Raw genomic sequence first — 57,671 nt, 5'->3', positions numbered from 1 at the left:
TGAATTAATAAGACAGGCTTTTTAAATGAAGCTGATAGTTTTGATATGTTTTCAATGAAGTCTTTAAAGCCTGACTCTGCTGGAACTCTTGGGTCAAAAATATCTGATTGCATAGCAACCACGATAGCGGCATATTTTTTATTTTTTGCTATGTCAAAGCTATTTTTCAACCAAGCCATGTTCGCTTTGTTGCGTGCTTGATACTCAGCAATTGCACCAGGTACTTGGTGATCTAAGTTATTGTTTGACCCCACTTGATGGATTGTGACAAATAAAACATCTTGGTCAACCCAGCGCGCATTCTCAATATAAGAGTGGTACTTAGGCATCAACTTAGACTGGTTTTCAAGTCGAAGAGTTTGTTGACCTAAGCTTTTACCTTCTTGAAAAAATACAGATCTAACTTTTTGAAGTCTTTCTAGTTGTTGGTATGAACCATTGGAGGCGCGGTGGCAATCTGTCCACTCATTGTCTCCAGGGGTAAAAACTAGTGGCTTTTCAAAACCATCAAACAGCTTTCTAACCTCTAGAAATGTTTCATCGGAACAAACGCTGGCACCGTTTTTAATGTCCCCGACGTGGATAGTGAACTTTGATCTAGGGTGTTGGTTGATGCCAGTGATTAGTTGTCGAAAAGCTTCGTTACTGAAATAGGGTTGATCACCAATGGCAGTAAACGATAGTTCTTTTGCAAAGCTTGTGCCAAGCAATGAGCTAGCTAACAGTAAAGCAATAATTATTTTCTGGCGCATAGCTAACTAACTGCTTGGTTTAAACAAGATGCAATGATTAAAGGTGAATGAGTGTTGGTGCAAAAATGCCTAAACCGCTCAAAACCAAAGAAATAACACCAAGGCCGCCAGCTAAAACACTGAGTAAGCTAACACCTGTGATGATGGTGGCTGATGCAAGCACGATTGCCACTTGCAAAATGCCTGAGGCAATTTCTAAGAAGTGATATTTGTGCATGTAAAGATCGCGTGTGGCTTCAGCTTGTTTGGCTTTAGCGGCTAACTCTTTACGGCCTTCGCCTGTTTCTGGCTCTGAATCGTAGCGTTTTGCTGCTGCATCCCATTTTTCAAGTGCGGCGGCCGTTTTAGGATCTGATGCTTTGCCACTGAGTTGAGTGGTCTCAATAGTTAATTTGGTGGCAGTTGAGCGAATGGTCTTTGCTTGGAAGAAGGACCATAAATTAGAAGCTTCAATTTGTTTGGTCAAAACTTCTGTTTGGTAAGCCTTGCTCATTGTTTCGCTAACAGCCAATAACAATGCCAAGATTGAAATAAGTAGCGCAATCTTTTTATTGCTTGGATCTACGTGACCATGACCTGACATATTTACCTCTATTTAAAAAATAACAATTAATCAAACAAGACTAAAAATAAACTATCAAAGTTACATTCCTGAGTAATTAGGACCGCCGGTACCTTCAGGATTGAGCCAAACAATATTTTGAGTGGGGTCTTTGATATCGCAGGTTTTGCAATGAACGCAGTTCTGCGCATTAATTTGTAATTGTTTGCCAGCGTCGCCATCCACAAACTCGTAAACACCTGCTGGGCAATAGCGTTGCTCTGGACCATCAAACACCGCTAAATTAGTCACCACTGGCACCACAGGATTATTAAGGGTGAGGTGAGCAGGTTGATTCTCTTCGTGATTCGTATTGGAAATAAATACAGATGACAATCTGTCAAAAGTAATTTTCCCATCTGGTTTTGGATACTCAATTTTTTGACATTGAGCAGCTGGTTTTAAGTACTCATGATCCGCAAATTTGGTATGTACAGTCCATGGCACATTGCCACCGAATAACTTTTGTTCAATACCTACCATCAATGTGCCCAAGTACAAGCCTTTACCCATCCATGGCTTGAAGTTGCGAGCCTTGTTAAGTTCGGTATGTAGCCAGCTTTTTTGGAATGCTGCTGGGTAAGCACTTAGTTCATCCCCTGAACGATTTGCTGTCACTGCATCAAATGCTGCTTCAGCAGCAAGCATGCCAGTCTTGATGGCAGCGTGACTGCCTTTGATGCGAGACGCATTTAAAAAGCCCGCATCGCAACCAATCAATGCGCCACCAGGGAACACAGTTTTTGGTAGGCTATTTAAACCACCGGCCGTAATCACGCGTGCGCCATAGCCAATTCGTTTACCGCCTTCAAAGAAGCGACGAATGCTCGGATGTGTTTTATAGCGTTGGAATTCTTCGAAAGGACTAAGGTATGGGTTGCTATAAGACAAGCCCACCACAAAGCCAACCGCCACTTGATTATTTTCTAAGTGATATAAAAATGAGCCGCCATAAGTATCAGAACTCAATGGCCAACCTGCTGTGTGGATCACCAAGCCTTCTTGGTGAAGTGCAGGATCGATTTCCCAGAGTTCTTTGATGCCAAGACCGTAACTTTGTGGATCTTTACCAGCATCTAATGAGTAGTTATTAATAAGTTGTTTGCCCAAGTGACCACGAGCACCTTCAGCAAAGAGGGTGTACTTGGCGCGCAACTCCATACCTAATTGGAAGTTTTCAGTAGGCTCGCCTTCTTTGCTAACACCTAAGTTACCAGTCGCTACACCTACCACTTCACCTGACTCGCCATACAAAATTTCGGCTGCTGGGAAACCTGCAAAAATTTCTACACCTAAATTCTCTGCCTCGGTTCCTAACCAACGTGTGAAGTTGGATAAGCTAACAATATAGTTGCCATGATTCTGAAAACAGCCAGGCAGCATCCAATTAGGAGTCGTGAACGACTTGCTTTCAGTTAAGAACATGAAGCGGTCTTCGCTCACAGGAGTATTAAGTGGCGCGCCTTTTTCTTTCCAGTCGGGGATTAATTCATTGATACCAATGGGATCCATTACTGCGCCAGATAGGATATGCGCGCCAACTTCAGAACCTTTTTCAAGAACGCAAACAGAAATCTCTTGGCCTTTTTCAGCGCTGAGTTGTTTTAAGCGAATGGCTGCAGATAAACCAGCTGGGCCGCCGCCCACAATCACTACGTCGTAGTCCATAGACTCACGTGGACCAAACTGTTCAAGAATTTCTGGGCTGGTATTCATTTGTACTCCATCTGGTAAGGCTTTGATTTTAGTTTCAATCTATTTGAAATCATAAAAAAGTTACTATAAGGGGTGTTTGCAATCAATTAGTTGATTTATTTTCATATAGTTAGCCAATTTCTTGAGCTTTCTTGTCATATAAAGTCAACGAGTCGTCAATAGAATGGTATATAACTGAGGGTTTGGCATACTGTTTGCTTGCTTAAATAGTGGGTCAGAGCCCTTTCAGAGGGCTATTTTTGTATAAATTGGGAGTTTTGAATGAATAAGGTTTACGGTTCTGCAAAGGAAGCATTGGCTGATATCGTTAAAGATGGCCAAACTTTTGCAGTGGGTGGTTTTGGTTTGTGCGGTATTCCAGAAGCTTTAATCGCTGCATTGCGTGACTCAGGCGTTACTAACTTAACTGCCATTTCTAATAATGCTGGTGTCGATGGCTTTGGTTTGGGTCAATTATTAGAAACTCGCCAAATTAAAAAAATGATTTCTTCATATGTTGGTGAGAATAAAGAATTCGAGCGCCAATATTTAGCTGGTGAACTTGAGTTGGAGTTCACGCCTCAAGGTACTTTGGCTGAAAAATTACGTGCAGGTGGTTGCGGTATTCCAGCTTTCTTTACAAAAACAGGCGTAGGTACGATTGTTGCTGAAGGTAAAGAAATCCGTGAATTCGATGGCGAAAAGTATGTGATGGAGCGCTCTTTGGTAGCGGACGTTGCTTTAGTTAAAGCATGGAAAGCTGATAAGGCGGGTAACTTGGTTTATCGCCACACAGCGCGTAACTTCAATCCAATGTGCGCCATGGCTGGCAAGATCACTGTGGTTGAAGTGGAAGAAATTGTTGAGAACGGCACATTTGAGCCTGCTGATGTTCATACGCCAAGTATTTATGTGCATCGCATCGTATTGAACAAGAACCCAGAGAAGCGCATTGAACAGCGCACTGTTAGCAAGGCTTAAGGAGTAAGAATCATGGCATGGAATCGTGATGAGATGGCTGCACGCGCAGCAAAAGAATTAAGAGATGGTTTTTATGTGAACCTTGGTATTGGTTTGCCAACATTAGTGGCTAACCATGTACCAGCTGATATTGAAGTTTGGCTTCAATCAGAAAACGGTTTGCTAGGCATTGGCCCATTCCCAACAGAAGACAAAGTTGATGCAGATTTAATCAATGCGGGTAAGCAAACAATTACTACCTTGCCTGGCTCAGCTATTTTTTCATCAGCTGACTCATTTGGCATGATCCGCGGTGGCAAGATCAATATTGCTATTTTGGGTGCTATGCAAGTGAGTGAAAAAGGCGATCTTGCTAACTGGATGATTCCTGGCAAGATGGTCAAAGGCATGGGCGGTGCGATGGACTTGGTCGCCGGCGTGAAGCACGTGGTGGTATTGATGGAGCATGTGGCCAAGAAAAAAGATGGCACAGAAGACATCAAAATTTTGCCTAACTGCACATTGCCATTAACAGGTGTGGGTGTGGTGAATCGCATCATCACTGATTTGGCAGTGATTGATGTGACACCGCAAGGTATGAAGCTCATTGAGCTAGCACCTGGTGTGACCAAAGAAGAAGTTGTTTCTAAAACTGGTTGCAAGTTAGATACAAGCGCAGTTTAATTAAGCAATGAACTCTGCTCATCACGCCTCTCACTTGCATGCGCACAAGAGGGGTGATGCGCAGCATCTGCATTACCGTGAGACTCATCAAACAGGCATTTTGCTAACTGCCTTATTGCTCACATTCACATTTGCAGGTATTGAAGCTTTTGCAGGTTTTTGGGCTAACTCTTTGGCTCTAATTTCTGACGCTGGTCATATGGTGACCGATGCTGCCTCACTAGGTTTGGCATTGTTAGCCCAAATCATTGCCAGACGACCACCATCTATTAAGAATTCCTTTGGTTTTGGTCGTGCTGAATCTTTAGCAGCGTTCATCAATGGTTTGGCGATGTTGGCTTTAGTTATTTGGATTGGCGCAGAGGCGCTAACACGATTTAATACGCCTCATGAAGTACAGGGGCAAACTGTCACTATTGTTGCGATCATTGGTTTGTGTATCAACTTAGTGGTGGCTTGGGTTTTATCTAAAGATAAGAAAAGTGTTAATACAAAAGCTGCCCTAGTGCATGTGATGGGCGACTTATTAGGCTCAGTTGCAGCTCTGATTGCTGGTGTGGTGATTCAGTACACCGGTTGGATGCAAATTGACCCTATCTTGTCGTTGTTTGTTTGTTTCTTAGTTTTGCGCTCCACCATCGAAGTGTTGAGAGAGTCTTATCATTTCTTAATGGAGGGTGTGCCGCATCATATTGATTATGTGCAGGTTGGGCATGACTTAAGAGAGATAGATGGTGTTCTAGCAGTTCATGATTTACATGTTTGGGAAATGTCACCAGGTCATCCTGCTTTAATTGGGCATGTAGAAATCAGGGATCTACAAGATTGGCCAATTACCTTAGAAAAAATTAATAAGATGTTGCGAGAAAAGCATGAGATTGATCATGTGACTTTGCAACCGGAAATGCCTAGTTAAAAAATTGTCATTAATCCTTTTTGGAGTGAGTGGATATGAGTATGTTGAAAGGTAAAACTGCAGTAGTAACAGGTTCAACAAGTGGTATTGGCTTGGGTATCGCAAAAGCATTGGCAGAACAAGGCGCCAACATCGTGATGAATGGCTTTGGCGAGAAAGATGCTGCTATTGCAGAAGTTAAGGCATTTGGTGTGGAGGTGGAGTATCACGGTGCTGATATGAGTAAACCTGCCGAAATCGAAGACATGATGAGAACTGCTGAAAAGCGTTTTGGTGGTGTGGATATTTTGGTGAATAACGCTGGTATTCAGCACGTGGCGAATGTGGAAGATTTTCCGGTAGATCGTTGGGATGCCATCATTGCAATTAACTTGTCTTCAGCATTCCATACTTCACGCATGGCATTGCCAGGTATGAAGCAACGTAATTGGGGTCGCATTATTAATTTGGCCTCTGTGCATGGCTTAGTTGGTTCTGCGCAGAAATCTGCTTATGTCGCAGCCAAGCATGGCATCGTTGGTTTAACCAAAGTGACTGCTTTGGAAACTGCGCAAACAGGTGTGACATGTAATGCGATTTGTCCTGGTTGGGTATTAACTCCATTGGTACAAAAGCAAGTGGATGCACGTGCAGAAAAAGATCAGGTAAGCAACGATGAAGCCAAGAAACGCCTCTTGTCTGAAAAGCAACCGTCAGGTGAGTTTGTAACGCCTGAACAGTTAGCAGCTCTTGCGGTGTTCTTCTGTAGTCCTGCTGCAACACAGATTCGTGGTGTTGCTTGGAACATGGATGGCGGTTGGGTGGCTCAGTAATGCTTAAGCGTTTACTAAAACGCATTTTTGGCATTAAATCTGAAGCATCGGAAGATGTTTCATCGAATGCGCCTGAGGCATTCAATACGGTTCCTCATGCGCAAAGTATTCAGGTGGTTGAGCCTGAGCAAAAGCTTGATTACCCAATCCCAGTAGAAGACATTCAGGATGTTGAAGATCCTGAATGTCGTACTCACTACGTGCAATGTGCCAGTACTTCTGGCTTGCACAACATGGCTTATCACGAGTGGGGCGACCCTAATAATCAAAACGTTCTAATTTGCGTGCATGGCTTAACTCGCAGAGGTAGTGACTTTAATGTTTTAGCTAAAGCCATGAGTGATCGTTATCGAGTGATTTGCCCAGACGTGGTGGGGCGCGGTGATTCTGATTGGTTACCTAATCCAATGCTCTATGGCATTCCTCAGTATGTTGCTGACATGGTCACACTGATTGCTAGATTAGGTGTGGAAAAAGTTGATTGGTTTGGCACTTCTATGGGTGGTTTGATTGGTATCTTTTTGGCCAGTCAAGAGCATTCGCCAATTCGTCGCATGATTTTGAACGATGTGGGACCTAAGATTGAGTCTGCTGCTTTAAAACGTTTAGGCGATTACGTGGGTAAGCCACTGCGTTTTGAAAGTAAAAAAGAAGGCCTTTTATATCTCAATCGTATTTGCGCACCTTTTGGTAATTTCAATGCGCAGCAGTGGAAGGATTACAACGGCCCACATCTCATCAAAGATGGTAGCGAATGGATCTTGCATTACGACCCTAATATTTCCAAGCCATTTGCAGCAGTTACGGTGGCAACCGCTGTGATGGGTGAGATGATGACTTGGAAAGCCTATGAAGCAATACAGGCTGATATGTTGGTGGTGCGTGGTGGTGATTCTGATTTGCTATCAGCAAAAACGGTGGCTGATATGTGCCACAGAAATCCTAGAGCTAGAAGTATCGAGATTCCTGGTGTAGGTCATGCCCCTGCATTTATTACGCCAGAACAGGTATCCTTAGCACGTGAGTTCTATAGTTAATACCGATTTGTTGTTTGGTGAAGATTCTCATGCCCATGCCTTGGGCGTGAAAGAGATTCTTTTGTCATTAAAGTTAGATGAACCAAGTTGTGTGGCAGCCGAGTACTTGGATTCCACTCTCAATAAAGAGGCTTTAGAAAAACAATTGGGCCAAGAGGTGGCTGGGCTCATCATTGGTTACCGTGGACTTAAAGCAGCGCAAGTCAAGATTGCAAGACAGCCTGCTAATCAATTGGGGCAAAGTGCCCAAGCCCAAGTAGAAGTATTAAGAAAAATGCTGTTGGCATTTGCGCATGACTTGCGAGTGGTGCTTTTGCATCTTGCATCTGTTTTGCAAACGCTTAGATGGGTGACCTCGCAACGCATTGAGACCAAGTCATCCTGGGCACAGGACATCTTGGATGTGGATGCGGCTTTGGCAAACCGATTGGGTATCTGGCAACTCAAATGGGAAATGGAAGATTTGGCGTTTCGTTGTTTAGCGCCAGACACCTATAAACAGATTGCTCAACTATTGGATTCCAAGCGCATTGAACGCGAAGAGTTCATTGCGCAAGTCATGCAGCGTCTGAATACTGAGTTGCAAGCTGCAGGTATCAAGGCTGATGTACAGGGGCGTCCTAAGCATATCTACAGCATTTGGAAAAAAATGCAGGGCAAGGCAATTGACTTTGCACAACTCTATGACGTGAGAGCCTTCCGCATTTTGGTGGAGGATGTAAAAGATTGTTATGCAGCTTTAGGCATTGTTCATCATGTCTGGCAACCTATACCTAAAGAGTTTGATGACTACATTGCAAGGCCTAAGCCCAATGGTTATCAATCTTTGCACACGGTGGTGATGGACTCAGAGGGTATTTCATTTGAGGTGCAAGTTAGAACCCAAGAAATGCACAAGCAGGCTGAGTATGGTGTGGCTGCACACTGGCGCTACAAAGAGGCGGGCAAGCAAGGTTACTCAGGAACGGTGAGTGCCAAGGAAGAGTATGACCGTAGGATTGCTTGGGCAAGACAGTTGATTGCCTGGAAAGAAGATGCATGGGATCAACTCAAGGGTCAAGAGTTAGATGATCAAATTTATGTATTGACGCCACTCGGTCAAGTAATACCTTTGCAACAAGGAGCAACACCGATCGATTTTGCGTATTCAGTACATACTGATTTGGGGCATCGTTGTCGTGGTGCCAGAGTCGATGGTGCGATGGTGCCGCTGGATACTCGTTTGAAAAACGGTCAAACGGTTGAAATCATTTCCATTAAACAAGGTGGCCCATCTCTTGATTGGTTAAACGTTGAGCGTGGTTATTTGGCTACTCATAGAGCCAGGTCCAAGGTGCGTGCTTGGTTTGCTGCTTTGCAAGCAGAGCAAGAGGGCGATAAAGAAGATCAGCCTATTGCAGAACCAGTTAAGCCAGAGTTACCAGACATCATTTTGCGTAAGAGCAAAGCTAAAGCACATCAAGGCGATGTTTTGGTGGTGGGTGTTGATTCATTACTCACGCAGTTATCGCGTTGTTGCAGACCTGTGCCACCAGATGCGATCAGTGGTTTTGTCACCAGAGGTCGTGGGGTATCCATTCATCGTCAAGATTGCAGTACCTTTAAGCAATTATTAGCAAGAGCTCCTGAGAGGGTGGTGCTGACTGAGTGGGGTGATCGCTCCAGCAGTAAATCTTTGTTCCCAGTGGACATTGCACTCATGGCGGTCGATCGCCAAGGCTTGTTGCGTGACATTTCTGAAGTTTTTTCACGCTTAAAGATCAATGTCACTGGCGTTAAAACACAATCACGCAAAGGGGTGGCAAGCATGCAATTCACAATTGAGATTGCCTCAACCGATGGTTTGCAACATGCTTTAACTGCCTTATTAGAGGTTAAAGGGGTCACTGAGGCAAGAAGGAAGTAGTCACAAGTGATAAACTTATGGACTCAATAGGCTCGTAGCTCAGTTGGTTAGAGCGCTACCTTGACATGGTAGAGGTCGTTGGTTCGATTCCAATCGAGCCTACCAACGAATTTGAAGTACAGATATAGGCGCGGAAAGCCCTAGGTTCGAAACAAGATCCCAGAGCGCCGCGCCCAATTTTTTGGAGTTGATATGGTTGTCGTCACATTACCTGATGGATCTAAGCGTGAGTATCCTGCTCCGTTGACCGTTTTTGAGGTGGCACAAAGCATTGGTACGGGACTCGCTAAAGCTGCTTTGGCGGGTAAGGTCAATGGCAAATTGGTCGATACCAGTTTCTTGATCAACTCTGATAGTGATTTAGCGATTCTGACTGACAAAGATCCTGAGGGATTGGAAGTCATTCGCCATTCAACAGCACACTTATTAGCTTATGCGGTTAAAGAGCTTTATCCAGAGGCGCAGGTAACCATTGGTCCTGTGATTGACACTGGCTTTTATTACGACTTTTCTTATAGCCGCCCATTCACACCTGATGATTTGGCCGCGATTGAAAAGCGCATGGCTGAGTTGGCTAAGAAAGATGAAAAAGTTGAGCGTCGTGTGGTTAGTCGCGACGAGGCAGTGAAGTATTTCAAAGGCATTGGTGAAAAGTACAAAGCCGAGTTGATTGAGAGCATTCCATCCAATGAAGATGTATCACTTTACTCAGAGGGTGGTTTCACAGACTTATGTCGTGGCCCTCACGTACCATCTACGGGCAAATTAAAAGTATTTAAATTGATGAAGGTTGCCGGGGCTTATTGGCGCGGTGACAGCAACAATGAAATGTTGCAACGTATTTACGGTACGGCTTGGACTAAAAAAGAAGATCAAGAAGCTTACTTGCACATGTTGGAAGAGGCTGAGAAGCGTGACCACCGTAAATTAGGTAAGCAATTAGATTTATTCCATTTCCAAGAAGAGGCACCAGGCCTAATCTTCTGGCATCCAAAAGGTTGGTCAATTTGGCAACAGGTTGAGCAGTACATGCGCCGCGTGTACCAAGAGAATGGTTACCAAGAAGTGAAAGCGCCACAGATTTTGGATCGCGCACTTTGGGAAAAATCAGGTCACTGGGAAAACTACAAAGACAACATGTTCACGACTGAGTCTGAGAATCGTGCTTATGCTCTTAAGCCGATGAACTGCCCAGGTCATGTTCAGATTTACAACGCAGGTTTGCATAGCTACAGAGAGCTACCACTTCGCTACGGTGAGTTTGGTCAGTGTCATCGTAATGAGTCATCAGGTGCTTTGCATGGCTTGATGCGTGTACGTGGCTTTACTCAAGATGATGGACACATTTTCTGTACAGAAGATCAGATTCAGTCTGAAGTGGCTGATTTTGATAAAGCAGTGCGTGCGGTGTATCAAGATTTTGGTTTTACTGAAGTTGCTGTTAAGTTGGCGCTTCGTCCTGCTAAGCGTGTTGGTGATGATGCAATCTGGGATAAAGCTGAAGCGGCTCTTAGAAATGCCTTAAAAGCATCGAACCAAGAGTGGGAAGAGTTGCCAGGTGAGGGCGCCTTCTACGGTCCTAAGATTGAGTACCACTTGAAAGATTCGATTGGTCGTTCTTGGCAGTGCGGCACCATGCAAGTCGACTTTTCGATGCCTTTACGCTTGGGTGCGGAATATGTTTCTGCAGACAATGATCGCAAAGTACCGGTGATGTTGCACCGCGCGATTGTGGGTTCTTTAGAGCGATTTATTGGTATTTTGATCGAAAACCATGCTGGCGCGATGCCAACTTGGCTTGCACCAACTCAGTGCATAGTGATGAATATTTCCGGAAATTCGGCAGAATATGCTGAAAAAGTTCAGCAAATCCTCAAAAAACAAGGATTTAGAGCCGAAGTCGATTTGCGGAACGAGAAAATTACGTTTAAAATCCGTGAGCACGCAATGCAAAAGGTTCCTTATCTCATCGTTGTCGGTGACAAGGAATGTGAAGCAAATGCGGTGGCCGTGCGCGCCAGAGGTGGTGTCGATTTAGGTGTTATGCCCATCGACGACTTCATTGCCCGACTCCAACAGGATGTATCCCAGAAGGTCGGACCCCAGCTAGCCTGAGGTGAGCAAGGTCTTGTTAAAAATTTTTGAAGGAAACGCGAAATAGCTACTGAGAAAACGCATCGTATTAACCGGGAAATTACTGCCCCCGAAGTGCGATTGATTGGCAACGACAGTGAACCACTAGGTGTGGTGAAACTAGCCGAAGCTTTAAGACTGGCGGAAGAGAGTGAATTAGATTTGGTGGAGATTGCCCCTACGGCAGAACCTCCGGTTGCCCGTGTGATGGATTACGGCAAATTCAAATACCAAGAAGCTAAGAAAGCTCACGAAGCGAAGTTAAAGCAAAAGGTAATTCAGGTGAAGGAAGTTAAATTCCGCCCTGGTACTGATGACGGTGATTACAACGTTAAGTTGCGCAATCTTGTGAAGTTCTTAGAAGACGGTGATAAAACTAAAATCACTTTGCGTTTCCGAGGTCGTGAATTAGCCCATCAAGAAATTGGTGTGCGTATGTTGGAGAGATTGAAAGCTGATCTAGAGCCATATGGCCAAGTAGAGCAGTTTCCAAAGATGGAAGGTCGCCAAATGGTGATGGTTCTTTCTCCAGTGAAGAAGAAATAATTACTGGCAACAGTAGTTGAAGTAACCCGGCAGATGAAAGTTTGACCGGAGAAGGACGAAAGTCCTATTAGAAGTATGTCTGGGTAATAGAAGTGCAATCGTCGATTGCCACCTAAGTCGTACAAATTAGTGAAAAGGGAGCAGTTATGCCCAAGATGAAAACGAAAAGCGGTGCAGCTAAGCGTTTTAGAGTTCGCGCAAGCGGTTCTATTAAACGTGGTCAAGCGTTTAAGCGCCATATTCTTACCAAGAAGACGACAAAGAACAAACGTCACCTTCGCGGTGCAGTTAACGTACATGATTCTGATGTGAAATCAGTACGTTCAATGATGCCTTACGCTTAACCTCAGACGAATAGGAGAATCACATGCCAAGAGTCAAACGCGGGGTTACAGCTAGAGCCCGTCATAAAAAAGTTATCGATGCTGCCAAAGGTTACCGTGGCCGTCGTAAGAATGTATTCCGTATTGCTAAACAAGCGGTTATGCGCGCAGGCCAATATGCCTACCGTGACCGTCGCAATAAGAAGCGCGTATTCCGTGCTTTGTGGATTGCACGTATCAATGCTGCTGTTCGTCAATACGATGTTACATACAGCGTATTCATGAATGGTATGAAGAAATCGGGTGTTGAGTTAGACCGTAAGGTTCTATCTGACATGGCGATTAACGACAAACCAGCTTTTGCTGCTTTAGTCGCTCGTATCAAAACAGTAGTAGCAGCGTAAGTAGGGCCCGCAGATGGTTTCACTCGACCAAGTTGTCGAGGATGCCAAGCGGGACTTCGATGGTGCCGCCGATTCGGCGGCCCTCGAAGACGCCAAGGCACGTTACCTCGGTAAATCCGGAATCCTCACAGAGCGTCTTAAATCGCTAGGTGGGTTAGAGCCTGAGGCTCGCAAAGCAGCCGGCGCAGAAATTAATCAAGTTAAAGCAGCAGTAGAGGCAGCGCTCACAGCGCGTCGCCAAGCTTTGGCTGATGCCGTTTTACAAGCTCGTTTAAGTGCAGAAGCTATTGATGTCACCATGCCGGGTCGTGGTCAAGACGTGGGTAGTTTGCATCCTGTGATGCGTACTTGGGAGCGTGTGGAACAGATTTTCCGTTCTATTGGATTTGATGTGGCTGACGGTCCAGAAATTGAAAACGATTGGTTCAATTTCACGGCTTTAAATAGCCCAGAAAATCATCCAGCCAGATCCATGCAAGACACCTTCTACGTTGAAGGTGTTGATGAGCAAAATAAACCATTATTACTGCGTACGCATACCAGTCCTATGCAGGTTCGTTATGCGAGCGCGCACGTGGCACGCCATGCTAAAGATGCGGTGATGCCACCAATTAAAGTGATTGCACCAGGGCGTACCTATCGTGTGGATAGTGATGCAACGCATTCACCGATGTTTAATCAGGTTGAAGGCCTATGGATTGCAGAGAGTGTTTCTTTTGCCGATCTTAAGGGCGTGTATACCGATTTCTTGAAAACATTCTTTGAGACGGATGCTATTGATGTTCGTTTCCGTCCTTCCTATTTCCCGTTCACAGAGCCATCAGCAGAAATTGATATGGCCTTTGGTTCTGGCAAGTTAGCGGGTCGTTGGTTAGAGATTTCAGGTGCAGGACAAGTGCATCCAACAGTACTACGCAACATGGGTTTAGATCCTGAGCGTTACATTGGTTTTGCTTTTGGTTCTGGCTTAGAGCGTTTAACCATGTTGCGTTATGGCATTGACGATTTGCGTTTGTTCTTTGAAAACGACATTCGTTTCTTATCTCAATTCCCAGCTTAATAAACACTGAGCAAACACTATGCAATTTTCAGAATCTTGGCTCAGGCAATACGTTAATCCTGATTTAACCACTGAAGAGTTATCTCATGCTCTGACCATGGCTGGTTTAGAGGTTGAAGAAACTCGTCCTTTGGCGCCTCCATTTTCGCAAGTGGTTGTTGCAGAAATATTAGAAGCTACACAGCACCCAGACGCTGATCGTTTGCGCGTTTGTAAAGTTAACGCCGGTGGTGATGTATTGCAAATTGTTTGTGGTGCACCCAATGCTAGACCTGGTATCAGGATTCCATGTGCTTTGGTTGGCGCTCAATTGCCGCCAGCTGAAGAGGGTGGTAAACCATTTGCAATTAAGTTGGGTAAGTTACGTGGTGTTGAGTCGCAAGGCATGTTGTGTTCAGGTAATGAACTAGGTGTGCCTCAAGAAGCTGATGGCATCATGGAGTTACCAGCGGATGCGCCAATTGGCGCAAACATTCGTGATTACTTAAAACTTGATGACACCATCTTTGTGATCAAGTTAACGCCGAACAAAGCTGATTGTTTATCTATTTTAGGTGTGGCGCGTGAAGTAGCTGCCATCACAGGTGCAAAGCTATGTGTACCAGAAATTAAAGCGCAAGCCAGTTCTATTCAAGACAAAATTAAAGTAGCTGTAGAGAGCTCAGACTTATGTGGTCGTTTTGCAGGTCGAGTGATCAAAGGTGTGAACGCTAAAGCAAAAACACCTGACTGGATGGTGCGCTGTTTAGAAGGTGCTGGTCAAAGAAGCATTTCTGCATTGGTTGATATTTCCAACTATGCAATGTTGGCAATTGGTCAGCCAACCCATGTATTTGATTTGCAAAAAATCAAAGGTGATCTCACAGTGCGTTGGGGTCGCGATGGTGAAGAATTAGAGTTATTGAATGGCCAAACAGTTTCTGTGGCGCCATTGAATGGCCAAGGTGTTGGCGTGATTGCTGATGCTAATGGTGTTGAAAGTGTTGCAGGCATCATGGGTGGTAATCCAAGCTCTGTCACTTTGGATACACAAGACATTTATCTCGAATCAGCATTCTGGTGGCCAACAGCCATTCAGGGGCGTGCGAGAAGATTTAATTTCTCAACCGATGCAGCGCATCGTTTTGAGCGTGGTGTAGATCCTGCTGGCACTGTTGATGCACTTGAGTTTGTTTCTGGTTTGATTACTCAAATCTGCGGTGGTCAATTAGGCCCCGTGGATGATCAGGTCATTAACTTACCTAAGCGTGCTGATGTGCGTTTGCGTGTGGCGCGTGCACAAAAAGTAATTGGTGTGCCATTAACAGCAGATGTGATTGCCGGTTTATTTGATCGTATTGGTTTGCAATATCAGCGTGAAGGCAATGAGGCATTTGTTGTTAAAGCGCCTAGCTATCGTTTTGATATTGAGATTGAAGAAGATTTGATTGAGGAAGTTGCAAGGCTTTATGGCTTTGAAAACATTCCTGCTAACCCGCCGGTTGCTGAGCAACGTATGCAGGGCACCAATGAAGCACGTCGTGGCATTCATAAATTGCGCCATGCTATTGCGGCAAGAGGTTACCAAGAAGTCTTGAACTTTGGTTTTATTGATGCCGATACAGAAGAAAAATTAGCAGGTAATACCAATCCAATTAAAGTGCTTAATCCAATTGCTAGCCAATTGTCTGTGATGCGCAGTAACTTGATTGGTGGGTTGGTGCAAAACTTGCGTCAAAACTTAAACCGTAAAGCCAGTCGTGTGCGTTTATTTGAAGTGGGGCGTGTATTTAATCGCAATCCAGAAGCACAAGTGGGTGAGTTAAGTATTGCTGGCTACGATCAACCGATTCGTGTGGCAGGTTTGGCATATGGCCCAGCCTTACCTGAGCAATGGGGTACGCCAAGTCGCTCTGTAGATTTCTTTGACGTTAAAGGTGACCTAGAAGCATTGTTAGCGCCTTTAGAGTTAAAAGCAAAAACATTCGCACATCCTGCTTTGCATCCAGGCCGCAGCGCTGAGTTGACTATTAAAAAGCGTGGCAAAGAGATCACTTTAGGTTTTGTTGGTGAATTGCACCCACGTTTACAACAGTCTTATGACTTACCTGGCGCGCCAGTGGTATTTGAGATTGATTGGGCGGCGATTCAGGATATTGGTTTGCCAACGATCAGTCCTATCAGTAAGTTCCCCGCGGTGACTAGGGACTTGGCTGTGGTGGTTGATCAGTCAGTATCTGTTGCCCAGTTATTGGATGCGATGAAGGCAGCGAAACAGTTGCTAGTAAAGAAAATTGATTTATTTGACGAATTTAAGCCAAGCTCGGGTCGTATGGGCGGTATGGCTGAAAATGAGAAGAGTTTGGCGTTCAGGCTCACTTTGTCAGATGAATCGGGTACATTACAAGATGCACAGATTGAACCGGTGATTTCGGCATTGCTTGACGCTATGAGCGTAAAATGCAAAGCTAGAATTCGTTAATTGAATAAAGTTAAGAAGCCAGAGAAAAACGGAGACCTGACATGAGTGAAGCGGGCACGATTACAAAAGCAGAATTATCAGACGCATTGTTTGACCAAGTTGGTCTAAACAAGCGTGAAGCCAAAGATTTAATTGATTCATTTTTTGAAACAATCAGCGCTTCTTTGGACGCTGGTGTGGATGTAAAAATCTCTGGCTTTGGCAATTTTCAATTAAGAGAAAAATCAGCAAGACCTGGGCGCAATCCAAAAACTGGAGAGTTGGTGCCCATCTCAGCTAGACGCGTGGTGACGTTCCATGCCAGTCAAAAGCTCAAAGACAAGGTCGATCCTAAGCTCTAACGAGTTTCACGTATGGAAAAGAACGGTAACGGCATGATTGCCGGGGATAGCCTCCCTCCAATTCCAGCGAAGCGCTACTTCACCATTGGTGAGGTGGGTGAGCTTTGTGAAGTGAAGCCGCACGTTTTGAGATATTGGGAACAAGAATTCAACCAACTCAAACCTCAAAAGCGAAGAGGTAATCGCCGTTATTACCAGCATCATGAAGTTGTTCTAATCAGAAGAATTCGTGAACTCTTATATGAAGAGGGTTTTACGATCAGTGGTGCCAGACTTCGTTTGGATGAGACCAATGGGCATCAAATACAAGAGATTCCAGCTGGACCATCCTCCATCAGAGATGAGTTGATGGCAGTACTTCAGATACTGTCTAAATAAGTTTCAGTCGGGGCGTAGCGCAGCCTGGTAGCGTACTTGCATGGGGTGCAAGTGGTCGGAGGTTCAAATCCTCTCGCCCCGACCAACTCACACAAATTTAATTAAAACTCACCTTTAACGGTTGTTAGACCTAGTGCTTCCCAATCAAGCATGCCGCCACGGTAGTAATGAATCTTAGTGGCTGGGAAGCCTTCACGCACCATTGCTCTGTATGCAGAAGGGCTTTGAGGGCAAACTGGACCATTACAGAAGCCATAAACTTTTTTAGCCTGGCTGCAGTCCCACTTTTGCTTGCTACCATCAGGTAGTTTTTTGCAGCCAAGTTCATCCATGCGCATTGCAATTTCAGTGTATGGGATACCAATTGAACCGGGAATGGTTCCTTTAACTCGATCGTTTGAGTCACGCATATCAACTACCAAAACATTCTGATCACCTAGCGCTTCAATGATTTCAGTTTCAGTTACAGGAACGATGCCAGGAACTGGGATTAATGGTTGTAGCGTGCCACCATTCTTAGCGCATGGTGTCATCACGCGTGTAATAGTGATGGGACCTTTGCTAGTCTGAATCACCACTTCTTTTTTCCCCTCAAAAATATTAAGAGGGGTACCTGGTGCAATTGTTGCAGCTTGTGACCAAGCTAGCTGGCTAGCTAATGTGGTGATTGCTGCGATGAGTAATTTCTTCATGACTCTCCCTGATAAACAACGTTATAAATTATGTATATCCGTAATGGATGACGTATCTTGGGCGTCGCAGCTTTCTGACAAATTACTAATTACTGGATATTTCTAACTGTTCGCGCCTTATTTTTTGCTGGTGGCATTCATTGGGTGCTACCAACATTTTTTATATTTACTAAAACTGTCAACTAGCTACCGGAACTATCCGTTAAAGAGGTAAAACTAAGCTATAACTACAGTTAGGCTTCTGAGGAGGTTGCCATGTCAAAGTTCAAGAAAATCATCACTACATTGGTGTTATCAAGCCTACTAGCATCAACAGGTGCTTACGCAGGTGGATACTATGGGCATGGCTATCGCCATCACCACCATGGTCATTGGATTGCGCCAGCCTTGATCGGTGGGTTGGTGGTTTATTCCGTGATGGAACCAAGAGTTGTTCATTCTCAACCGGTTTATGTCACCCCGGCTCCCGTGGTGGTTGCTCCGCCTCCACCTCAACCCATCCAGGCTCAAAATTTGCCGCCTGTTTGGTATTACTGCCAGTCTTCACAGACTTATTACCCTTATGTGCAAAGTTGCCAAGAGGGGTGGAAAACAGTCCCGGCAACGCCTGCTAGTTAACTAAATATAAGAATCTAATCAGATTTTTTATATTAATTAACAAAAATTATAATAATTATATAAATAGGATTATTTAATTAATAACCCTATTTATTTATATAACTATTTATTTTTCTTAAAATAGATATTATTATTTGCCCATATTCAACAACAGTTGGGTATCTACTTAATAAATATCAAATAAGCGGAGAATAAATGGCTACATATCAAGAGTTATTGGCTCAAAAAGAAGCTTTAGAAAAACAAATTATCGAAGCAAAAGCTCGCGAAAAAGCTGAGGGTATTGCCAAAGCTAAAGCGATTATTGAGCAATATGGCTTAAGCGCTTCTGATGTTTTTACTCGTAAAGGAACTGCTGGTTCACGCGGCGGTAAGGTAGCAGCTAAATACCGCAATCCAGCCACGGGTGAAACATGGACTGGTCGCGGTAAGGCTCCAAAATGGATTGAAGGACAAGATCGTAATAAATTCGCTATTTAATCAATAAAGAATTAATTACTGGGGCCTGTTGATCAGGCCCCTTCGTATTTCTTGGCCAAACACTCAAATATGATTTGTTCCATTTTCTCTGCATAAGACTCATTAACAGACCCGTCTTCTAGCAGTAAATCCTGTGATTTATAGGATTTGATCATGGGGTTAATAATCATCTTTCTAGGTAAATTAGGATTTTTCTCAGTTTTTGCATCTTTACCTTTATTGCTTGGCATTTTCTGCACTTGAGGATTCTTTTTAATAAACTCAGATTCGACTAATACCGGGATATTTTGGGTGTGAACGTGTTTATTTAAATAATGCAATAAATGAACTTGTTCAACCGGCGGTAATTTAGGGTCGATATAGATAATGTCAGGAGATAAAGAAACTGCTTGCATCAGCGCCTCTAGGGTATCTGTACACAAGTAGATTTCTGGAGCTGACTTCCAGGCGTCAGTTAACTTTTTAAAGTTCTCAGCCTGTTCGGGCTGCTTTAAAACTGCCAACACCAAAAATTGCTCGGCGCTACGTTCCCTGATGCCCATGCGCCGTCTTTTGAGTAGTTTCTCTAAAGAGGAGCAGAGGATACGGCGATGACCACCTCGGGTTTTCCAAGCCAGTAATTCGCCAGTTTCAACCATCTTTTGGACGGTACCTAGTGATACTTGGAGCTGGCGCGCGCTTTGGCGGGTGCTCAAGTAATCTTTAGGATTTTCTGGATTTTTAATTTCCATCATTTCTTTCCTATTAATTGTTAATGGAGATGTCATCGTAAATAGATTTATTGGCTTTGCAAATCGGCTAATTCTGATTTTGTTGTAGGAAATTTCTTACAAAAGACTTGCTAGAACCCTTTATTTTCTTAGGGGAAAAACCTAACTGCGCTCTTAAAGCCTTAGGTTTACAGTGTTTTCAGTAAAAAAGTAACGCAAATGTTGGTTTAGACGTGTTAAGCTCTCGTTTGCGGAATTTCCTTCCGTTGCAGTTACAACTAGTTCGCAATCCGCTAACCGGTCAAGCCGTGTCGCGGAAGGTTTAAACCCACTACAAATTCGGGATACCCGATGAAAGGTGAGCAATATGATGCAGTCCTACAGAGGTAGTTCTTATCTCTTTGGCGGTAACGCCCCCTACGTAGAAGAACTCTACGAAGCCTATCTTGAAAACCCAGCTTCTGTTTCTGACTATTGGCGCGAGTATTTCGACAATGTTCAGTTAGTTCCTGCCGTTGACGGATCCACCAAACACGACGTGCCACATGCACCTGTTGTGAATGCTTTTGCAGAGCGTGCAAAGCAAGGTCCGATTCGAGTGATCAATGATTCAGCAGACTCAGAGCTTGGCCGTAAACGCGTTGCTGTTCAACAGTTGATTGCTGCTCACCGAAACGTTGGTAACCGTTGGGCTGATTTAGACCCACTCAAGCGCACAGAGCGCCCAAATATTCCTGAGCTTGATCCAGCCTTCTATGGTTTGGGTGATGCTGACATGGACATCGTGTTCAACACAAGCAACACATTCTTTGGCAAAGACAACATGACTTTGCGTGAGTTGTTACAAAACTTGCGTCAAACATACTCAGGCACGATTGGTGCTGAGTTCATGTACATCACTGATCAAAAGATCAAGCGTTGGTGGCAAGAGAAGTTGGAAGCCGCAAGAGCTACTCCAGCTTTCACACCAGAAAAGAAAAAACAAGTTTTAGAGCGCCTCACAGCTGCTGAAGGCTTAGAGCGTTATTTGCATACTAAGTACGTTGGTCAAAAGCGTTTCTCATTAGAGGGTGGTGAAAGTTTCATTGCCTCAATGGACGAAGTGATTCGTGTGGCAGGTACAGCCGGCGTGCAAGAGATTGTGATCGGTATGGCCCACCGTGGTCGTTTGAACGTATTGGTGAACACCTTGGGCAAGATGCCTAAAGATTTGTTTGCTGAGTTTGATCACACAGCGCCAGAAGATTTGCCTGCAGGTGACGTGAAGTATCACCAAGGTTTCTCAAGCGACGTTACAACTCCTGGCGGTCCAGTGCACTTGTCATTGGCATTTAACCCATCTCACTTAGAGATCGTTAACCCAGTGGTAGAAGGTTCTGTGCGTGCTCGTATGGATCGTCGTGGCGATGCAACTGGTTCACAAGTGATGCCAATCTTGGTTCACGGTGACGCCGCGATTGCTGGTCAAGGTGTGGTGCAAGAAACTCTAGCGATGGCTGAGGTTCGTGGTTACTACACAGGTGGCACGATTCATATTGTGATTAACAACCAAATCGGTTTCACCACATCAGACCCACGCGACTTGCGTTCAACTCTTTACTGTACAGACATCCTTAAAACAATCGAGGCTCCTGTATTGCACGTTAATGGTGATGATCCAGAAGCAGTGGTATTGGCTACTCAGTGGGCGGTTGAATATCGCAATACGTTTAAGAAAGACGTTGCGATTGACATCATCTGTTTCCGTAAATTGGGTCACAACGAGCAAGACACGCCTGCATTGACGCAGCCTTTGATGTACAAAAAAATTGGTCAACACCCAGGCACACGCAAGTTGTATGCAGATAAATTAGAAGCGCAAGGTATATTAGCTGCTGGTGGTGGTGACGAGATGGTGAAAGCCTATCGTTCTGCGATGGATGCTGGTAAGCACACTGTTGATCCAGTGATTTCTAACTTTAAAGGTAAGTATGCGGTTGATTGGTCTCCATTCTTAAACAAGAAGTGGACTGACTCAGCTGATACAGCAATTCCTTTGGCTGAGTGGAAACGTTTGGCTGAGCGTATTACAAAAGTGCCTGAAGGCTTTAAGCCACATAACTTAGTTGATAACGTTTTAAATAACCGTGCTGCGATGGGTCGTGGTGAGGTGAACGTTGACTGGGGTATGGGCGAGCACATGGCGTTTGCTTCATTGGTGGCGAGTGGTTACCCAATTCGTTTATCTGGTGAAGATTCAGGTCGCGGTACTTTCACACACCGTCATGCGGTGATTCATGATCAAAATCGTGAAAAGTGGGACACGGGTACTTACATTCCATTGCAACACGTTGCAGACAATCAAGCTCCATTCACAGTGATTGACTCTATCTTGTCTGAAGAGGCTGTATTAGGTTTTGAATACGGTTATGCAGCAGCTGAGCCAAACACATTAACGATTTGGGAAGCCCAGTTCGGTGACTTCGTGAACGGTGCGCAAGTGGTGATCGACCAATTTATCGCTTCAGGTGAAGTGAAGTGGGGTCGTGCTAATGGTCTAGTGATGATGTTGCCTCACGGCTACGAAGGTCAAGGTCCAGAGCATTCATCAGCTCGTCCTGAGCGCTTCATGCAATTGTGTGCTGACATGAACATGCAAGTTGTACAACCAACAACTGCATCTCAAATCTTCCACTTGTTGCGTCGTCAAATGATTCGTCAGTTCCGCAAGCCTTTGATCATCATGACGCCTAAGTCATTGTTGAGAAACAAGGATGCGACTTCACCAATCACTGAATTCACTAAAGGTGAGTTCAGAACAGTGATTGGTGAGCTAGACGCAAACATTGATCCTAAGAAAGTAACCCGTGTGGTGGCTTGCTCAGGTAAGGTGTATTACGACCTAGTGAAGGCGCGTGAAGCTAAAAAACAAAACGATGTTGCATTGATTCGTGTGGAACAGCTATATCCATTCCCACACAAAGCCTTTGCTGCAGAAATGAAGAAGTATCCAAAAGCAACTGAGATTGTTTGGTGTCAAGATGAGCCACAAAACCAAGGTGCTTGGTTCTTCATTCAGCACAACATCCACGAGAACATGGCAGAAGGTCAGAAGTTGGGCTACGCAGGTCGTCCAGCATCAGCCTCACCAGCATGTGGTTATGCCCATCTTCACCAAGACCAACAAAAAGCTTTGGTGGAAGCGGCATTTGGCAAGCTCAAAGGTTTTGTACTAACTAAATAACAAGTAAGTAACACTAACAAATACTCTATAGAAAATAAGGGAAAAAGAACATGGCTATCGTAGACGTCAAAGTTCCACAATTATCAGAATCAGTTGCAGAAGCAACTATGTTGACTTGGAAGAAAAAAGCCGGTGAAGCGGTTGCTCAAGATGAGATCTTGATTGAAATCGAAACTGACAAGGTGGTGTTAGAAGTTCCTGCACCTTCAGCTGGTGTATTGGCTGAGATCGTTGTTGGTGACGGCGGTACAGTGGTATCTGACCAAGTGATTGCAAAAATTGATAGCGCTGCTAAAGCTGCTGCTGCCCCTGCAGCCGCTGCTCCAGCACCAGCTCCTGCAGCTGCGCCAGCGGCAGCTCCTGCTCCAGCAGCGGCTCCTGCAGCAAGTGCAAAAGCAATGCCTTCAGCATCTAAATTGATGGCAGAAAACAATCTATCAGCTGCTCAAGTTGGTGGTACTGGTAAAGATGGTCGTGTGACTAAAGGTGATGTATTAGCAACATTGTCTGGTACTGCACCTAAGGCTGCAGCTGCAGCTGCGCCGCAAGTAAATATTGGTGGCCGTCCTGAAGAGCGCGTACCAATGAGCCGTTTGCGTGCTCGTATTGCTGAGCGTTTATTACAGTCTCAACAAACTAATGCGATTTTGACAACATTCAATGAAGTCAACATGGCTCCAGTAATGGCAATGCGTAACAAGTACAAAGACCAGTTCGAAAAAGAACACGGTACCAAGTTGGGCTTTATGTCTTTCTTCGTTAAAGCAGCAGTACACGCTTTGAAGAAATACCCAATCTTGAACGCATCTGTTGATGGTAATGACATTGTTTACCACGGCTACTTTGATATTGGTATTGCTGTTGGTTCACCACGTGGTTTAGTAGTACCTATTTTGCGTGATGCAGACCAAATGAGTTTGGCTGACATTGAGAAGAAAATTGCAGAGTTTGGTGCTAAAGCTCGTGATGGCAAATTGTCATTAGAAGAATTATCAGGCGGTACATTCTCAATCTCTAACGGCGGTATCTTCGGTTCTATGTTGTCTACACCGATCATCAACCCACCGCAATCAGCGATTTTGGGTATCCATGCAACGAAAGACCGTGCTGTGGTTGAAAACGGTCAAGTAGTAGTTCGTCCAATTAACTACTTAGCTATGTCTTATGACCACCGCATCATTGATGGTCGTGAAGCAGTGTTGGGCTTGGTTGCTATGAAAGAAGCGTTGGAAGATCCAGCACGTCTTTTATTAGACCTTTAATTTGCACAACTGCTAAAGGAAATAACATGAGTCAAAATTTTGACGTAGTAGTCATTGGTGGTGGTCCTGGCGGTTATATCGCTGCGATCCGTGCTGCTCAATTGGGTTTCAAAGTAGCTTGCGCAGAGAGCAATGCTTACGATGATCCTAAGGGTGAGCCACGTTTGGGTGGTACATGCTTGAACGTGGGTTGTATCCCATCAAAAGCTTTGTTAGCCACATCAGAAGAGTATGAAAACATTGCACATCACGTGTCTGATCACGGTATTACTGTGAAGGACGTGAGCGTTGATGTGAAAAAAGTAATTGCTCGTAAAGATGACATCGTGACAAAAATGACAGGTGGTATTCAGTTCTTGTTCCGCAAGAACAAAATCACTTTGTTAAGAGGTCATGCTTCATTTGCAGGTAAGGGTGCTGATGGTTATCAAGTCAAGATTGATGGCAAAGATGCTGGCACAGTAACTGCTAAAAACGTAATTATTGCTACAGGTTCTAAAGCGCGCCATTTACCAGGCATGCCAGTTGATAACGAATTGATTTGCGACAACGAAGGCGCTTTGAAATTCGGTTCAACACCTAAGAAGTTGGGTGTGATCGGTGCTGGTGTGATTGGTTTGGAGTTGGGTTCAGTTTGGCGTCGTTTGGGTGCTGAAGTAACGATTCTTGAAGCTTTGCCAGGATTCTTGGCAGCTTGTGATGAAGGCGTTGCGAAAGAAGCTCAAAAGCTATTCACTAAGCAAGGTCTAAAAATTAATTTAGGCGTAAAGATTGGTGATGTGAAGGCGACTAAGAAGGGCGTGACTGTTGCTTATACAGATAACGCGGGTGCTGCTCAAACCCTTGAGTGTGATCGTTTGATCGTATCAGTAGGTCGTGTACCTAATACAGATGGTTTGAACCTTGAAGCGATTGGTCTTAAGACTGATGAGCGTGGTTTCATTGCAATTGATGACCACACATGTGCTACGGCTGCTCCTGGCGTTTACGCTATTGGTGACGTGGTACGTGGACCAATGTTGGCACACAAAGCTGAAGACGAAGGTGTCTTAGTGGCGGAAGTGATTGCGGGTCAAAAACCACACATCGACTACAACTGCATTCCTTGGGTGATCTACACATCTCCTGAGATTGCTTGGGTAGGTAAAACAGAGCAACAGTTAAAAGCAGAAGGCCGTGCTTACAAGCCAGGTCAGTTCCCATTTGCGGCCAACGGTCGTGCTTTAGGTATGGGTGCTGCTGATGGTTTTGTCAAAGTATTGGCTGATGCTCAAACTGATGAAATCTTGGGTGTACACATTGTTGGTAATGCTGCTTCTGACTTAATCGCTGAAGCTGCAGTTGCCATGGAGTTCAAAGCGGCTGCTGAAGATATCGGCCGTGTTTGCCATCCACATCCAAGCTTGTCTGAAGTGGTAAGAGAAGCTGCTTTGGCAACTGATAAACGCGCATTGAACATGTAATGTTGCTTTATCAATAGTCAAATAGCCATTATCTGGGGATCGATAAACTATAGTTTTGAGATCCCCAAATTCTTTATACAGATAGGTCCATGAAAGTCACTGAGTTCTACAAACAAGAGTTGGTCAAGCGAGGCTATGGCAGCGATGCTGCACAAAAAGCCGCGATTGATCGTCTGCAAGTTTGTCAGGATGAGTGGCTTTCATACAAAGAAGTACGAAGTGGCAAATTAGCAAAAATGGTTCGCTTCCCGGATTTACCTCGTGGTGTTTACATGTGGGGTGGAGTAGGGCGCGGTAAATCATTTTTGATGGATTGCTTTTATGAAGCATCGCCAGTTGAAAAGAAAACCCGCTTGCACTTTCATGAGTTCATGCGCGAAGTGCATCGTGAGTTACAAGAGTTGCGTGGTAAAGCAGACCCATTAGAAATTTTGGGTAAAAACATTGCCAAAAAATACCGTCTGATTTGTTTTGATGAGTTTCATGTGAGTGATGTGGCTGATGCCATGATTCTTTACAAACTGCTCGACTCATTATTTAAAAATCGTGTGCAGTTTGTCATGACATCTAACTATCGTCCTGACTTACTTTACCCAGATGGTTTGCATCGTGACCGTATCTTGCCAGCGATTGCCTTGCTACAAGAGAAGCTTGACATCATGAACGTGGATGCTGGCATTGACTATCGCCAAAAGGTGATGGAGCAGGTGCAGGCTTATTACACGCCATTAGGACCAGAAACAGCTGCAATCATGGACACTGTGTTTAATACGGTGGCTGAAGCGCATGATGAAGAAGATCCAACCTTGCATATTGAAGCCCGTGAGATCACAGCGGTTAGACGTGCTGGTGGCGTGGCTTGGTTTAACTTTAAAACCTTGTGCGGCGGCCCTAGATCACAAAACGACTATCTTGAAATATCTAATTTATTTCACACGGTATTACTTTCAGAAGTGCCATATATGCCACCGAAGATGGCGAGTGAAGCCAGACGTTTTACTTGGCTCATTGATGTCTTTTATGACCACAAGGTCAAGCTCATTATTTCTGCGGAAGTAGCTGCTGAACTTCTTTACACAGAAGGTCCGATGGCCAATGAGTTCCATCGCACTGTCTCTCGCATCATCGAGATGCAATCCAAGGAGTACCTAGAAGCTCCAAGACGGATTGTTGATACCAGCTTAACTTAATAAGAGTACCCATTATCAGAAATTTCTGATGCAATTTTCAGTTACAGGCTGACATACAAAGTGCCTGCTGTTATCTACACTGCTTTGTTTGAAAGGGGTGTAGATTGATTCAATGGTGTGGTATTGCTACGGTTGTCAGAGCCATCAGTTCGGTCATGATTGCTGAAGTTTTGTTGGCATTTTTTCTAGAGGGTTATTCAGATTTATCTGCCATTATTCTTATAATTATTATAAGCATTTTGTTGATGTTGATTGGAAGTTACAACTCTAATAAGGAAGGGGGCAAAAATGGACCAAATATGGAATGAATTGTTTACTAAAGAAAATATTCAATTGATATGCGTTCCTGGTTTCATCATAGCCTTTTCTATCTTTGCCAAATACATGGAGATTAGACAAGATAGAAAAGATGCAGAGGCGCGAAGAAAATCAAAAAACAAAAAGCTTGCTAAACGTGAGAGGGACGATGACATGGAAAAGTTGCCGCCTTTTTTCATGTGATTAGGGTTGAATACACGCCAACTTTTAATCTTTCAGCGCTTAGCCTGATTGCCAAGTAAAATGGGCATATGCGCACAATTCCAGCCGATATCAATGCAGATTTGCATTGTCACTCGATCGTATCTGATGGGACATTGACCCCTGAAGCTTTGGCATGTCGCGCGCATGCCAATGGTGTCAGACTTTGGTCATTGACTGATCACGACGAGGTGGGTGGGCAAGAGCGTGCCAAGATCGCTGCTGAAGACATTGGCATGCAATACATCCCAGGTGTTGAGATATCGGTGACATGGGCTTCTAAAACCGTGCACATTGTTGGTTTAGGGATTGATTACACCAATACAAATTTAATTGAAGGTTTACACCGGACCAGAAATGGCCGATCTAATCGTGCGCTAGAAATTTCAGAGCAACTTGCCAAGGTGGGTATACCTAACGCATACCATGGTGCTTTGCAATTTGTGGGTAACCCAGAATTAATTTCAAGAACTCACTTTGCACGCTATTTGGTGGACTCTGGTGTTTGCAAAGATACCAATGAAGTATTTGCCAATTACTTGATAGAGGGCAAACCGGGTTTTGTCGGTCATGCTTGGGCAAAACTCAGTGATGCAGTGACCTGGATTGTCCAATCTGGGGGTGTAGCTATCATTGCCCACCCAGGTCGTTATGACTTTACTTCTTTGCAGTTTGATGAGTTATATGGTCAGTTCAAAGACCTAGGCGGTAAGGGCATTGAAGTCATCACAGGCAGTCATACTCCGGATGAGTACAAAACATTTGCTAAAGTAGCGCAGAAGTATGGTTTTTTGGCTTCTATAGGTTCTGATTTTCATGATCCACATGAGAGTCGTATGGATCTAGGATCATTGCCAAAATTGCCAACACAATTACAACCTGTTTGGTTGGAGTTTCAATAAGAGATATATGTTTTCTGAGAGAGTTTTATCGGGTATGCGTCCTACGGGCGTACTCCACTTAGGCCACTACCACGGTGTTCTTAAAAATTGGTTGAAGCTTCAAGCTGAATACCCATGCTACTTTTTTGTGGCTGACTGGCATGCCTTAACAACTCACTACGAAACACCTGACGTGATTGAAAAATCTGTTTGGGACATGGTGATTGACTGGTTGGCTGCTGGTGTTGACCCAACTCAAGCGACTTTGTTTATTCAGAGCAAGGTACCTGAACACGCTGAACTCTTTTTGCTCCTCTCTATGGGTACTCCATTGGGTTGGTTAGAGCGTGTGCCTACCTACAAAGATCAAATTGAAAAGCTCAAAGAAAAAGATTTGCAGACTTATGGTTTCTTGGGCTACCCATTGTTGCAAGCTGCAGATATTCTGATTTACCGTGCGCAACATGTGCCAGTAGGTGAAGACCAAGTGCCACACGTTGAGATGACGCGTGAAGTGGCGCGTCGTTTTAACCACTTATACGGTCGTGAACCAGGCTTTGAAGAAAAAGCATTGGAAGCTGCTAAAAAATTAGGTAGCAAGCGCACCAAGTTATACCTTGAACTAAGAACTGAGTATCAAGAAAAAGGTCACGAAGAAGCGTTAGAACAGGCACGTGCGGTATTGGCTGATGCGCAGAGTTTATCGATGGGTGACCGTGAACGTTTGTTTGGTTACTTAGAGGGTTCTAGAAAAATCATCTTGCCTGAGCCGCAAGCTTTGTTGACTCAAGAGTCCAGAATGCCTGGTCTAGATGGTCAGAAGATGTCTAAGTCTTATGGCAACACGATTGGTTTGCGTGAAGACGCTGCCTCGGTCGAGAAAAAGGTACGCACTATGCCAACCGATCCTGCGCGTATCCGTAAGACCGATGTGGGTGATCCAGCACGTTGTCCGGTTTGGCAATTACATGCGGTTTACTCGAGTGAAGAAACTCGTGCTTGGGCTGAAAAAGGCTGTAAGAGCGCAGGTATTGGTTGCATTGAGTGCAAACAGCCTGTGATTGAAGCCATCTTGAAAGAGCAGCAACCGATGATGGAAAGAGCGCAAACCTACTTAGATGACCCAAGTCTATTGCGCGCCATCATTGCTGATGGTTGTGACAAGGCTCGTAAAACTGCGCAAGAAACCATGCGTGATGTTCGAGAGGCCATGGGACTTGATTACAGTTAAGCCGATTTCTCACGCTGACATCACTGTGGGGCCTTCTGCTTGGGTACAAACCCATGCAGCCAAGATTGTTCCTGGTGGGCGAGTGTTGGATTACGCTTGTGGCAGTGGGCGCCATTCTTTGTGGTTAGCCCAACAAGGTTTTGAAGTGGTGGCCATTGATCGCGACCAAACCTCATTGGATCAAATCACTAGCCAGCAAGCATCGATTCATACAGAAAACATTGATTTAGAGTCTGCTAGCTGGTCTTTGGATTATTTGGGTACCTTTGATGCGGTGGTGGTGACCAATTATCTCTACCGACCTTTTTTGAAAAAATTACCTACTTTGTTGAATTCTCAAGGGGTTTTAATCTACGAAACCTTTGCCTTGGGTAATGAGGCATTTGGGAAGCCAAGTAACCCTGACTTTTTACTAAAGCCCAATGAATTGCTCGGGTTTTCTGAAAATATGCAGATTTTGGCCTTTGAGGACCGTTTTATTAACGAACCTAAGCCTGCATGTATTCAGAGAATCTGCGCTGTTCCGCTACAATCAAACCATGACTAAATTAGCTAAAAATATCTCTGGAAGTTTGGTGGCTATTGTCACGCCCATGCACGCGGACGGTAGTTTGGATTTGCCTGGTTTACGCCAGTTAATTGATTGGCATATTGCTGAGGGTACTGACGGTATTGTGATCGTTGGAACCACAGGCGAATCGCCAACTGTTTCAGTAGAAGAGCACTGCGAACTAATCAAAGTAACTGTTGATCATGCAGCTAAACGTATCCCAATTATTGCTGGTACCGGTGGTAACTCAACTAGTGAAGCGATTGAGCTTACTGAGTACGCTAAAAAAGTTGGTGCAGATGCAAGCTTGCAGGTAGTGCCTTACTACAACAAGCCAACCCAAGAGGGTATGTATCAGCATTTCAAAACCATTGCAGAAAAAGTTGATTTGCCAGTAATTTTGTACAACGTACCAGGTCGCACAGTGGCTGATATGGCTAATGAGACCACGATTCGTTTGGCAAAAGTGCCAGGCATTGTTGGTATCAAAGATGCAACAGGTAACTTAGAGCGTGGCACACAGTTAATCGCTGGCTTAAAAGCAGTTGGTTGTGAAGACTTTGCGGTTTACTCAGGTGATGATCCAACCGCGTTGTTACTCATGATGATGGGTGGCAAGGGCAACATTTCAGTAACAGCTAACGTAGCACCTAAATTGATGCATGAGTTGTGTGTGGCATCAATGGCAGGCGATGTGGCACGTGCTAGAGAGATTCAGTACAAATTATTGCCAGTTCATAAGGCGATGTTTGTAGAAGCCAATCCGATTCCTGTAAAGTGGGCTTTACAGGCAATGGGCAAAATGGGTCCTGGCATTCGTTTGCCATTGACTACTTTGGCGCAGTCAGCGCAGGATCAAGTAAAACAAGCACTCAAGGGTGCTGGTTTGATGGCTTAAGTAAAACGTAGTGAATAAATAACAGATAACAGATAAAACATAGAAAGCTTAGGAAAATTTATGCGTCGTGCATCTACTAAATCAAGCTTGGCATTGATGGCAGTTCTAGCAACTGGTCTATTGGCGTCAGGTTGCACCAGCACATTCTCAGGCGACACGATTGACTATAAGTCAGCGGGTGAGAAAAAAGGTCCTAATTTGGCATTCCCGCCAGATATGACAACTACTGGTGGTGATAAGCGTTATGTGGTGCCTGATGGTGGCGCTACATTGTCTGGTTACAGCACAGCGGTTAAAGCTAAGCCAACTGGTAAAGATGCAGTATTGCCAGCAGTGTCTGGTATGCGCATTGAGCGTGAAGGCAACCGTCGTTGGTTGGTGGTCACAAAACCTGCAAAAGATTTATACCCAAGCGTGCGTGAGTTCTGGCAAGAGAGTGGTTTTATCTTGTTAAGTGATTCACCAGAGACAGGCATTATGGAAACAGATTGGGCAGAAAACCGCGCCAAGATTCCACAAGACATCATTCGTCGCACGATTGGTAAAGTATTTGACGGTCTCTACTCAACTGGTGAGCGTGACAAATTCCGTACTCGCTTAGAAGTCAATGCTAAAGGTGAGACTGAGGTGTACATCACGCATCGTGGCGCGGTTGAAGAGTTAAAGGGTGCTGATAAAACACAAACGATTTGGACAAACCGTGCCAATGATCCTGAGCTTGAAGCTGAGTTCTTGGCTCGTTTGATGCAACGTCTTGGTTACACAGAAGAAGCAGCTAGAGCATCTGTTGGTAAAAAGACAGCCACAACAGCTGCAGCTTCATACTTGAAAAAAGACAACAGCCCACGCTTGGAGTTTGCAGGCAGCTTTGATAAAGCTTGGCGTGAAGTAGGTGTTGGTCTAGATCGCTCTAACTTCACAGTAGAAGATCGTGACCGCAGCAAAGGTATCTACTACGTGCGCTTTGTTAACTCAAAAGATCTATCACCTGAGAACAGAAGCTTCTTTAGCAAAATGTTCAGCGGTAAGAGTGATGATGAGATGAAAAAAGCAAAACGTTATCGCGTGGTGATCAAGGATACAAGCGGCAACATCACTGTGGTTGTGCAAGATGAAAAGGGTACGCCTGAAGTGGGCGACACTGCTGTGCAAATCTTGACGCTATTGGATCAACAAGTTGGTAAGTAAATAGCTCACCAAGATCTGTTAGATAAAAACACAGACCAAAAAAAAGACCGCCGAGGCGGTCTTTTTTATTCCTTAAGAAGGATTACTTCTTAGCTGGTTCAGCAGCAGGAGCAGCTGGAGCAGCAGCAGGAGCTGCAGGAGCAGCAGCGTCAGCAGCTGGAGCTACTGGAGCTGGAGTTTCTTTTTTACCGCAAGCTGCCAAAGCGATTGCCAACAAAGAAGCGATTACTAGTGATTTTTTCATTTTATTTCCTTAAAAGATTAGCTAATCATCTAACGGTGATTTAGACCGGACTCTTCAAATTATTAGAATTTTCAAGTCAGGTGGAATTATAGTTATTTTTTTGGAAAATACTAGTAATTACCCTAACAATTCGCAAGACCCAACCAGCCCGATTGATATGCCTCAAACCATGGATTATCAGCATGGTCGAGTAGACCTGCCAAGCGGCTAGCCATCGTGGCTGGCAGGGTGTGGGTTTGAGCCAAATGGCACCAAAATTCCCAATCTTCTGCCTCAGAATCACTCATGCTTTCACCATTGAGATACAAAAAGTCTTTGTCATACAAAGCCTTAGATAATGGTGACAGTGTTAGCGCATGACTCTTTAGCGCTTTTTTAAATTCCGCAAAATTTAATGATGGGCTTGGAGGGGTAAAAATCACTTGAGGCTTGGGTTCGCTCAAGACCGCAGCCAAGGTACAAGACACATCACTTTTACTCCAGGTGATGGCATTTAATTGATTTTGAATTACTTTTACCAATTCATCGGGAACCAGGGCAGGATCAAGGGTGGCTGCTTGATGAGGGTCGGTATAGAGCTTAGAGAGCTTTGGATCGTTTTCTAGGGCTTCTGTGGTGCGCCAGAGGATCTCGTTGACTAACTCTTTATAGGTGGGCACTCTAAAACCCACAGACCAGGTTTGGCAGCCTGCATCAAGGGCAATGCCATCATGAGCCATATTAGGCGGTAAATAAAGCATATCGCCTGGCTCTAAAACCCAATCATCAGTGGCTTTAAAGTTCTTCAAGATTTTTAGGGGTAAGCCATCTTTGAGGCTTAAATCTTTTTGATTAGAAATCCTCCACTGGCGACGACCGGCCATTTGTAAGAGGAACACATCATAGGAGTCCACATGCGGACCAACGCCGCCATTGGGACCTGCAATACTGATCATCAAGTCATCAAGGCGTGCCTCTGGAATAAACCTAAACCAAGACATCACCGTCTTAGCGGCAGGGTGATGACCATTCACACCCTGGACCAATAAAGTCCAATCTTTTTGGTTCAAGGCGGGGATTTGATCGCGCGTAAAAGGACCATGACCTAGTGACCAAGGCTTACTTTGTATTAAACGTGACTCAACATTCTTTTGACTGGCTAACTTGGCTAAATCGGCCATGGATAGAGGGCTGGCTAATTCTTGGCCAGATTGTTTGGCTAAATTAAATGCCGGGATAGCACCACGAACCAAGAGAGGCTTTTTTTGCCAGTACTCTTTCATGAAACGTTTTGGACTCATGCCACCCAAGAGTGCCCAAGCCTCATTGATTGGCAATGGATGGGGCGCTTGAGGTGGTTGGTAGGGGGGTTGATAGGCAGGCTGGCGGAGCATTTTGATTGGTGGCTTCATAGCATCGGTTATATATCAGTTACGGCATGTTATGGTGAGGCGTAGCGAGGGTTTGGCACTCAAAAAACCCCCAATTTAGTCGACTCACGTAAAATAGCACTTATGAAAGTACAAAAGAATACTATTGTTTCCCTGAAGTACCGTTTAACGGACGCGCAAGATAATTTGATCGAAGAGTCTGCTGGCCCGATGATTTACCTACATGGTGGCTATGACGGCACCTTCCCTAAGATTGAGGAAGCGGTGGATGGTCATGATGTGGGCTATGAGACCACGATTCAGCTAGAGCCAACTGATGCGTTTGGCGACTACGATCCTGAGTTATTAAAAATTGAGTCTCGCGCCAGATTTCCTGAGCCGCTAGAAGTTGGCATGCAGTTCGAAGGCTTACTTGATGATCAAGCACAGGCTGAAGAAGATGACGATGAAGATCCATTGATCTACACAGTGACAGATTTGGCTGAAGACAAAGTAGTCTTAGATGGCAATCATCCTTTGGCAGGTTTAGCACTTAAATTCTGGTTAGTGATTGCAGATGTGCGTGAAGCCACTGAAGAAGAGTTGGAAGACGGACATCCAAAAGGTGCTTTTGGATTAAATGTTGAAGACGAGGATGATGACGACGATTTGGATATTGATGACGGCGCGCCTGCATCACCAGAGCATCGCCCAACGCTACACTAATTAGGTATCAATATCTTTTTTGAGGCGATAGAGTAAATCTAGTGCTTCTTTAGGACTGAGGCTATCCAACTGGATGGCCTCAAATTCTTTTAAGAAAGCCACAGCTTTTTCTGACTCTGCATCAACACTTGCGGTGACCTCATCTGCAGCATGACTAAATAAATCAGCTTGATGACTTTCTTGGTTGGCTGTTTCTTCTAAGCGATGCAAATGTTTGCGTGCTTCTTTGATCACCTCTTGTGGCACACCGGCTAATTGAGCCACCTGCAAACCATAACTCTGATTCGCATGACCTGCTTGCACGGTATGCAAGAACACAATGCCATGACCTTTTTCAACGGCGCTTAAATGCACATTGGCGCATTGTGGATACTTGGCAGGCAAGCTTGCTAGTTCTAGGTAGTGCGTAGCAAATAAAGTCCAAGAGCGATTCTTGGCTAGTAATTGCTGAGCAATTGCCCATGCTAAAGCTAGACCATCAAAAGTAGAGGTGCCACGACCAATCTCATCCATCAGTACCAAAGAGTTAGGTGTGGCGCGATGCAAAATCGCTGCAGCTTCTGTCATTTCAACCATGAAGGTTGAGCGACCACTCGCTAAGTCATCTGCTGCACCGATGCGCGTAAAGATTCTGTCGACTGGCCCCATCGTGGCAGACACAGCAGGTACATAAGAGCCTACGTAAGCCAATAGGGTAATCAAGGCAATCTGACGCATATAAGTTGATTTACCGCCCATATTGGGTCCTGTGATCAACAACATGCGACGACTGTTATCAAACAGCACATCATTTGGTGCAAAAGATTCTGAGCGTTTAGCCAGTTGTCCTTCTACTACTGGGTGACGACCACCTTTGATATTGATGCCTGCTTGATCACTCAATTGAGGACGAGTCCAAGCCAAGGTTTGCGCTCTCTCAGCCAGCGTTGCCAACACATCAATTTGAGCTAATGCTGCAGCCGTGGTTTGGCAAGCCAACACATGAGCTTGTAACTGAACTAAGAGTTCGTCATACAGTTGCTTTTCTAAAGCAAAGCTACGCTCTTTGGCTGAGAGTGCTTTGTCTTCAAATGCTTTCAATTCTGGGGTGATGTAACGCTCAGCATTTTTTAAAGTTTGACGACGACGATAGTCCTCAGGAACTTTATCTGCTTGACCATTCGTTACTTCAATGAAAAATCCATGAACTTTATTAAATTCAACGCGCAAATTAGTAATGCCAGTACGCTCGCGTTCACGCGTTTCTAAATCTAATAAAAACTGACCGCAGTCATCACCTAAGTGACGTAACTCATCTAGCTCAGCGTTGTAGCCATCCGCAATCACGCCACCTTCTCTGATCACTACTGATGGCTCTGGAGCAATTGCTTGTTGTAACAAATTTAAAACTGGCGGTGGAGAAGCCAGCACACTCGCTAAATCTTGAAGTGTTGAGCTGCTCTTACCTAATGGACTTAATAAAGATGCTAAAGCTGGCAAAGATGCCAAAGTATCTCGCAAGCTACTGAGGTCTCTTGGGCGAGCACTGCCAAGTGCTAAACGAGTGCTGATGCGTTCTACATCAGCGACTTGTTTTAATGTTTGTTGCACATCTGCCAATGCAAAAGGATTAGCCAGTAGGGTCTCAATTGCTACATGGCGATTACCAACAATCACTTGATCTCTGATTGGGTGATGTAACCAGTGTCTGAGTAAGCGACTACCCATGGCACTCGAACAAGTATCCAATAATGAGAAAAGTGTTGGATCTGTTTCACCGCGCAATGTTTCAGTGATTTCTAAATTGCGACGCGTGGCTGCATCAATGCCCACATAACTCTGATCGTCTTCTACTTGGCACTGTTGAATATGGGGCAATTTACCGTGCCAACCCAAACCTTGGGTGTTGGCGCCATACGCCAACACGGCTGCCACAGCACTTAAGGCAACGGCATATTTATCAAGATCATCAATACCTAGACCTTGCAGACTGCTCATCTGGAACAACTCCATGAGACGACGTTCGCCTTCATCTGGTGTCCACACCCAATCAGGTATTGTTTGACCGCTTAAGTGAACATCGGCTCCATGCGATTCGCGTAAAGCCTCTTTGATAGTGGCCACACTATCAAGAGGGCAGAGTAGTTCTGCAGCACCAATGCGCGCTAAGTATTGTGGTAATTCATCGGGGCTACATTGTGTAAGACGCAGTGAACCACTGGTGATCGTGAGCCATGCCAACCCCCAATTTTTTTTGCCTGGCACGATGGCTAATAAAGGCGCATCTTCACGATCGCTCATCAAAGCGGAATCAGTTACTGTACCTGGCGTAATCACACGCACCACACGACGCTCTACAGGCCCTTTAGAAGTGGCAGGGTCGCCAATTTGTTCAGCAATCGCTACTGACTCACCATGCTTAACTAGCTTGGCTAAATATTGCTCGGCAGCGTGATACGGTACGCCAGCCATCTTGATGGGGTTGCCTGCAGATTGGCCGCGTTGTGTGAGAGTGATATCTAGGATGCGGGCAGCTTTTTCAGCGTCTTCAAAGAAGAGCTCATAAAAATCACCCATCCGAAAAAATACCAAAGAGCTAGGGTGTTCTGCTTTGATGCGCAAAAACTGCTGCATCGCTGGCGTATGCTTCGCTAAATCAGCCGCCAACACTTGATTACTCATTAATTGCTAAGGTCTTCTGGTGTGATGCCGTAGGCAGTAAATGAGTGTTGTGAGTCTGAGGTCTCAACAATGCGAGCAGGGATGCCCACTGCTGTGGCGCCGGCAGGAACTGCTTTTAGAACCACAGCATTCGATCCAATGCGAGCACCTGCGCCCACTGTAAAGCCACCCAATACCTTAGCGCCAGCACTCACCACCACGCCTGCTTCAAGAGTAGGGTGACGTTTAGTGCCTTTGTACAAAGACGTGCCGCCTAAAGTAACACCTTGATAAATCGTGCAATCATCACCAATGACGGTGGTCTCACCAATCACAACACCTAAGCCGTGATCAATGAACACACGTTTACCCACCACCACTGCTGGGTGGATTTCAATACCGGTGATAAAGCGCGCTGTATGAGAAACAATTCTGGCGATTAACTTTAGCTCCACATTCCATAAAAAGTGCGCAATCCTGTGCAACCAAATGGCGTGTAAGCCTGGATAGCAGAGAATCACTTCTAAGCGGGTACGAGCCGCAGGGTCGCGGGCAATGATGGAGTCAACGTGGTCGAATAAAGGCATTAGTCGATTTTACCGTGTAGAAGCATTTGTTTCGCAATCCCGCGCAAAAGATCGATTTCTTCTTTTTGTAAACCACTTCTGGCAAACAGCGCTTGTAGTCTGGGCATTAACTTTTTAGGGTTCTCAGGATCTAGATAGCCAATTGCCTCAAGGCCTTGTTGCCAGTGAGCTAGCATGGCAGCAATTGCTTGTTGATCGGCTAATTCAACCTGAGAAGACATTTCTGCTTGCGTGGTCTTTGAGTCAATCGCCAGTGCTTGCATGAGTCCTTGGCGCATCGAATAAGCCACAATCATCATGGCTTGCGCCAAGTTTAAAGATGGGTACTCTGGGTTGGCATCAATCCACACGCGATGGGTGCAATGCTTGAGATCTTCGTTATCTAAGCCAGTGCGTTCGGTACCAAACACAAAAGAGATCGGTTTTTGACCAAGTAGGGCACTGCTAGCCATGGATACGGCTTCAGGTAAAGAAATCGCAGGTGGCCCAAATTCGCGGTCACGAGCTGTTAGCCCAAACACCAATTGACTGTCTCCCACGGCCGCCAATAAAGAAGGTTGATTTTGAGCCGCCTCTAAAACATCAAAAGCACCACTTGATAGAGAAATCGCCTCGGCTTTTCTGGCCATGTACTCGTAGGCAGGCTCGACCAAATGCAGTTGTGAGAAGCCCATGGTCTTGATGGCGCGGGCTGCTGAGCCCACGTTGCCTGGGTGGCTGGTACGCATCATCACCCACCGGATAGGCCAGTTTTGCTTCAAAACTCCCAATAAATCCTCATTTCGGGCTAAAATCTGCTTTCGCCGTACAGCTTGATCGCTGGACATTGCTCTTCTCCAATTCGTTGTGTTACTTAAATACTATGCACCCCATGCTTAATGTGGCCGTGAAGGCCGCCCGTCGCGCAGGAAATATTATTAACCGAGCTTCGCTCAATAGCGAGCGTATTCAGGTTACCCGCAAACAACACAACGATTTTGTCACTGAAGTTGATCAGGCAGCTGAAGCTGCCATTATCGAGACTTTACGAGACGCCTTCCCTGATCATGGATTCTTAGGTGAAGAAACTGGCGAAATCACTGCTACTAGTGCAGCAGATCAGCCTAATCACATTTGGATCATCGATCCATTAGATGGCACCACTAACTTTATTCATGGCTATCCTCAATACGCTGTATCAATTGCATTGGCAGTTGATGGTGTAACACAGCAAGCCGTGGTGTATGACCCTAATCGTGATGAACTATTCACAGCCACTCGTGGCGCAGGTGCTTATGTGAACAATCGTCGTTTGCGTGTAGCAGGTCGTACAAAAATGGCAGAAGCATTAATTGGTACAGGTTTTCCGTACCGTGAAGATCAAGATGTTGAAGCCTACTTAGAAATCTTTGCGCAAATGACACGTCAGTGTGCTGGTTTGCGTCGTCCGGGCGCCGCTTCTTTGGACTTGGCTTATGTGGCAGCAGGTCGTTTGGACGGCTTCTTTGAGCAAGGCTTAAAACCTTGGGATATGGCAGCAGGTGCGTTGTTGATCACTGAAGCTGGTGGCTTGGTAGGTAACTATGCTGGTGAAGAGTCTTACTTGAACACTGGTGAGATCATGGCAGCCAATCCGCGCATCTTTGGTCAGATGGTGAGCGTGCTACGCAACCACTCAAAAGTCTAATTAAAGTCTGATAACAGCCTGATAACAGACTAAGACCTTACCAAATCAAGTGACCGAATGCCTTCAGCAGTAATGCTGAGGGCATTACCTTTTGGTAGAACTGTTTCTGGATGATCGAAGTCCCAATCAGACAAAACCCAGCGTTGCCAAGATTCATTACCAAGACTTTCTTGGTGGTAGCCAGGACGATGGGTATGACCGTGTATGAGACGTTGGCAACCAGTCATGGCTACCAAATCTGCTGTGGCGGTAATGGTTACATCGCCTTTGACGTGCACCACTTCTGGAGTAAAGCGTTGTGCACGCTGGTACTTGGCGGTGCTGTTGCTACGTAAACCACTGGCAATCGTCACACGTAAACCAGTTGGTAGCATTAAAAACAATTTTTGTACCCAGTTGCTGCGCACAATCTTGCGAAACAATTGATAAGAACTGTCTGCAGTACACAACGCATCACCATGCGTGAGTAACCATGTTTGATTAGCAATGGTGATGACTTGAGGATCTCTCAAAATTGTCATCTGTGCTTTTTGAGCGTATTTCTCGCCCAATAAAAAATCTCGGTTGCCGTGCATGAAGTACACCTTCGTGCCGTGCTGTGAGAGTGCTTTGATTTTTTGGGCAACTTCTAAATGAAACGGTGAGCGTGCTTTGGCATCATCACCCACCCAATATTCAAACAAATCGCCCAAAATAATCAAAGCTTCATGCGAGCGTGCTTCTTTTTCTAAAAACTCAAAGAACCGTTCTGCCGTTCTTGGCATTGACGGGGTGAGATGTAAATCAGAAATTAAAACAGCGCTAGCGTGCATGAATCACTCTTCTAGGATAGTGGCGCTAACAATCGTCACATCTTCTTTTGGTACGTCTTGATGAAAGCCTGAGCTACCAGTTTTCACTTGGCGGATGGCATCAACCACATCCATGCCTTCAGTCACCTCACCAAACACAGCGTAACCCCAACCTTGTGGTGTTGGTGCAGAGAAGTTCAAGAAAGCGTTATCAACCACGTTGATAAAGAACTGTGCAGTTGCTGAATGTGGATCGCTTGTTCTTGCCATTGCAACGCTACCGCGTTTATTAGGTAAGCCGTTATCAGCTTCGTTATCAATGGGGGCTTTAGTTGGCTTTTGTTTCATGCCAGCAGTCATGCCGCCACCTTGCACCATGAAGTTACTGATCACGCGATGGAAAATTGTGCCGTCGTAATGTCCTGAGCGAACATACGCTAAAAAGTTTTCAGTGGATTTAGGCGCTAACTCGTCGTCTAAGGTGAGAGTGATATCGCCCATGCTAGTTTTTAGTTGCACTTTTGCCATGCTATTTCCTTCTTTATTCAATGAGGGGATTAAAACTACGGTTACTTCAAAATATCTTCGGCCAACTTCATCTTGCGACGACTCTCAATCAAGCGTTTGTCTAATTGCAAGGCTTTGCCATAAGAGCGTGCTGCTAAACGGGTGTACACATCGCCTAAGTTCTCAAGCGCAGTAGGGAAGGTAGGTTGAACCTTAAGAGCTAACTCTAAATAGTCTTTGGCTTGCTCTAAGTTGCCTTTTTGAGCCTCTAGCACTGCTAGGTTGTTATACGGTTCTGGCAATTCTGGAAATTGTTGAGTAATTTCTTCTAGGGTTTTTCTAGCGATATCGATTTGGCCCATTTCGATGGCAACACGTGAGCGGATGAAGCGTAACTGAATATTTCTTGGGTTGCTGGCCAATTCTTTATCGATCGCAGTGATGGCTTCCGGAAACTTCTTATCGCTAATCAGCTTATAAATGGCTTCTGGAATAGCATTTTTGTTCTTTGGCTCTGGTACGCGCTGCAACACGATGAATGGTGTTGCTAATGATGGTTGCATCTGGGCAGACTGCACAGCTGATGGATTGTCATCAAAAGGTGATGGGTCTGCTTTGGCAGCAATCGCAGAGCGGCTATTTTTTTGAGGATTGCCAATTGTTGTATTTTGAACCGTGCCTGGGGCATTGAGTATTTGAGCAAAGCTAGGAGCGCTAAATACACAGATAAAACTAATTAAACCGGCCTTTAAAGTATGAGAGCGGAGGTTGAACTGCAATGTCATAAGGCTTGCCCGATGTGGAAATGAGAACATGATTTTAAAAGGGTTATTGGCTCGAATTAGCTATACTCGACAGTCAGTCTAACAAATCGTGGCGAGGAAGGTAAGTTTCTTATCGATGCCCACCACATTTACAGAATATTGATCTATTTATGTTGCAAATATTTAATACCTTAACCCGCCGTAAAGAACCCTTTCAGCCCATCGAGCATGGCAAGGTAAGGCTTTATGTGTGCGGTATGACGGTATATGACTTTTGCCACATTGGGCATGCCCGTGTCATGGTTGTTTTTGACATGGTGCAGCGTTGGTTGCGTGCCTCTGGCATGGAAGTAACTTACGTACGCAACATTACTGACATTGACGACAAAATCATCAAGCGTGCTGTTGAAAATAAAGAAACCATCAAAGAACTCACGCAACGTTTCATTGATGCCATGCATGAAGATGCGGATGCCTTGGGGATTGAACGCCCAACATATGAGCCACGTGCTACTGAGTATGTGCCGCAGATGCAAGACATCATCACGCGTTTGGTGAACAACAACTATGCCTATCAGGCAGATGACGGTGATGTGAACTTCGCTGTTAGAAACTTCAAAAACTACGGGCGCCTATCGGGTAAGTCTTTGGATGACTTGCGCGCTGGTGAGCGTGTGGCGGTGGCCAATAGCAAACAAGACCCACTTGACTTTGTGTTGTGGAAGTCAGCCAAGGCGGATGAGCCGGCTGATACCAAGTGGGAGTCTCCTTGGGGTGTGGGTAGACCTGGCTGGCACATTGAGTGTTCAGCGATGAGTTGCCAACTCTTGGGTACGCACTTTGATATTCATGGAGGTGGTGCTGACTTGCAGTTCCCGCACCATGAGAACGAAATCGCTCAAAGTGAAGGAGCGTTTGCAGAAGAGACTGGTAAGCCTTTTGTGAACACCTGGATGCACAACGGTTTTGTACGCGTGAACGAAGAAAAAATGTCTAAATCTTTGGGTAACTTCTTCACCATTCGTGAAGTACTCAAAGAGTTTGACCCAGAGGTGGTTAGATTCTTCATCTTGAAGGCACACTATCGCAGCCCTTTGAACTACAGCGATGCGCATCTAGAAGAAGCCAAGCAAGGTTTAACGCGTTTGTATAACGCACTATCAACCGTCGAAGACATTCCGACTTACGGTAAGCCAAGTACTTGGAGAACTCGCTTTGCCCAAGTCATGAACGATGACTTCAATACGCCAGAAGCAATCGCAATCTTGTTTGAGTTGGCTGGTGAGATCAATAAGGCAGAGGGCGATGAAAAGCGCGACCTTGCTAGAGAACTTAAACAACTATCAAAAATGTTAGGTTTGCTACAACGTGCGCCACAAGAGTTCTTGCAAGCGGGTGGTGGCAGTGCTGCAGCAAACAGTGATGCCCAAGAGATTGAAGCGGCGATCAAAGCCAGAGCAGATGCCAAGCAAGCCAAAGACTTTGCCAAGGCTGATCAGATTCGCCAAGACTTATTAGCCCAAGGTATTGTTCTAGAAGACAAGCCAGGTGGCGTCACACTTTGGAGGCGTGCCTAATGGCACAAGCCAAATTAGCGCCACAAGAAACACAAAAAATGATGGCGCCTGACTATTGGGAGGCAGCTTGTGCAGAATTAATGAAGCATGATCGCATCATGCGTAAGTTAATCCCCAAGTATCCCAAGGCGGAGTTCTTAACTACGCGAGGTGATCCGTTTCAGACTTTGGCCAGAGCCATTGTTGGACAGCAAATCTCGGTGAAGGCGGCTCAATCGGTTTGGGATAGAACCACAGCCCTTACAAAAAAATTCACGGCTAAGGCAGTTTTAAAACTGGAGCCCACTCAATTAAGAGAAGCCGGCTTATCGCAGCGCAAAGTAGAGTACATGCAAGACTTGGCCAACCATTTTGAGAACGGTGGTTTAAGCAGTGCTAAGTGGGACCTCTTGGATGATGAAACGGTTATTGCGGAACTCACTGCCATTAGAGGCATTGGTCGTTGGACAGCAGAAATGTTCTTAATCTTTTACTTGATGAGACCCAATGTCTTGCCATTGGATGACATTGGTTTGATCAAAGGCATCTCCTTGGCTTATTTCAGTGGTGAGCCAGTCACTCGCCATGAGGCTAGGGAAGTGGCTGCTAATTGGGAACCGTGGAGAACCGTGGCTACCTGGTATATGTGGCGCAGCATTGACCCAATACCAGTTGAGTACTAGGCACATCAGTAAAAAGAAAAAGAGAAATAAAAAGAGAAATAAAAAAACAAAAGCAAAAAACCAAAAAAGTAAAAAACAAATAATCTAAAGCATTGATATTTATAGACTATTTAGAATATTAGGCATCTTAGCCCCAAGCTATTAGAATAGAGCCCATGAAAATCACTTTCCTAGAATTCGAACAGCCTATTGCTGAACTCGAACAAAAAATTGAAGAGTTACGTTTTGTTCAAGATGAGTCTGCTGTAGATATTTCTGAAGAGATCGGTAAGCTTTCAGAAAAGAGCCAACTGCTCACGAAAGACCTTTATTCTCGTTTGACGCCATGGCAAGTAGCCCAAATCGCGCGTCATCCACAACGCCCATACACCATGGATTATGTGAACAACATCTTCACAGACTTCCACGAGTTGCATGGTGATAGAAACTTTGCTGATGATCAATCGATCATTGGTGGCTTGGCCAGATTCAATGGCATGCCTTGCATGGTCATTGGTCATCAAAAAGGGCGTGACACCAAAGAGCGCGCGATGCGTAACTTTGGTATGAGCCGCCCTGAAGGTTACCGAAAAGCCAAACGCTTGATGCGTTTAGCAGAAAAATTCAATATCCCAGTTTTCACATTTGTTGACACGCCAGGTGCTTTCCCAGGTATTGATGCAGAAGAGCGCAATCAATCTGAGGCAATTGGCCACAACTTATTTGTGCAAGCAGAACTCAGAGTGCCCATCATCTCCACCATTATTGGTGAGGGTGGTTCAGGTGGTGCTTTAGCGATTGCGATGGGTGACGTGGTGCAGATGTTGCAATTTGCCACTTACTCAGTGATCTCTCCAGAGGGTTGTGCATCGATTCTTTGGAAGACAGCTGAAAAAGCGCCTGAAGCAGCTGAGCAACTAGCGCTCACAGCACACCGCTTAAAAGCATTGGGCTTGATCGACAAAATTGTTAATGAGCCACTAGGTGGTGCACATCGTGACCATGCTGGTATGGCAGCGCTACTCAAGCGTGCGCTTGCAGACTCACTCAGACAATTCCAAACCATGGGTGTGGATGAGTTGCTCGAACGACGCCATGAGCGCTTGATGAGCTATGGTAAGTTCAAAGACAGCACCAAAGACAAGTAAGCCAAGAAACACTAAAACACCGCCAACTATCTTGGCGGTTGCTTTTAGTGGTGGGCTTGATTCCACAGTATTACTCCATGCCACGGTCAAAGCCCATGGCGCAAACAACGTTTACGCGTTACATGTGCATCACGGCATCCAAAAAGAAGCCAATCAATGGCAACAACATTGCCAAGCGATTGCCAAGAAATTGAAGTGTCACTTTGACACCCAAAACGTCAAACTCAACAAAAACTCCAATATTGAATCTCAAGCCCGAGAGTTGAGATACCAAGCACTTTATGAGATGTGCGAAAAGCATCAAATCAATGATTTGCTCTTAGCGCACCACTTAGATGACCAAGCGGAAACTGTACTAATTCAGTTAATGCGTGGTGCTGGAGTGGCGGGGTTGGCTGGTATGCCACCAGTTAAGACAAACAAAACAAATAGAGCAAATAAAGCAAAAAACACGAAAGAAACCACCATTAACATTTGGCGACCATTTTTAAACATGCGTCGCCAAGAGTTGGAAGCGTATGCCAAAGAGCATCGTTTAACTTGGATTGAAGATCCAAGTAATCAAGATGAATCTTATCGACGCAATGCAATCAGAAAAACTATTTTGCCTGCGCTAGAAAAACAGCAAGTGGGCGCCACAGAAAATCTTGCCAGAAGTGCGAAGCACTTAGCGCAAGCTCAAGAGCTTTTGAATCAGTTGGCCGACATTGATTTAGGCTTGATTGAAACTAAAGAAGGTTTATCGAAAACCAATCTCATTAGGCTCTACAAAACAAACCAAGCCAGGGCGTCTAATGCGCTGCGCAGATGGTTGAATAAACAACAACTCAGCTACCCCAGTGAAGAACGTTTAACTGCATGGTGGCAAGAGTTGCAGCAAAGCAGGGTAGATAGCAAACTCCAATGGGAGCATGACCAACAGCTGATTCGTTTGTGGCGAGGTCACTTGAGCATCACTCAAAACATCAATACCCAAGCAAATGAACAATCTGGGGGCGAGTGGACTTTCAAGAAAGTCCCTGCAAATAGTCGTAAGCCTGGTATTGCCTTGGATCGTTTTGAGAAGGCCAAACAAAAGGGCTTGATCAACACCATGGCAAGAGAGGGTGGGGAGAAATTCAAGGTTGACGCGAAGCGACCTAGAAAAAGTCTAAAAAATCTTTATCAAGAGGCCAATATTCCGCCATGGCAACGAAATGCACCGTTGCTCTACATCGGTGAAGAGCTCGTGGCGGTAGCTGGTATCGGTATCAGTGCTGACTGGCAAACGACCGATGGCACCAGAATTAGCCCTGAGTGGCTCACAAACGTGTAAAATCACACTTTTGTTTGATTGCGCACCTCTGTGGTGCGATTTTTACGATATTTTCAATAAATGGCACTAATTGTTCATAAATATGGTGGCACGTCGATGGGCTCTGTTGAGCGCATTCAGAACGTGGCCAAGCGCGTAGCTAAATGGATGAAGGCTGGCCATCAGGTGGTGGTAGTTCCTTCGGCGATGTCTGGTGAGACAAACCGTCTATTAGGTTTAGCCAAAGAGATTAACCAAAATCCTGATCCTCGCGAGTTAGATCAAATTGCATCAACCGGTGAGCAGGTAAGTTCTGGCTTGTTGGCGCTTGCATTACAAGCGCAGGGTGTTCCTGCGGTTAGTTATGCAGGTTGGCAAGTTGTGATCAGAACTGACTCTTCATACACCAAGGCTCGTATTCAGGGTATTGATGGTGACAAAGTCAAAACAGACCTTAACGCAGGTAAGGCAGTTGTGATCACTGGTTTCCAAGGTGTTGATGAGAACGGCAACATCACGACTCTAGGTCGTGGCGGTTCTGATACATCTGCTGTGGCTGTGGCTGCTGCTTTGAATGCTGATGAGTGCTTGATTTACACCGACGTGGATGGTGTTTACACCACTGACCCGCGTGTATGTGAAGATGCACGCCGTTTAGACAAAATCACTTTTGAAGAAATGCTAGAAATGGCTAGCTTAGGTTCAAAAGTTTTACAAATTCGTTCAGTTGAGTTTGCGGGTAAATATCGTGTGAAGACACGAGTACTTTCATCATTAACTGATCCATTGATGTCGCTTGAGCAAGAGATGAACTCAGGCACTTTGATTACTTTCGAGGAAGAAGAGACTATGGAAGCTGCTGTCATTTCGGGTATTGCTTTCGCCCGCGACGAAGCAAAGATCACCGTTTTAGGTGTGCCTGACAAACCAGGTATTGCGTATCAAATTTTGGGTCCAATTGCGGATGCCAACATTGATGTGGACATGATCATTCAGAACCAATCAGTAGATGGTAAGACTGACTTCACATTCACAGTACCGCGTGCTGACTATCAAAAAGCATTGGATTTGCTCAAGAACAATGTTCAAGCGCACATTCAAGCAAAAGAAATCTTGGGCGATCCAAAGGTTTCTAAAGTATCAGTAGTGGGCGTAGGTATGCGTTCACACGTTGGTATTGCTAGCAAAATGTTCCGCACATTGTCAGAAGAGGGCATCAACATTCAGATGATCTCTACAAGCGAAATCAAGATTTCTGTATTGATTGATGAGAAATACATGGAATTAGCAGTGCGTGCATTGCATAAAGCTTTTGAGTTAGACCAAAAGTAATTTAAAATCTGTGACCTTGTTGATTTAATTCAGCAAAGTTACATGGAGACGTGGCCGAGTGGTCGAAGGCACTCCCCTGCTAAGGGAGCATCTGGGCAAAACCTGGATCGGAAGTTCGAATCTTCTCGTCTCCGCCAGCTATAAAAAGAAAACCCAGTAAATACAAAGTGTTGCTGGGTTTTTTGTTTTTACAAAAATGGCAAAAATATTAAGCTTATTTAAACTGTATCTAAGTTTGAATACCCCCACCTTTGATCTAACTTTTATTCTAGTTAGCGCTATTGCAAATTAATTACTCGAAAGTTCAGTTGACTACAGCAGTAGACTCATAAGAAAGAAGCCCGGAGAGCCTTGTAGTAAAAGGCTCTTCGATTTCAAGAGGTTAACGGTGTTTGTGGTGCTTAAAAAACACTACACATCAACTACACACCAAGCGGTTTTTAGAGGTGTGTAGTAAATGGCAGTTTTAGCAGTAAAAGTAGTACCTAAAAACAGTTTTAGGGCCCATAGCTCAGTTGGTTAGAGCAGAGGACTCATAGCGATAAGTTGTGCCTTATGCGTGGAAACTGCATAAGGGATGGTGTCAAATTCGGTGAAAGCTAAGTCGAGAGATATGCCAACGCCGAGCCAAGCTTAGTAAGAAATTACTTTGAAGGTGTAGAGACTAGACGGCACCCATCTAAGTCGAGCAATCGATATGATGAAGGCATAGTCCAGGGAGTAGTGAAAGCTACACAAACCGGAATCCTTTGGTCCCAGGTTCAAGTCCTGGTGGGCCCACCAGAAATGAAAATACCAACCTTCGGGTTGGTATTTTTTTGAGCGTTACTGTAATAAATGGTACTAGCTTTGCTTTAGGGTTAAGATGATCGGGGATTTCTTTGTCTGACTGCTAAATTTAAATCCAGTAAGTTAAACTAATGTCAAGAGAACCGGAATGCAATAGTAGCAAATATGACTACTTTAAGAACATCAAATAATCCGAGAATGCTTGTATGGGCCCGTGAGGAGACAGGTCTTGATATTGTGCAAGCTGCTGAGGCAATTGGTGTTTCGCTGGGTGCGCTGGTTGCGGCTGAGAATGGGGAGCGTTCATTAACGCTCAATCAATTGCGAAAAGCGGCTGAGATGTATGACATCCCGTTCGGAAATTTTTACCTTTCTGAGCCTCCTCGCGCAAAGTCTTTTCACCCAATTCCTGATTTTAGGTCCGAGCCCGGTGTTGCGGGGGCTGATCACTATAGATTAAATCTGGAAATCAAGAAGTGTAGAGATAGGCGAGATATTTACCTCGACCTAATGAGAAGCCTGGAAATTCCAGTTGCTAACTTTGAAGTTTTAAAAGCTATTAATGAGAATTCAATTGGGACAAAGTTAAGGGGTCGTTTGGGTATAAGCCAGACTGATATTAGATCGCTTAATTTTGATGGGGCTTATGTGTATTGGAAGCAAAAAATTGAAGATTCTGGGGTGTTAGTTTATGAATCTCAATATATCCCTGATGTCACCGGAGTAATTGGGGCGGCAATGTTTTATGAAGTATGCCCAATTATTTTGCTTAAGAGGGGTCCAGAAAATAATGAAAGAAAATTATTCACACTTCTGCATGAGTATGCGCACTTATTATTGGGTGAATCGGCTATTAATGATGCTGGTTCACTTTTGGCTATAGAGGGTCAAAAGAATACGTCTGATATTGAGGTCGCTTGTAATCGCTTGGCTGCGGAATTGCTTATTCCTACCGAAAGTGTTGATAAAAGCTCATTTGATGGTCTTGATATACGAGAGAAGATGGAATTATTGTCTAGGCAGTACAAGGTCACGTATAGCACGGCAGCCGTTTGTTTAAGAAGACTAGGTTTAATTAGTCAGAGTGAATTGCGAGAATTACTAGATGGTCGTCGAAGAGAAAATCAATTATCAAGGCGCTCAAGTGGTGAAGCTCGAATACCAAGAGAAAATATCAATCGCTTGGATATGGGAAGACCTTTATTTAAAGCAGCACTTGAAGCATATGCTGTCGGGATATTAGATGTTTATGACGCCTCAAGGATTTTAAATTTGAGAGTCAAAAAAATTGATAGATTAGTATCTAAAGTGAAGAATGAAGTATTGCATTGATACCTCATCACTAATCGATCTTGGCGAACGTCACTATCCAGAGAAGCTCGCAATATTCAAGCCTATTTGGACTGGCTTATATACAGGCATATCAAATGGCGACATTATTTCTGTTGATCTCGTGAAGGTTGAATTAGAAAAAAGAGCTGATGACTGGCGGACTAATTTTTGCGCAAAATCCGCGGATATGTTTAAGATGAGTCAAGAGATAGAGCAGCAGTATGCCAAGTTAGTTAGCCTAATTGAAGTAAATCCTAAGTTTCCAAAAAATTCAGCAAGGGATCGATTTTTTGAAGGTGCAGATTTGTTTCTTATATCACTCGCGATGTGTGTTGATGATGGAGTAGTTGTTACATCAGAGACAAAAAATTTATCTAACTATGGTTTAAGGCCGGTATGTAATGAGTTAGGTGTTAAAAATATGAACTTAGTGGAATTTTTTGAAGCTTATAAACTTGGAATTTCTCGCTTCGTGCCACTTGTTTCTAAGTCAGTGAAATAAAGACTCATTCTCAATTAGCTAAAATCTTCCCTAGCTGTGAAGATTTAAAGCGCATTGGTTTTAGGCGTTACTTTAAGTAACGCTTACCCCCGGCTTTCATCCCCATAAACCCTCCACAATCTCCCTTCTTAGCCACACTTCATTTTGTCTAAATTGAAGAAGTTTGGTCAAATGAAAAGTTCATGGTTTGACCTTAATTAAATTCCTAATGAATACTATAAAAGTCTAAAATAAGCTTAAACATAGTTGAAAAGTAAAAAATGCTGATTTTTTCAAATCAATCGATTAATTTCATTAGATAAAAACTGAAAATATTTGTAATGCATAAACGAGAGCTCAGTGAACGCGACATATGTACAAAGTTCATAACCCCGGCCATAGTTTCAGCCGGTTGGGATTTGCATTCTCAAATTCGGGAAGAGTTAAGCTTTACTAAAGGGCGGATTATTGTCCGTGGAAAGCTGCATACTCGAGGTAAGCAAAAGCGTGCAGATTATGTGTTGTATTACAAATCCAATATTCCAATAGCAGTCATCGAAGCTAAAGAAAATAATTTAAGTGTAGGCGCTGGAATGCAGCAGGCGCTCGATTATGCTGAAACACTTGATGTGCCGTTTGTTTTTAGCTCCAATGGTGATGCCTTCTTAATGCATGATCGAACAGGTCTGGCCGATAAGGTTGAGCAAGAGCTTTCTTTGGAATCGTTTCCATCGCCAGAAGAATTGTGGGGTCGTTACTGTAAATGGAAAGGCGTCAGCACACCTGAGGCTAAAAATACCATAGAAATGCCTTACTACGATGATGGCACCGGACGTGCCCCAAGGTATTACCAGGTTAACGCAGTAAACAGAGCTATTGAGTCGGTGGCTAGTGGTGCAAATCGCATTTTGCTGGTGATGGCAACTGGCACTGGAAAAACCTACACAGCATTTCAGATTATCTGGCGCCTTTGGAAATCTGGCACCAAGAAACGCATTCTGTTTTTGGCTGATCGCAATATCTTGGTGGATCAAACAAAAAATAATGACTTTAAGCCCTTCGGCGCTGCAATGACCAAAATTAGTAAGCGGCAGATTGATAAAAGTTATGAGATTTATCTCTCTCTTTATCAGGCGGTTACGGGCAATGATGAAGAGAAAAATATCTACAAACAGTTTTCGCCAGATTTTTTTGACTTAATTGTGATTGATGAGTGTCATCGGGGTAGTGCGGCTGAAGATTCTGCGTGGCGTGAGATCTTGGAATATTTTTCATCAGCAACGCACATTGGGTTAACTGCTACGCCAAAAGAAACGAAGGATGTTTCTAGTATTACTTATTTTGGCGACCCTGTTTACAGCTACACCTTAAAGCAAGGTATTGAGGATGGATTTCTTGCGCCATATAAAGTAATTCGAATTGATATAGATAAAGATCTGCAAGGTTGGAGGCCAAGTAGTGGGCAGGTCGATAAGCGTGGACAGGTAATAGAAGATCGGATCTATAACCAGAGGGATATGGATCGTACGCTTGTATTAGAAAAGCGCACAGAGTTGGTGGCCAAAAAGATAACTGAGTTTTTAGAAGCTACTGACCCGTACGCTAAGACAATAGTATTTTGCGACGATATTGATCATGCGGAGCGCATGCGGCAGGCTTTAGTTAATTTAAATCCAGATCGGGTTAAAGAAAATCGCAAGTATGTCATGCGTATTACAGGGGATGAGCAGGAAGGTAAAGCGGAGCTAGATAACTTCATTAACCCTGAGGAGCGTTATCCAGTTATTGCTACCACTTCAAAATTAATGACCACAGGCGTAGATGCTCAGACTTGTAAGTTAGTAGTGCTTGATCAGCATATTAAGTCGATGACTGAGTTTAAGCAGATGATTGGCCGTGGCACAAGAATTAATGAGGATTACGGTAAGTATTGGTTCACTATCATGGACTTTAAAAAAGCCACCGAGCTTTTTGCCGACGAGGCATTTGATGGACCTCCAATTGTTATTTACAAACCTGGATCTGGTGATCCTCCTACGCCACCTGATGAACCAGGTGAAAATGGCGGCGCGGGTTTTATTGGTGGTGGTACGGGCGGCCATGCTGGCGGAGAAGGGTTTTCTTTGGGCCCAGAAGGAAAGCGTGCCAAATACTATATTGGCGATGTAGAGGTTCAAGTAGTGGCTGAGCGTGTTCAATACTACGGGCCCGAAGGTAAGTTAATTACCGAATCATTGAAAGACTACACACGGAAGACGGTGCGTAAAGACTACTCAACATTAGATGAGTTCCTAAAAAGATGGACTTCTGCTGAGCGTAAGGCTGCAGTGATTAAAGAGCTCAAAGAACATGGTGTATTGCTTGAGGCATTAGCACAAGAAGTTAGTAAAGAATGTGATGCATTTGATCTGATATGTCATGTGGTATTTGATCAACCAGCATTAACTCGAAGAGAGCGTGCCGATCTTGTTAAGAAGCGTAACTACTTTACTAAATATGGCGAGCAAGCTTGCAAAGTGCTCGAAGCATTACTAGAAAAGTATGCTGACACTGGCATCGAAAATATTGATGACATTAAAATTTTGACATTAGACCCATTCAGTAAAATGGGTACGGCAAGTGAGCTTGTATCAGCCTTTGGTGGTAAGCCTGGCTATATAGCTGCTTTGCATGAGCTAGAAAACCAGCTCTACGCCTAAGATTTGCAGTATTACCCCAACAGATAGGTTTTACCACTTATGAGTATTAGTTCAACCATTAAGTCAATACAAGACATCATGCGCAAAGACGTTGGTGTCGATGGGGATGCCCAGCGTTTAAGTCAGTTGGTATGGATGCTATTTCTCAAGATCTTTGATGATCGTGAGAGCGAGTGGGAATTACTGCAAGACAAATATAAATCGCCGCTTCCAGAAAAATATCGCTGGAGAAATTGGGCGGCCAATGCGGAAGGCATGACTGGCGATGAACTAAAGCAATTTTTAGATAATGACTTATTTCCAGCCCTACAAAAATTGGAGGCTAAAGGCGGCGATCAACGCGCTTACGTTATCCGCTCTGTATTTGAGGACGCCTATAACTATATGAAGTCTGGTCAGTTAATTCGCCAGGTGATTAATAAGATTCAAGAGGGTGTTGATTTCAATAAAGCGCAGGAGCGCCATCTCTTTGGTGATATGTACGAGCAACTCCTTAGGGATTTACAGGCTGCTGGAAATGCAGGTGAATTCTACACGCCAAGAGCTGTAACTGAATTTATGGTGCAGATGGTTAATCCGCGCCTTGGTGAAAAAGTGATGGATCCAGCATGTGGTACAGGGGGATTCTTAACATGTTCCATTGAACATATTAGAAGGCAAGATGTTAAGACGCTAGAGGATGAGGCGCAATTGCAAGTTAGTATTTTTGGTATTGAAAAAAAACCGATGCCCCATCTGCTTTGTACAACAAATATGATTTTGCATGGTATTGATGTGCCTAGCAATATCCGCCATGACAACACGCTAGCTAGACCATTAATTAGCTGGGGTCCATCAGAGCGAGTGGACGTAGTAGTTACCAATCCCCCGTTTGGTGGCATGGAAGAGGATGGCATTGAAACTAATTTCCCGTTGGCATTTAGAACAAGGGAAACAGCTGATCTTTTTCTGGTTCTTATTATGCAAATGCTTAAGCCTGGAGGTCGTGCAGCATTAGTTTTACCAGATAGCCTATTGTTTGGCGATGGTATTAAAACTCGTATCAAAGAGAAGCTTTTGGAGGAGTGTAATCTTCACACAATAGTGCGATTACCAAAAGGTGTATTTGCGCCGTACACATCAATTAACACGAATCTCTTATTCTTTAGTAAGGGATCCCCAACAAAAGATATATGGTTTTATGAGCATCCCTATCCAAAGGGTGTCAAGAGTTATAGCAAAACAAAGCCAATGAAGCTTGAAGAATTTGAGGTTGAAAAGGATTGGTGGGGAATAGAAGCAGATGGATTTAAGAAAAGAAAAGAGAATGAGTGCGCTTGGAGGGTTAGTATCGATGAAATCAGGTTGAGAGGTTACGACCTTGATATTAAGAACCCATATGTTAATGAAGAGGAGCTTCATGATCCAGAGGTACTTTTGGCTCAATACGCTGACTTGCAAAATGATATTAAGGAAGTAAGAGATCGGCTAAAAGAAGTTCTTGGGAAGGCTCTTCAGCGGGGAGGGTTCTGATGTACCGCATTCAAGAACTACTTATTGAAAATATTGATTTATGGAGTAAGGCAGATGCTCTAAAGTTCGTTGGAAGCGGTAGGAATTCGGCTTCTTCGGCTCATATTTATGGGGTTGAAAAACTTAGACGACTAATACTTCGGCTGGCAATAAATGGAAAGCTATTGGAGCAAAATTCTGGAGATAAACCCACATCTACTTTATTGAAAGAAATTGATGCTTATGTAAGTGAAGCTGTACATGAAAAGTTAATTCGAAAGCCAAAGCTGTATTTGCCTGTTGATTCTACTGAGATGACATCCTCAATCCCAAGTGGCTGGGCATGGCTAAGGCTCGGTCAAATAGGTGATTGGGGCGCAGGTGCAACCCCATTGAGAAGTATGCCTAACTACTATGGGGGTAATGTACCCTGGTTCAAATCAGGCGAGTTATCAAGTGATTTTATAAATGTCTCGGAAGAAACTATTACTGAATTGGCGTTAGAGAAGTGCTCTTTGCGAATGAATAATCCAGGTGACGTCTTGCTGGCCATGTATGGGGCTACTATAGGTAAAGCTTCCATCTTGGAAGTGGCAGGCACTACAAACCAAGCCGTTTGTGCCTGCACTCCTTACCCTGGAATTTTTAATAGATATTTGTTATTGCTATTAAAGGCCCTAAGACCCTATTTTATCGGTCAGGGTGCTGGAGGTGCTCAACCAAATATTTCTCGAGAAAAAATTATTGATACTCCTGTGTTGATTCCGCCAACGGAGGAACAAATAAGAATTGTTGATAAGGTCTCTGAATTGATGTTGTTATGTGATCAGCTTGAGTCACTGACTTTCAGTGAAAGTAAACATCATGAACGAATTGTATATTCCATGCTTAATTCGCTTACCAGATCATCGAATGTAGATGATAGAAATCTGAAGTGGAGGTCTGTTAATGAAAACTTTGATAATTTATTTACATCAATTAAGAGTATCGAAGCTTTAAAAGAGTCATTATCTGAATTAGCAATTATGGGTATGTTGACTTCCAAAAATAATTCTGATCAGCCCGTAGATGAATTACTTGAAAATATTTCTAAAGAGAGAGAAGATTTTTTAACGAAAAGAAGAGCTGCCGGCGGTCAAAACCCTAGAGTTACTAAACATGATGCCTGTCAACTACCTCTTCCGAAGGGCTGGAGATGGACCACTTTGGGTGAGCTTTCATTATTTATTACTGATGGCACTCATCACACTCCAACTTATATCTCAAGTGGCATTCCTTTTATTTCTATAAAAGATATAAATGGAACTGAAATATCTTTTAAAGATTGCAAATATATATCTCATCAACAGCATGTTGAAATAAATAAAAGATGCAATCCAGAGTTGGGAGATATTCTTCTGTGTAGAATCGGAACACTTGGTAGGCCAACGATTGTGAATATATCGAATCCATTTAGTCTTTTTGTTAGTGTCGGATTAATTAAATTGCCCAAAAGTGTTGATATCACAAGATATTTACACCTTGTTCTTGGTAGTCCATTCTTGATTCGTCAATATGATCAGATTAAGGCAGGCGGTATTCATACCAATAAACTTAATTTGGCAGATATTCCTAAATTGCTTATTCCTTTGCCCCCAATTCAGGAGCAGAGGCGAATACTTGAAAAATTTGATGAATTGATGGCAATTACTCAAGAGCTTAGGTCCCATATCAATAGTGCGAACGATGTACGTTTGAAAATTGCTGATGCTCTGGTGGATCAAGCGTTACTCAAGTAACGCTCAATCTCCACACTGCTTCCACAAATATTCCAATATCCCCCCAATCTTAGCCACCAACTCTTTTGGCTAAATTGACACTGGTTTTCTTGCCAGTTTGGTTGCTCTAGCTTTTCTCTGAAGCTAAATTATGTGTATGTCAACTAAGAAAGAAACTACACATCAATTAATACACCGTAATCTAACCATCTATCTGCGCGAGCATAGTCAGGTATGGAATTTTGTTACGTAATAAATATCGCTTTGTTTTTTTTGGTTTTGGCCTAACAGAGTGGAATAATTGCCTTTTTAGGTACAATAACCCCAACGGTGGCTGAATTCCTGAGAAGTAAGTGTGGGTTCTTGCCATAGCTAAATAAGCTATAAATTACGCCCCTGAGGGCGTTTTTTGTTTCTATCACTGTTGTAATGTTCAATTTCTGCTACAGTCACTCAAGATAAAAATATAGTAAAAATAAGGAGCTATTCGTCATGCCTGCATATCGTTCAAAAACCTCTACCGCTGGTCGTAACATGGCTGGTGCACGTTCTTTATGGCGTGCGACAGGTATGAAGGATGATGACTTTAGTAAACCAATCATCGCGATTGCCAATTCATTTACTCAATTTGTTCCTGGCCACGTCCATCTTAAAGATCTAGGCCAGTTAGTAGCGCGCGAGATTGAGGCAGCCGGTGGCGTAGCAAAAGAATTCAATACCATTGCTGTGGATGACGGTATTGCGATGGGTCACGATGGCATGCTGTATTCATTACCAAGCCGCGACATCATTGCTGACTCTGTTGAGTACATGGTCAATGCACACTGTGCAGATGCTCTAGTTTGTATCTCTAACTGCGACAAAATTACCCCAGGTATGTTGATGGCAGCAATGCGCTTAAACATTCCAGTTGTATTTGTTTCTGGTGGTCCGATGGAGGCGGGTAAGGTGCGACTAGCTAACCCTGAAACAAAAGCAGTTGAAATCAAAAAGCTTGATTTGGTCGATGCCATGGTTATGGCAGTAGATGCCAAAGTATCAGATGCTGATTTGGCTGAAGTAGAGCGTTCTGCCTGTCCTACCTGTGGTTCATGCTCAGGTATGTTCACAGCTAACTCTATGAACTGTTTGACTGAAGCTTTAGGCTTATCTTTGCCAGGCAATGGCACAGTAGTGGCAACACATGCTGATCGTGAGCAGTTATTTAAAAAAGCAGGTCGCCAAATTGTTGAATTATGTAAAAAATACTACGAGGGTGATGATGCGAGTGTATTGCCACGCTCAGTAGGCTTTAAGGCTTTTGAAAACGCTATTACTTTAGACATTGCTATGGGTGGTTCAACCAACACCATCTTGCACTTATTGGCGATTGCTCAAGAAGCAGAGATTAATTTCACGATGGCTGACATTGATCGCATGTCTAAATTAGTACCGCAGCTTTGCAAAGTGGCGCCTAATACCAATAAATATCACATTGAAGATGTGCATCGTGCCGGCGGCATCATGGCCATCTTAGGTGAACTAGATCGTGCCGGTAAATTGCACACGGATGTGCCAACCATTCATGCAAAGACCATGAAAGAAGCATTGGATCAGTGGGATATTGCTCGTAACCCGAGTGATGCTGTGAAGACCTTCTACATGGCTGGTCCTGCAGGTATTCCGACACAAGTGGCTTTTAGTCAAAACACTCGTTGGCCAAGTTTGGATCTAGACCGTGCAGAAGGTTGCATTCGTTCTATTGATCATGCATTTAGCCAAGAGGGTGGTTTAGCAGTTTTATACGGCAACATTGCATTAGATGGTTGCGTAGTTAAGACCGCTGGTGTTGATGACAGCCTATTAGTCTTTGAAGGTTCTGCACACGTTGTAGAAAGCCAAGATGAAGCAGTTGAAAACATCTTGGCAGACAAAGTCAAAGCTGGTGATGTAGTAGTGGTTC

General features: G+C 44.3%; 50 protein-coding genes, 3 tRNA genes and 2 pseudogenes (2 of these 55 running past the window's edge). 42 read left to right on the top strand and 13 right to left on the bottom strand.

Annotated features, from left to right (window positions below; translation table 11 throughout):
• The 3 genes in view from CFR83_RS07460 to CFR83_RS07450 are tightly spaced (at most 60 nt apart) and all read right to left on the bottom strand, a layout consistent with a single transcriptional unit that may run on beyond the window.
• Positions 1-752, bottom strand: partial view of a cysteine hydrolase family protein gene (locus tag CFR83_RS07460; protein ID WP_088813434.1) — the 5' portion only. Its footprint begins 184 nt before the window's first position; only the first 752 of its 936 coding nucleotides appear in the window; its start codon is at positions 750-752; the stop codon falls past the left edge of the window.
• A gap of 37 nt (positions 753-789) precedes the next feature.
• Positions 790-1,335: a DUF4337 domain-containing protein gene (locus CFR83_RS07455; protein WP_088813433.1), complete on the bottom strand. Its 546-nt coding sequence runs from the start codon at positions 1,333-1,335 to the stop codon at positions 790-792.
• 60 nt (positions 1,336-1,395) lie between these two features.
• Positions 1,396-3,069 carry an electron transfer flavoprotein-ubiquinone oxidoreductase gene (locus CFR83_RS07450; protein WP_088813432.1) on the bottom strand — a complete coding sequence of 558 codons (1,674 nt, stop codon included), beginning with the start codon at positions 3,067-3,069 and terminating at the stop codon, positions 1,396-1,398.
• Positions 3,070-3,330: 261 nt separating this feature from the next.
• Between CFR83_RS07450 and CFR83_RS07445 the strand changes: the two genes are divergently transcribed.
• The 16 genes and pseudogenes from CFR83_RS07445 to CFR83_RS07370 all read left to right on the top strand — a co-directional run bounded on the left by CFR83_RS07445 (position 3,331) and on the right by CFR83_RS07370 (position 17,094).
• Positions 3,331-4,029, top strand: a complete 699-nt coding sequence (locus CFR83_RS07445) for a CoA transferase subunit A (protein WP_088813431.1) — start codon at positions 3,331-3,333, stop codon at positions 4,027-4,029.
• A gap of 12 nt (positions 4,030-4,041) precedes the next feature.
• Positions 4,042-4,692 carry a CoA transferase subunit B gene (locus CFR83_RS07440; RefSeq protein ID WP_088813430.1) on the top strand — a complete coding sequence of 217 codons (651 nt, stop codon included), beginning with the start codon at positions 4,042-4,044 and terminating at the stop codon, positions 4,690-4,692.
• Between the two features lie 7 nt (positions 4,693-4,699).
• Entirely contained in the window at positions 4,700-5,608 is a 909-nt protein-coding gene (locus tag CFR83_RS07435; RefSeq protein ID WP_088813429.1) for a cation diffusion facilitator family transporter, read from the top strand.
• 41 nt (positions 5,609-5,649) lie between these two features.
• Entirely contained in the window at positions 5,650-6,420 is a 771-nt protein-coding gene (locus tag CFR83_RS07430) for a 3-hydroxybutyrate dehydrogenase (RefSeq protein WP_207758583.1), read from the top strand.
• A 233-nt stretch (positions 6,421-6,653) separates the two neighbouring features.
• The gene (locus CFR83_RS07425) at positions 6,654-7,457 is read left to right on the top strand and encodes an alpha/beta fold hydrolase (protein WP_243383428.1); all 804 of its coding nucleotides are present in this window, start codon (positions 6,654-6,656) and stop codon (positions 7,455-7,457) included.
• The gene (locus CFR83_RS07420; protein ID WP_088813426.1) at positions 7,441-9,363 is read left to right on the top strand and encodes a RelA/SpoT family protein; all 1,923 of its coding nucleotides are present in this window, start codon (positions 7,441-7,443) and stop codon (positions 9,361-9,363) included. Before CFR83_RS07425 ends, CFR83_RS07420 begins: the two co-directional genes overlap by 17 nt.
• A gap of 28 nt (positions 9,364-9,391) precedes the next feature.
• Positions 9,392-9,468: transfer RNA gene (locus CFR83_RS07415), tRNA-Val, on the top strand.
• Positions 9,469-9,555: 87 nt separating this feature from the next.
• Positions 9,556-11,478, top strand: a complete 1,923-nt coding sequence (thrS, locus tag CFR83_RS07410) for a threonine--tRNA ligase (protein ID WP_088813425.1) — start codon at positions 9,556-9,558, stop codon at positions 11,476-11,478.
• A 42-nt stretch (positions 11,479-11,520) separates the two neighbouring features.
• Positions 11,521-12,042 carry a translation initiation factor IF-3 gene (infC, locus tag CFR83_RS07405; RefSeq protein ID WP_088813424.1) on the top strand — a complete coding sequence of 174 codons (522 nt, stop codon included), beginning with the start codon at positions 11,521-11,523 and terminating at the stop codon, positions 12,040-12,042.
• Positions 12,043-12,188: 146 nt separating this feature from the next.
• Complete coding sequence (rpmI, locus tag CFR83_RS07400; protein ID WP_088813423.1) at positions 12,189-12,386, top strand: 50S ribosomal protein L35; 198 nt, start codon at positions 12,189-12,191, stop codon at positions 12,384-12,386.
• A gap of 23 nt (positions 12,387-12,409) precedes the next feature.
• Complete coding sequence (gene rplT, locus CFR83_RS07395; protein WP_088813422.1) at positions 12,410-12,769, top strand: 50S ribosomal protein L20; 360 nt, start codon at positions 12,410-12,412, stop codon at positions 12,767-12,769.
• 13 nt (positions 12,770-12,782) lie between these two features.
• On the top strand, positions 12,783-13,829 hold the full coding sequence (gene pheS / locus CFR83_RS07390) for a phenylalanine--tRNA ligase subunit alpha (RefSeq protein WP_088813421.1): 1,047 nt from the start codon (positions 12,783-12,785) through the stop codon (positions 13,827-13,829).
• A gap of 19 nt (positions 13,830-13,848) precedes the next feature.
• Positions 13,849-16,290: a phenylalanine--tRNA ligase subunit beta gene (gene pheT, locus CFR83_RS07385; protein ID WP_088813420.1), complete on the top strand. Its 2,442-nt coding sequence runs from the start codon at positions 13,849-13,851 to the stop codon at positions 16,288-16,290.
• 14 nt (positions 16,291-16,304) lie between these two features.
• A pseudogene (locus tag CFR83_RS07380) lies at positions 16,305-16,631 on the top strand (integration host factor subunit alpha); the annotation flags it as partial.
• Positions 16,632-16,643: 12 nt separating this feature from the next.
• On the top strand, positions 16,644-17,009 hold the full coding sequence (locus CFR83_RS07375; protein WP_088813418.1) for a MerR family transcriptional regulator: 366 nt from the start codon (positions 16,644-16,646) through the stop codon (positions 17,007-17,009).
• Between the two features lie 8 nt (positions 17,010-17,017).
• A tRNA-Pro gene (locus CFR83_RS07370) sits at positions 17,018-17,094 on the top strand.
• A gap of 16 nt (positions 17,095-17,110) precedes the next feature.
• On the opposite strand, the gene CFR83_RS07365 is transcribed toward CFR83_RS07370, so the two are convergent.
• Complete coding sequence (locus CFR83_RS07365; protein WP_088813417.1) at positions 17,111-17,701, bottom strand: rhodanese-like domain-containing protein; 591 nt, start codon at positions 17,699-17,701, stop codon at positions 17,111-17,113.
• A 255-nt stretch (positions 17,702-17,956) separates the two neighbouring features.
• On the opposite strand from CFR83_RS07365, the gene CFR83_RS07360 reads away from it, so the two are divergent.
• Together CFR83_RS07360 and CFR83_RS07355 are read left to right on the top strand one after the other, a co-directional pair.
• Entirely contained in the window at positions 17,957-18,319 is a 363-nt protein-coding gene (locus CFR83_RS07360; protein ID WP_088813416.1) for a hypothetical protein, read from the top strand.
• 195 nt (positions 18,320-18,514) lie between these two features.
• The gene (locus CFR83_RS07355) at positions 18,515-18,799 is read left to right on the top strand and encodes an H-NS histone family protein (protein ID WP_088813415.1); all 285 of its coding nucleotides are present in this window, start codon (positions 18,515-18,517) and stop codon (positions 18,797-18,799) included.
• A gap of 32 nt (positions 18,800-18,831) precedes the next feature.
• Here CFR83_RS07355 and CFR83_RS07350 read toward each other — a convergent pair whose 3' ends face one another.
• A complete protein-coding gene (locus CFR83_RS07350; RefSeq protein WP_088813414.1) occupies positions 18,832-19,566 on the bottom strand; it encodes a helix-turn-helix domain-containing protein in 735 nt (244 codons plus the stop codon).
• Positions 19,567-19,876: 310 nt separating this feature from the next.
• On the opposite strand from CFR83_RS07350, the gene CFR83_RS07345 reads away from it, so the two are divergent.
• From CFR83_RS07345 to bamC, 10 genes are all read left to right on the top strand, one after another.
• Positions 19,877-22,732 carry a 2-oxoglutarate dehydrogenase E1 component gene (locus CFR83_RS07345; RefSeq protein WP_088813413.1) on the top strand — a complete coding sequence of 952 codons (2,856 nt, stop codon included), beginning with the start codon at positions 19,877-19,879 and terminating at the stop codon, positions 22,730-22,732.
• 50 nt (positions 22,733-22,782) lie between these two features.
• Complete coding sequence (odhB, locus tag CFR83_RS07340; protein ID WP_088813412.1) at positions 22,783-23,994, top strand: 2-oxoglutarate dehydrogenase complex dihydrolipoyllysine-residue succinyltransferase; 1,212 nt, start codon at positions 22,783-22,785, stop codon at positions 23,992-23,994.
• A 26-nt stretch (positions 23,995-24,020) separates the two neighbouring features.
• Positions 24,021-25,457, top strand: a complete 1,437-nt coding sequence (gene lpdA / locus CFR83_RS07335) for a dihydrolipoyl dehydrogenase (RefSeq protein ID WP_088813411.1) — start codon at positions 24,021-24,023, stop codon at positions 25,455-25,457.
• 89 nt (positions 25,458-25,546) lie between these two features.
• Entirely contained in the window at positions 25,547-26,647 is a 1,101-nt protein-coding gene (gene zapE, locus CFR83_RS07330) for a cell division protein ZapE (RefSeq protein WP_088813410.1), read from the top strand.
• Positions 26,648-26,935: 288 nt separating this feature from the next.
• Complete coding sequence (locus tag CFR83_RS07320) at positions 26,936-27,148, top strand: hypothetical protein (protein ID WP_088813408.1); 213 nt, start codon at positions 26,936-26,938, stop codon at positions 27,146-27,148.
• A gap of 68 nt (positions 27,149-27,216) precedes the next feature.
• Positions 27,217-28,068, top strand: a complete 852-nt coding sequence (locus CFR83_RS07315) for a 3',5'-nucleoside bisphosphate phosphatase (RefSeq protein WP_207758571.1) — start codon at positions 27,217-27,219, stop codon at positions 28,066-28,068.
• Positions 28,069-28,075: 7 nt separating this feature from the next.
• On the top strand, positions 28,076-29,278 hold the full coding sequence (locus CFR83_RS07310) for a tryptophan--tRNA ligase (RefSeq protein WP_088813407.1): 1,203 nt from the start codon (positions 28,076-28,078) through the stop codon (positions 29,276-29,278).
• Complete coding sequence (locus CFR83_RS07305; protein ID WP_243383415.1) at positions 29,265-29,825, top strand: class I SAM-dependent methyltransferase; 561 nt, start codon at positions 29,265-29,267, stop codon at positions 29,823-29,825. Before CFR83_RS07310 ends, CFR83_RS07305 begins: the two co-directional genes overlap by 14 nt.
• Entirely contained in the window at positions 29,818-30,726 is a 909-nt protein-coding gene (gene dapA, locus CFR83_RS07300) for a 4-hydroxy-tetrahydrodipicolinate synthase (protein ID WP_088813405.1), read from the top strand. Before CFR83_RS07305 ends, dapA begins: the two co-directional genes overlap by 8 nt.
• Positions 30,727-30,786: 60 nt before the next feature.
• Positions 30,787-31,914 (top strand): outer membrane protein assembly factor BamC, encoded by a 1,128-nt coding sequence (bamC, locus tag CFR83_RS07295; RefSeq protein ID WP_088813404.1) that lies wholly within the window; start codon positions 30,787-30,789, stop codon positions 31,912-31,914.
• Positions 31,915-31,996: 82 nt separating this feature from the next.
• Here the strand turns inward: bamC and CFR83_RS08395 are convergent, their stop codons facing one another.
• Positions 31,997-32,158 (bottom strand): hypothetical protein, encoded by a 162-nt coding sequence (locus CFR83_RS08395; protein ID WP_165765065.1) that lies wholly within the window; start codon positions 32,156-32,158, stop codon positions 31,997-31,999.
• A 122-nt stretch (positions 32,159-32,280) separates the two neighbouring features.
• On the bottom strand, positions 32,281-33,549 hold the full coding sequence (locus CFR83_RS07290; RefSeq protein WP_243383413.1) for a cupin domain-containing protein: 1,269 nt from the start codon (positions 33,547-33,549) through the stop codon (positions 32,281-32,283).
• A gap of 102 nt (positions 33,550-33,651) precedes the next feature.
• Here CFR83_RS07290 and CFR83_RS07285 point away from each other — a divergent pair, with 102 nt between their 5' ends.
• Positions 33,652-34,233 carry an FKBP-type peptidyl-prolyl cis-trans isomerase gene (locus CFR83_RS07285; protein ID WP_088813403.1) on the top strand — a complete coding sequence of 194 codons (582 nt, stop codon included), beginning with the start codon at positions 33,652-33,654 and terminating at the stop codon, positions 34,231-34,233.
• Here CFR83_RS07285 and mutS read toward each other — a convergent pair whose 3' ends face one another.
• From mutS to CFR83_RS07270, 3 genes and pseudogenes are all read right to left on the bottom strand, one after another.
• Positions 34,234-36,894 carry a DNA mismatch repair protein MutS gene (mutS, locus tag CFR83_RS07280; RefSeq protein WP_088813402.1) on the bottom strand — a complete coding sequence of 887 codons (2,661 nt, stop codon included), beginning with the start codon at positions 36,892-36,894 and terminating at the stop codon, positions 34,234-34,236.
• Positions 36,895-36,911: 17 nt separating this feature from the next.
• Positions 36,912-37,460: pseudogene (cysE, locus tag CFR83_RS07275) on the bottom strand (serine O-acetyltransferase); the annotation flags it as partial.
• Entirely contained in the window at positions 37,460-38,287 is an 828-nt protein-coding gene (locus CFR83_RS07270) for an RNA methyltransferase (protein WP_088813400.1), read from the bottom strand. The gene CFR83_RS07270 and the pseudogene cysE, both read right to left, overlap by 1 nt.
• Before the next feature lie 35 nt (positions 38,288-38,322).
• On the opposite strand from CFR83_RS07270, the gene CFR83_RS07265 reads away from it, so the two are divergent.
• Positions 38,323-39,126: an inositol monophosphatase family protein gene (locus tag CFR83_RS07265; protein ID WP_088813399.1), complete on the top strand. Its 804-nt coding sequence runs from the start codon at positions 38,323-38,325 to the stop codon at positions 39,124-39,126.
• Between the two features lie 29 nt (positions 39,127-39,155).
• Here the strand turns inward: CFR83_RS07265 and CFR83_RS07260 are convergent, their stop codons facing one another.
• Genes CFR83_RS07260 through CFR83_RS07250 form a run of 3 tightly spaced genes read right to left on the bottom strand, consistent with a single transcriptional unit; the run spans position 39,156 to position 41,209 of the window.
• Positions 39,156-39,938 carry a UDP-2,3-diacylglucosamine diphosphatase gene (locus tag CFR83_RS07260; RefSeq protein WP_088813398.1) on the bottom strand — a complete coding sequence of 261 codons (783 nt, stop codon included), beginning with the start codon at positions 39,936-39,938 and terminating at the stop codon, positions 39,156-39,158.
• A gap of 3 nt (positions 39,939-39,941) precedes the next feature.
• Positions 39,942-40,445, bottom strand: coding sequence for a peptidylprolyl isomerase (locus tag CFR83_RS07255; RefSeq protein ID WP_088813397.1), 504 nt, complete (start codon positions 40,443-40,445; stop codon positions 39,942-39,944).
• Positions 40,446-40,486: 41 nt separating this feature from the next.
• Positions 40,487-41,209 (bottom strand): tetratricopeptide repeat protein, encoded by a 723-nt coding sequence (locus CFR83_RS07250; RefSeq protein WP_165765064.1) that lies wholly within the window; start codon positions 41,207-41,209, stop codon positions 40,487-40,489.
• Between the two features lie 149 nt (positions 41,210-41,358).
• Here CFR83_RS07250 and cysS point away from each other — a divergent pair, with 149 nt between their 5' ends.
• The 12 genes from cysS to ilvD all read left to right on the top strand — a co-directional run.
• On the top strand, positions 41,359-42,765 hold the full coding sequence (gene cysS / locus CFR83_RS07245) for a cysteine--tRNA ligase (RefSeq protein ID WP_088813395.1): 1,407 nt from the start codon (positions 41,359-41,361) through the stop codon (positions 42,763-42,765).
• Entirely contained in the window at positions 42,765-43,427 is a 663-nt protein-coding gene (locus CFR83_RS07240) for a DNA-3-methyladenine glycosylase family protein (protein WP_088813394.1), read from the top strand. The genes cysS and CFR83_RS07240 overlap by 1 nt, the downstream gene beginning before the upstream one ends.
• 155 nt (positions 43,428-43,582) lie before the next feature.
• Positions 43,583-44,554 (top strand): acetyl-CoA carboxylase carboxyltransferase subunit alpha, encoded by a 972-nt coding sequence (locus CFR83_RS07235; RefSeq protein WP_088813393.1) that lies wholly within the window; start codon positions 43,583-43,585, stop codon positions 44,552-44,554.
• The gene (gene tilS / locus CFR83_RS07230; RefSeq protein WP_088813392.1) at positions 44,520-45,869 is read left to right on the top strand and encodes a tRNA lysidine(34) synthetase TilS; all 1,350 of its coding nucleotides are present in this window, start codon (positions 44,520-44,522) and stop codon (positions 45,867-45,869) included. Before CFR83_RS07235 ends, tilS begins: the two co-directional genes overlap by 35 nt.
• 60 nt (positions 45,870-45,929) lie before the next feature.
• Complete coding sequence (locus CFR83_RS07225; protein WP_088813391.1) at positions 45,930-47,180, top strand: aspartate kinase; 1,251 nt, start codon at positions 45,930-45,932, stop codon at positions 47,178-47,180.
• Positions 47,181-47,224: 44 nt separating this feature from the next.
• A tRNA-Ser gene (locus CFR83_RS07220) sits at positions 47,225-47,317 on the top strand.
• Between the two features lie 817 nt (positions 47,318-48,134).
• Positions 48,135-49,301 (top strand): ImmA/IrrE family metallo-endopeptidase, encoded by a 1,167-nt coding sequence (locus tag CFR83_RS07215; protein WP_088813390.1) that lies wholly within the window; start codon positions 48,135-48,137, stop codon positions 49,299-49,301.
• A complete protein-coding gene (locus CFR83_RS07210; RefSeq protein WP_088813389.1) occupies positions 49,285-49,803 on the top strand; it encodes a DUF4411 family protein in 519 nt (172 codons plus the stop codon). Before CFR83_RS07215 ends, CFR83_RS07210 begins: the two co-directional genes overlap by 17 nt.
• A gap of 320 nt (positions 49,804-50,123) precedes the next feature.
• Positions 50,124-52,481, top strand: a complete 2,358-nt coding sequence (gene hsdR / locus CFR83_RS07205; protein WP_088813388.1) for an EcoAI/FtnUII family type I restriction enzme subunit R — start codon at positions 50,124-50,126, stop codon at positions 52,479-52,481.
• 39 nt (positions 52,482-52,520) lie between these two features.
• Positions 52,521-53,993 carry a type I restriction-modification system subunit M gene (locus CFR83_RS07200; RefSeq protein WP_088813387.1) on the top strand — a complete coding sequence of 491 codons (1,473 nt, stop codon included), beginning with the start codon at positions 52,521-52,523 and terminating at the stop codon, positions 53,991-53,993.
• A complete protein-coding gene (locus tag CFR83_RS07195) occupies positions 53,993-55,750 on the top strand; it encodes a restriction endonuclease subunit S (RefSeq protein ID WP_088813386.1) in 1,758 nt (585 codons plus the stop codon). Before CFR83_RS07200 ends, CFR83_RS07195 begins: the two co-directional genes overlap by 1 nt.
• A gap of 471 nt (positions 55,751-56,221) precedes the next feature.
• Positions 56,222-57,671 carry the 5' portion of a dihydroxy-acid dehydratase gene (gene ilvD, locus CFR83_RS07190; protein ID WP_088813385.1) on the top strand. The gene runs 407 nt beyond the window's last position, so the window shows 1,450 of its 1,857 coding nt (coding positions 1-1,450); it begins with the start codon at positions 56,222-56,224; its stop codon lies beyond the right edge, outside the window.

This window comes from Polynucleobacter victoriensis (genome assembly GCF_900187875.1).
Lineage (GTDB): Bacteria > Pseudomonadota > Gammaproteobacteria > Burkholderiales > Burkholderiaceae > Polynucleobacter > Polynucleobacter victoriensis.
The sequence above is the reverse complement of the archived record's forward strand: the minus strand, read 5'-3'. Positions and strand labels throughout refer to the sequence as shown.

Bases quoted from the DNA above. Each gene is read 5' to 3' on its own strand.
- CFR83_RS07235 (WP_088813393.1), top strand. From the start codon at position 43,583: ATGAAAATCACTTTCCTAGAATTCGAACAGCCTATTGCTGAACTCGAA.
- CFR83_RS07215 (WP_088813390.1), top strand. From the start codon at position 48,135: ATGACTACTTTAAGAACATCAAATAATCCGAGAATGCTTGTATGGGCC.
- CFR83_RS07375 (WP_088813418.1), top strand. From the start codon at position 16,644: ATGGAAAAGAACGGTAACGGCATGATTGCCGGGGATAGCCTCCCTCCA.
- CFR83_RS07345 (WP_088813413.1), top strand. From the start codon at position 19,877: ATGATGCAGTCCTACAGAGGTAGTTCTTATCTCTTTGGCGGTAACGCC.
- CFR83_RS07310 (WP_088813407.1), top strand. From the start codon at position 28,076: ATGTTTTCTGAGAGAGTTTTATCGGGTATGCGTCCTACGGGCGTACTC.
- lpdA (WP_088813411.1), top strand. From the start codon at position 24,021: ATGAGTCAAAATTTTGACGTAGTAGTCATTGGTGGTGGTCCTGGCGGT.
- CFR83_RS07265 (WP_088813399.1), top strand. From the start codon at position 38,323: ATGCACCCCATGCTTAATGTGGCCGTGAAGGCCGCCCGTCGCGCAGGA.
- odhB (WP_088813412.1), top strand. From the start codon at position 22,783: ATGGCTATCGTAGACGTCAAAGTTCCACAATTATCAGAATCAGTTGCA.
- CFR83_RS07260 (WP_088813398.1), bottom strand. From the start codon at position 39,938: ATGCACGCTAGCGCTGTTTTAATTTCTGATTTACATCTCACCCCGTCA.
- CFR83_RS07290 (WP_243383413.1), bottom strand. From the start codon at position 33,549: ATGAAGCCACCAATCAAAATGCTCCGCCAGCCTGCCTATCAACCCCCC.
- CFR83_RS07445 (WP_088813431.1), top strand. From the start codon at position 3,331: ATGAATAAGGTTTACGGTTCTGCAAAGGAAGCATTGGCTGATATCGTT.
- CFR83_RS07440 (WP_088813430.1), top strand. From the start codon at position 4,042: ATGGCATGGAATCGTGATGAGATGGCTGCACGCGCAGCAAAAGAATTA.
- tilS (WP_088813392.1), top strand. From the start codon at position 44,520: ATGGTAAGTTCAAAGACAGCACCAAAGACAAGTAAGCCAAGAAACACT.
- CFR83_RS07250 (WP_165765064.1), bottom strand. From the start codon at position 41,209: ATGACATTGCAGTTCAACCTCCGCTCTCATACTTTAAAGGCCGGTTTA.
- CFR83_RS07285 (WP_088813403.1), top strand. From the start codon at position 33,652: ATGAAAGTACAAAAGAATACTATTGTTTCCCTGAAGTACCGTTTAACG.
- CFR83_RS07365 (WP_088813417.1), bottom strand. From the start codon at position 17,701: ATGAAGAAATTACTCATCGCAGCAATCACCACATTAGCTAGCCAGCTA.
- CFR83_RS07435 (WP_088813429.1), top strand. From the start codon at position 4,700: ATGAACTCTGCTCATCACGCCTCTCACTTGCATGCGCACAAGAGGGGT.
- zapE (WP_088813410.1), top strand. From the start codon at position 25,547: ATGAAAGTCACTGAGTTCTACAAACAAGAGTTGGTCAAGCGAGGCTAT.
- pheT (WP_088813420.1), top strand. From the start codon at position 13,849: ATGCAATTTTCAGAATCTTGGCTCAGGCAATACGTTAATCCTGATTTA.
- CFR83_RS07455 (WP_088813433.1), bottom strand. From the start codon at position 1,335: ATGTCAGGTCATGGTCACGTAGATCCAAGCAATAAAAAGATTGCGCTA.
- mutS (WP_088813402.1), bottom strand. From the start codon at position 36,894: ATGAGTAATCAAGTGTTGGCGGCTGATTTAGCGAAGCATACGCCAGCG.
- CFR83_RS08395 (WP_165765065.1), bottom strand. From the start codon at position 32,158: ATGAAAAAATCACTAGTAATCGCTTCTTTGTTGGCAATCGCTTTGGCA.
- CFR83_RS07225 (WP_088813391.1), top strand. From the start codon at position 45,930: ATGGCACTAATTGTTCATAAATATGGTGGCACGTCGATGGGCTCTGTT.
- CFR83_RS07210 (WP_088813389.1), top strand. From the start codon at position 49,285: ATGAAGTATTGCATTGATACCTCATCACTAATCGATCTTGGCGAACGT.
- CFR83_RS07320 (WP_088813408.1), top strand. From the start codon at position 26,936: ATGGACCAAATATGGAATGAATTGTTTACTAAAGAAAATATTCAATTG.
- CFR83_RS07315 (WP_207758571.1), top strand. From the start codon at position 27,217: ATGCGCACAATTCCAGCCGATATCAATGCAGATTTGCATTGTCACTCG.
- rplT (WP_088813422.1), top strand. From the start codon at position 12,410: ATGCCAAGAGTCAAACGCGGGGTTACAGCTAGAGCCCGTCATAAAAAA.
- CFR83_RS07430 (WP_207758583.1), top strand. From the start codon at position 5,650: ATGTTGAAAGGTAAAACTGCAGTAGTAACAGGTTCAACAAGTGGTATT.
- CFR83_RS07195 (WP_088813386.1), top strand. From the start codon at position 53,993: ATGTACCGCATTCAAGAACTACTTATTGAAAATATTGATTTATGGAGT.
- CFR83_RS07425 (WP_243383428.1), top strand. From the start codon at position 6,654: ATGGCTTATCACGAGTGGGGCGACCCTAATAATCAAAACGTTCTAATT.
- CFR83_RS07270 (WP_088813400.1), bottom strand. From the start codon at position 38,287: ATGTCCAGCGATCAAGCTGTACGGCGAAAGCAGATTTTAGCCCGAAAT.
- bamC (WP_088813404.1), top strand. From the start codon at position 30,787: ATGCGTCGTGCATCTACTAAATCAAGCTTGGCATTGATGGCAGTTCTA.
- CFR83_RS07360 (WP_088813416.1), top strand. From the start codon at position 17,957: ATGTCAAAGTTCAAGAAAATCATCACTACATTGGTGTTATCAAGCCTA.
- CFR83_RS07350 (WP_088813414.1), bottom strand. From the start codon at position 19,566: ATGACATCTCCATTAACAATTAATAGGAAAGAAATGATGGAAATTAAA.
- CFR83_RS07450 (WP_088813432.1), bottom strand. From the start codon at position 3,069: ATGAATACCAGCCCAGAAATTCTTGAACAGTTTGGTCCACGTGAGTCT.
- CFR83_RS07255 (WP_088813397.1), bottom strand. From the start codon at position 40,445: ATGGCAAAAGTGCAACTAAAAACTAGCATGGGCGATATCACTCTCACC.
- thrS (WP_088813425.1), top strand. From the start codon at position 9,556: ATGGTTGTCGTCACATTACCTGATGGATCTAAGCGTGAGTATCCTGCT.
- dapA (WP_088813405.1), top strand. From the start codon at position 29,818: ATGACTAAATTAGCTAAAAATATCTCTGGAAGTTTGGTGGCTATTGTC.
- pheS (WP_088813421.1), top strand. From the start codon at position 12,783: ATGGTTTCACTCGACCAAGTTGTCGAGGATGCCAAGCGGGACTTCGAT.
- CFR83_RS07200 (WP_088813387.1), top strand. From the start codon at position 52,521: ATGAGTATTAGTTCAACCATTAAGTCAATACAAGACATCATGCGCAAA.
- rpmI (WP_088813423.1), top strand. From the start codon at position 12,189: ATGCCCAAGATGAAAACGAAAAGCGGTGCAGCTAAGCGTTTTAGAGTT.
- CFR83_RS07355 (WP_088813415.1), top strand. From the start codon at position 18,515: ATGGCTACATATCAAGAGTTATTGGCTCAAAAAGAAGCTTTAGAAAAA.
- CFR83_RS07240 (WP_088813394.1), top strand. From the start codon at position 42,765: ATGGCACAAGCCAAATTAGCGCCACAAGAAACACAAAAAATGATGGCG.
- cysS (WP_088813395.1), top strand. From the start codon at position 41,359: ATGTTGCAAATATTTAATACCTTAACCCGCCGTAAAGAACCCTTTCAG.
- hsdR (WP_088813388.1), top strand. From the start codon at position 50,124: ATGCATAAACGAGAGCTCAGTGAACGCGACATATGTACAAAGTTCATA.